We start from the raw sequence: 57,671 nt of genomic DNA, 5'->3' as shown, positions 1-57,671 counted from the left end.
TTTTAGGTTTTCCCAAAAAATATCAATATTTTCAGCTCCAGGAAATCTACACCCCATACCAATAATCGCTATAGGTTCAGATGAAATATCCTCTTTAGTTATACGAGTTGAATCATCGTTGTTTTGATTTCCAGATAATAAATGCTCAATAGCAAGATTTATAGACGGGTAATCCCACACTAGTGTTGGAGAAACATTATAACCAAGAACTTTTTCCAAATCAGCCGAAATTTCTACTGCTTTCAAAGAATCCAAACCAAAATAGGAAAAAGGTTGATCTAAGCTAATCGAGTGACGATCTAAACCAGAGGCCTTAGTTAATTTATCAAATAAAAACTCTTTTAATATTCTTTCTTTTCCACCAAAATCTGTTCCCAATACAATCACCCCTATTAATTGGTAGTTAACAAGTTCAGTTAAAAAATTATGAGGATATATATAAGCACAATGTTTAATAGCACTATACCATTAGTATCATTTTTCTGTATATTATTCAATAGAAAAAACCATTTTTATATATATTTTTATTTATTTATTAAATAAAATAATTTTATTGACATATATTATTAATTTAAACCATAATTAGTTTGTATATTAATTATAATTAAAAAAACAGGAGGTGAACCTGTCTATCTATTGCACAATGAAAGCTAATTTTATTGAAATTCCCTTTTATACTATTAATTGAACAAATTTACGGCGCTAAATTAAAGTATTAAATAAGTGAACATACCCTTAACTTCCTAGTCGATGAACATAATGATAAACATTACTTCTATACATTAAGAAAAATCTATTTTTTTATGAGGTGCTAATATGAGTAACGAACCTATTATTCTAATCGATAATATAAGTAAAAAATATAAAAATTCCTCAACTTATGCGAATGAAAATATTTCTTTATCAATAAAACCTGGAGAAGTTTTTGGTTTACTAGGAGCCAATGGTGCTGGTAAAAGTACACTAGTACGCCAAATTGCCGGTTTTGTTCAACCAACAAAAGGAAACATTAAACTGTATAATTTTGACTTAACTAAAGAACCTCATCTCGCAAACCAATTTGTAGCCCTTCAACCCCAAAATATATGGCTTCCAGCTCAAACTAAACCAAAAGAACTACTAGAGCTCACAGGGAGACTTCGAGGGCTAAGTATTATTAGAGCCAAAGAAGAAGCTGAAAATTTCATTGAAGAATTTAAACTAACAGAACATATTGAAAAAAAATTACAAGAGCTGTCTGGAGGATTAAAAAGGCTAGTCGCTATAGCTGTAACATTGATTGGCGACAGACCTATTGTAGTTCTTGATGAACCAACAAATGATTTAGATCCTAGCATTAGAAGAGTCGTCTGGAAAAGGATTAAGACAACTGCTCAATCAGGAAGAACGGTTATTCTTGTTACTCACAATGTTATTGAAGCAGAGCATACCTTAGATCGCGTAAGCATTATAAATAAAGGCCGCGTACTGGCAACCGGTACACCGATGGAGTTAAAAGAAAAGTTTGAACAACTTCTTCGACTTGAAATTACGGCACGACCTAACACGGAAAATGATCTTGCAAAGATATTAGCAAGATGGAATACTACTGTAAAAATAGGTGAGAGTAGTTTTTTTCTTACAGTTCCAAAAAATGAAATTGAAAAGACTTTTTCCTATTTGCTACCATACATGGAACAATTTCAGGATTTCCGTATTATTACTACCAACTTGGAAGATATTTATTTTGAATTAAGTGGAGGGGAAAGAATTGAAGGATAACATTTTGGTGAAACCTGCACTGACAGAAGAAAAAGAAAAATTATCAGTAATAAACCAATATTTTTTGTTACTTCGACTTCTTATTACTGACTATCGTTCCGCAGCTCCATTTCTACTTATTATTGGTCTTATAATACCAATGGGATTCTTGTGGATACTCAGTAGGTATGTTGGAACTGGTCCTGAAACAACTTGGTTACTTGCTGGGAACATAATTATGGCAGTTAGTTTTGGGAGTGTGAGTTTTTCCATCCAAAGAACTGCACTAATGAAGATTGAAGGAGAACTTGATTATTATGGAAGTTTATCTGTTAAAAAGAGCGCTTTTGTTTTCGCAATTTTCACAGAAAGCATGATTTTTGCATTCCCAGCTTTATTAGGTAGCATGATTATGGGGAATATACTCCTAGAGATACCGTGGTCAACTCTTTTATCTGTAATCCCTATAGCGTTGCTCTCTGCAGGTTGTCTAACTATATTAGGATCAACATTAGGAAGCTATGCTAAAACTATGGTTCATTTTGCTATATTCTCTTACTTACCTTTTCTGGCAGTCTTTCTTAGTCCAGTTATGGTGCCATTAGTAGAACTACCTTTAGTTCTAAAAATAACTTCTTATGTACTTCCAACAGGTCAAGCAGTGATGGCACTTACTGATGTATTAAACAGAGAATTCGATCAAAGGTTTTTCCTTTTATTAACCGCGTTAATAATTTGGTTAGCTATTGGATTTTACATAGCTTTCAAGAAATTAGATTGGCGTAGTGAATAAACATAAACCAAACATAAATAAATATAAAAACCTTCTTATGAGTCGCTGGCACAACCTAAAAAATAAAATGCCAGCACTCTCCATATATTTGTTTTAACAAATTACAACGCTATCAATTAATTTCTAATTATATTTCCATAAGGGTGTGAAAAAGTATTAATAATAAACGTTTAATAAAAAAATATAATAGACTAGCTAAAAATTATACAACCTCTGTTAATACCCCAGCGTTAGCAAACTATAGAAAAAAAATAATAAAAAATGCAAGTGGCGAGGTTCTTGAGGTTGGTGTTGGAAGTGGAGTAAATTTTTCTTTCTACAATAAAGAAAAAGTGCAAGTTACAGGAATAGACTTTAGCCAAAACATGATTAAGTATGCAGAAAAGGCCGCATTCCGCTCTCAAGTAAAAGCAATATTTTCATGTGAAGACGTAGAAAGTTTATCGCTAGAAGCTAATTCATATGACTGCATAATATCTACTCTTACTCTTTGTAGTTATAGAGACCCTGTCGAAACATTAAATAATTTCAACAAATGGTGTCGGAAAGATGGATTCATATTGTTAATGGAGCATGGTCTGAGTACAAACAAAGCAATCTCTACATTTCAATATCTAATAAACCCAGTTTTTCATAAATTGTCTGGTTGTCACTGTAATCGAAACATTATAAGAATCATCAAAAAGTCAGAGATTGAATTAACAAAAGTAGAGCGCCATATGTCAGGTATTATTAATTTAATCTGGGCAAAACCCGTAAAATAATAGATACCTTTTACCGCTTATCGGATTCAAAAAACGAACGTAAAACAAAACTTTAGAATTATATTTTTTACATTATATACTATCTTTTGATAACTTAATGATTTTTAACCCTCTTTATAACCAAAAAAAAACATAAAAACAGTTCATAAAATACATGCATAATGATACAATATATTTATATTAAGAAGGGAGGATTATCCGTGAAAAGTATAATACTTTTTTTTGTATTGTCTCTTAATTTTACCACTCTATTAAACTATCCATCTATAACTACAATATTAACAGAAGAAACACCATATGCAGATTTACCCGGTCATCACTCGGAATTACCAAATCATAACTCATCGCTCTAAGATCGTTATATAACTTAAAAACAAATACACCTAGGTGTATTTGTTTTTAAATTATATAACGTATTCATTTTTAATGAATGGGACCTTCAAGAATTTTGTGTAAATAGAAGCCCTATTTTTAGTGTGTAAGTCGTTTTTTACGCTTCTACCTGATCAAACATTTCCATTAATTCAGCTCGTGCTTGATCAAACCCAAGGTGACATCGTGTTGAAAACTTTTTGATTGTATGGTTCAAATTGACTCACTAGAAAGCGTTCAATCGATGACTTATTCGGGAATTGCTCTTTACGTTTGTTGAGTAAATGCTTCGCCAAATCGCCATAGGAAACGCATAAAATGTCAGAATATGCTCGTTCTGTTCAAGGGCTGGGATCGCACGAGGATACGCTTTTTTCCACTTTGCTATAAAGACATCAAGGCTTCTTGTCCTTCTTTTTGACTTGAAGAACGATACACACGCTTAAAATCCTCACAGACTTCTACACGATCAGACACACGAACTTTATGAGCGAGGTTAAGTGAAAGATGTACGCAGCATACTTGGTAACGTGACGATGGATACATGTATTGGATGGCATCTTTGATGCCTTTTAGCCCATCGGAAATAAACAAAAGAACGTTCTCAAGAACTTCTTGCCAAATAAACGCGGATTGGAATGGCAACAGTAAATCGGACAATTATTTAAAGGTCTACTAACTTGTACTCGGATGGTGCTACGTAACCTAATGATCCATGAAAACGAATCTGGTTATACAATGAACGTAATCAAACAGTTCAAGGTCAAGTTCGTGTTGGCTAGAAAAAAACTTCCCGCGAATGAACTCGGTTTTGATAGTCTTGAAAGTAGCTTCAGCTACGGCATTGTCATAGGGCGTCCCTTTATCACTTAAAGAACGCTGGATGCCAAACGCCTCTAGCGATTTGTATGAAACAATTCCAGTTGATTCAGATTCCCTTTCACGGATGCAAACGCACGTTGAACGAGTTCAGCGTTCTTATTAGGTCCAGCACTATGTCCAATAATTTTACGGTTAAATAAAATCAATTAATAGACAAATATAATGCAATTTTTGATTTACGCGAACGTAGGTTAAATCACTCACGATCACCTTCAATTCCTGGTTTTGATCGAACTGTCGTTTTAATGTATTTCTTACTTTTGATTCATTACACGCGCTTTTAGACGGTTTAAATTGCGAGACCGTATAGGCATCCACAAGTCCTTGTTCCGTCATGATACGTCTAATACGACGACGTGAAACCGTCCAGTTCTTCTTTTCTAGTTCGACTTTTATTCTTCTCTGGCCATAGATCGCGCGACTTTTGTTTTACCCATTTATCAAGCGTAGATGACGTTAAATCGTATTCACGAATGATTTCGCTTCGTGGCTTTCCTGATTGATAAAGTTGAACCATTTGTTTTTTGAAATCTTCACTAAACGTTCGACGTTTTCTTTTGGTCATGATTAACTCTCCTCAATCATATTGATTGTAGTCTACTTGACCTTAAAAATTCTGTCCAACTCAGTGTAGCCTATCCAGATTCCGTTGGGGCAATCGTATACGCCAAGACCTCTTTTGAGCCGTCTTCTTGAATGCCAAAGACTAAACAATCGGCTTCTTTTGAAACCGTGTCCCGCTTCACCGCAATAAAAGTAGCATCTTAATAGATACAGACATATCGCTTTGCTAGCGAGCGTTCTTTAAAGGCTTTGACTTGTGTTTCCATTGTTTTGGTCATATTTAAGACGGTTTGAGGCGTTTAATGATGCCCATACATGCGCTCCAACAGATCAGCGATTTCAATTATCGTGACAACTTTTTGATATATACGTATGACAAACGACTCTAGGGTTTCATTTGAGCGCTTATAAGGCGCCACCGTTTATTGGTGAAAATCGACGTTACGATCCCTTGGAATGAATAGCTGAAGATCACCAAACTCGGTATGAAGCCTACGAGTGTAAGTCCCATTTCTCGAATTGCCAGAACCAAACCCAACACGATCGTATTTCTCGTAGTCAAAAAAGCAGTGAGCTCTGTGGCTAATAGGGTGTTCACAGCTTTTTATGAATGAGAACGAAACACTTCGTTTACATCTTCTTTTCGCACTAGAGCTTGAGCAATATCTGTAGTAAAATCAGTCATAGGGAAGTCCTCTTTTCTGTGAATTGGTTGTGGTGACTTAATTCTACTAGAAAAGGGATTCCTTTTTTCGTGCTTTTACTCATTTACACAAGATTTTTTACGCGCTCTAATGAATATCCGATTTTTGCATTTTGGAATAATTGATTGTTATATTTATATATAATATAATTATAATTAGTTGTATTTATAGAATTATATTTTAGAATGAACTACACTTTACTTTTGAAATAAGAATATACACGCTCAATGGAGGATTTTATGAGACACCTTTTAGGCGAACGAATAAGGCACCTAAGAAAATTAAGAGGGATTACCCAAAAAGATTTAGCAAAAGGCATTTGTACTCAAGCACAAGTGAGTAATTTAGAAAGAGGAACTGGAAATGAAAATCCTTCTTCACAGGTTCTATACCTATTAAGCGAACGACTACAGGTAGATATGTCTTATTTATATGGTCAATATAAAACAAATTATAAGAATTCAACAAATCAATTGGAAGTAAAGTCTGTTATTGATAATTTAAAATCTAGAAGAGATTATTTGTCTCTTAAATATGTAATTGATAATGAATTATCAGCTGAAAAAAATAAATATATTTCACCATTTCAAAAACAGTATCTATATTGGCATCAGGCTATTTGTGCATATCATTATAGTAACGACTTTAATTATGCTGAAAAATTAATAAATTCAGCCCTAATAATGGAAGTAGATCAAGAGAATGAGGAAACTCATATCCAAAAAATCGAAATAAAAGTAAGCTATGGTTTAATTCTATACTATGAAAAAGTCTATGATTTAGCGACAAAATTGTTCCTTGAGTGTATAGATGAACAAAAAAAATTCACTTCATCGCAAAGTAAAAATAAGATTTTACCCAAAATTCTATTCAACCTCTCAAAATGTTATACAGCTCAAGAAAATTATGATAAAGCTTTGTCATATTGTTTAGAAGCTATTGATATTTGTGTAGAGAATGACAGCTTATATTTATTAGGAGATGTAATATATCAAGCTGGTTATAATTACTATATGCTTGGTCAACTAGAGGAAGCATTAAGTCACATGAATGATGCGCTTATAATTTTTAATATACAAAAGAACGACAACCTTGTTAAGTTTGTTAAGATTAAAATAAATGAACTCACTGCTATTTAGCCGCAACTTAACACAGATATAACACAACCTTATCTAACATAAATTTAGAGTTTTTAACCGCGCTTAAAATTGTAGACATGATTTAAAACCTATCCCTCCTTTTAGAATTATGTACGTAATGCTTCGTTCTCATCATCACGTTCTCCTTTGTAGAAACTACAAAAAGCAAGCTTTCTTCCGAAAGCTTGCTTTTTTCTTTACTCCAATATCGTTTTCAGTTGATAACCGTCTCCAAGAAGGTTTGCCGTTCCGCCTTCAGCAAAAGAAAAAGATGCTTTGACTGCTTTCTTTCGGATAGATCCGGCTCGTCAGTACCGTTTCTCCGTCATTTATAAACACTTCAATGGAGGAACGGGCGAGAACGAAACGCACATTTAGCGTATGAACCAAAAGAATTGATGCTATCCTTGCACCACTAACTCCTTCTCCAGATAAGTCGCGGTCTAGTGTAACAGTCTGTTCTAATCGATCGAAAGTAAGGACTGTTTATTCGCTGCCATCTTCAGCACAAGCGACTTTCACTCCGAACACAGATGCATCCGTTTGATCAATATCAAAAGCTAACTCAAGTTCCACTTCTTGCTCTGTCAGATCAACCTGCTCAACGCCAGTCACACTATTTTGACCTAGTTTCTTCTTATTCATACGCAATGCCTTTAGTTCATCGACTGGTGTCATCCTTATTTTGCGTCGTCTGCTAAACGTAATTCGCGTGGCAACGTCAACGCGCCCGCCCAACCTTCTTTTTGACTTGGCATTGGCGATTCCCACATATCCATTCAACCGATTGCGATTCTTCGTCCTTTTCCGTCGAGAAAGATTTGTACCGCATAGAAGTCGTGCCCAAAATCAAGCTCTGTAAAAGCACCGCGCTCAAATACGCCATTTCTGTAGTCGCCTATGAAATAGCCTGTTTGATGTTGGTTCTGATACCGATCTCCTTCTGGCTCGATTCCTTGGGGAGAAAGGAGCAAAACATGTTTATCGCCTAGTATGACCGATTCTAACGACGACTATATCTAATTGTTTCACGTTACACCCTCCTCTCCCGTAATCGACTCTTCTTCTAATTATAAACAACATGCGCAAAATCTTATATCCGGACCTCGCACCGTTTTCTTTCCACCAAAGAACCGTTTTTGACTCCTTTCACCAACTCATCCTCATTCGTACTAATAAGTACTTATAAGTACTCATAAGTACCCACATGATAAGAACCTATTTATTTATAAGTACCTATGAGTTTTGATGACTCGTTTCGCCAATGCTATGAAGAGTCATGTTCTGCCATAAAATGGCGGAAAAAACACTCTACGAAAGGTGGTATTGCCCAAATGAAACCAACGATTCAGCCAACAAAAAAACGATTTATCTCACTCGATTTAGCAAGAGGGTTTATGCTTTCGTTAGTTGCCCTTGCCCACGCTTCCTTATTTTTGGGCAGTTCTTTACTTAGCCGCCCAGAAAGCTTAAACATTTGTTAATAACCGAGCGAGAGCAATGTTTGCGTTTGCACTTTTGTTTGGCTACGGACTCACGTTAATTGTCCGCAGTTACATGAAACGAAACAAAAACTTAAAAGATGCCAAGAGCTCCCTTTTTCGCAGAGCGTGGTATTTAATTCTATTTAGTTTTATTCTATCGGTTCTGATAGGTGGAAAAGACATTCTAGCAATCTATGGTACCGCACTTCTTTTATCCTGTTGGCTCTTATTTAAGAACGACAAAACGGTGCTAAAGAGCATAATCATCTTATCGCTCTCTTATATTGTGATTCTACCATTAGCTTAGGCAGCTATGGCTTACACCCAGTTTAATTGCGCTGAATTTATCCCTGCTGCCAAAGGGAGTTATTTCGAAAAAGTAACCGCTCAATTTATGCAATTTCTCACAGGGGGTCCGTTTCTTGCGCACTTTTTGTTACCTGTTAGTGTATCAATTCTAATGGGCATATGGGCTGAAAAAAAGGGCTTATTAATGAGAAGCCAGAGAAAAAGCCTTTCTTGTAGAAAGCTGCTGTTCTCGGTTTAACGCTCTCCATTGTCGGGGCTATTCCCCACACGTTGTATAACTATCAAATCATTGATTTAGCTCCAGCTTTTATCGGGTTGAATTGGTACCGTAGGCGGCGTTGGATATGTGGCTATTTTTGGATGAATTGGACCAAAACTGACAAAACCAAACCTTGCTGTAACAGCCATTACATCACTCGGTAAACGTTCGCTTTACTTATTTATTTCAACGAGATCATGTTAATTCTCTTCCTCTCCCCACTAACCTTTGATTTAGGTAATCAACTAGGTATGGCAGCAGGATGGGCGCTGACATTCTGCATTTGACTCACAGCCGTAGGATTTGCATACTGGCTCGAAACCCAACAAAAAAATGGACCGATCGACCACATTTTCCGCATGCTTCTATACCGCAAATCATCACCACATACAACGTAAAAAGCAGCCAATGGCTGCTTTTTTCACACTAAATCTTTCTTATAGTAATAAGCAGACTTTCTTCCATCTTTCGAGTTCTCTGGAAGATAAATAGCCGGTCGCTTCTTCTCAATTTCCAGTAAGTAAGCATAGAGCAAACCGTTCAAGCTGTTTTAGCTTCTCTATATGGGAAACAAATTAAATTCCGGCACAACAACCTTATAAACCATGCCGCCAACACCTTGTTGAATCTCCCTCGAATCGATCGCACATTATATGGCATATTGTTCACTGTGCCTCTGGCTGACGCAAGGGCAGGTGTGCCCCCATTGAGGTTGATTTGAAGGTTGTTACCCCCTCGGGCGAGAGTAATTTAAGAAGTCATAGCCCCTTAAGGAACTATGACTCATTTGTTTATTTCGATTTCCTTTTTAAACGATTCAAAAAATGCCAAAATACTCAGTGATCTATACCATGTTAGAGTTTATTCATAATAGTCATCATAGAAACCAATTAAAAGCCTGCTTTTTTATGCGGTTTAACACATTTCATCAGTGAGTCTTTTATCTAAAAAAGAGTAACAAATACACCCGAAGCTCAATATTCATTCACTTCTTATGCCAAGATACTTAGACTCCCAAAAAGATCTTTTATCAACAGGACTCGTTTGGGATACATCCTCATATACCAAATCTATTTTCATTTTACCTGTGTCGTCCAATATGAATGTTAACGCGTTCCACGGTTCTTGCCCTTGATCTTGGAATTCTTTTCTTAACTCGAAGAAAATTTTATATAACTCATATTCCTTCGACTCATATTCATCCTCATCTAATAAAAACCTATCTGATATATCTAAGCTGTATATAGGCTCTTTCCTACCCTTAGGGAAATAATAAAAAAATACACGTTTATACCCTTCCCTCATCTCAGCGTAAACATATACTCTTTCCCATTCCTCTGGAATAATTGTAGTGAGTGTATTAGCTATTTTTTGATAAATGGTTTCCATTACTTTTGTATCCAATCTTATCCCTCCATTTTTAACTCGTATAATTAGTTAATATCTCTGATTCTTTTCTCCCATCAATAATATAATTAATCCTAAATTCATCTGGCCTTTTATTGGATGAACTATAAATTGGCTTAACACTTACACTCACTTCCTTACCAGCTTCCAATGCTTTTTTCCATGTATTTTCTAACATTTTATACTCGCTTCTATTCAAATTAGCATTCATAGGCACCAAATTATCAATATCACCAGATCCTTTAAAAATACTAGCAATTAAATGACCACCATCGTCACCAGACAATCGATCAACACCACCAACTTTTCTTTGGGCATATGTATTTCGCTTACCCTGACCTAACTGAAGATTTGCCTCCACACTTTTAATTCTTCCCTCTGAATCGGTTTTGTAGCGATAGCCATTTTGGGTTGTGTAACTTATGTTTGGTTTTAACGCTTTCTTTCCATCGACCCGCGTATAGTGATTAACCCCACTCCCTACCTCTATCTTCCTCAACTGCTCCTGCTTTACCCCGCCAACATCTTGTTGAATCTTCCGCGAATCCATCGCATTATATGGCACATGATTCACTGGGCCTCCGGCTGGCGCAAGAGAAGGCGTACTGCCATTGAGGTTGGTTTGGAGATTGTCCATTCCACGAACAAAGCGGTCTTTCACTTGCCCAGTGGCTCCTTTTACGGCAAGGCTCGCTTGGCCAGTGGCTATTGTAGCGCTCATTTTCATGTTTTTTGCATAGGTGTTGAGTGCTTGTACTCCTCTGGTTCGCGTGTTACTCATAGAAGTTCGAAAACTCGGTCGGGTTGGAGGAGTTTGCGTCGCCAGTCTTAATTCAATCTCATGCCGGGTTTTGTAACCGTCCTTGCCACCGATTCGACCTAGCTTGGCCATTTGGCTGCTATTCGCGATTTTCGAAACACCTTTATCGCCGACAACCGCTGTACCAATAAGCCCCAGAGCATACCCAGTCCACTCGCCACGGCTTTGCGCGTCGCCATTGATCACATCGTCCTCAAATGCGTTCCACAGTTCATTCGCAATTTCTCCTACCAACGCAGGATCTTCCACAATCGCGCCAATAAATTCAGTCGTATCAGTAATGAACCCTATTGGATCAGTAACGACATCAACAACACCTTCAACCGCATCTCCTACGGCATTTACAGCTCCGCTCCCTAGCCCTTTAAAGAAGTTGAACGTTGAATCCCACCATCGCCCGCCTTCGTCCACGTCTTGCTCGACAGGGGGCATCGCGCATGCTTGAATCGCTTGTTCGTCATTCGCCATCGCGCTGACCGGGAAATGGTTCATGTAATACCAGCTCATTGATTCGAGTCCGCCCGGGATATTGGCATAAGCGCCCGTGTAGAAGAACTCAACTGGCAACGCCGTCTGGTAGATCGCGCTTTCCTGTCCGGTCAGGTCTAATGTGTCCGGTGGCGCCATTTGGATCGCTTCGGTGACGAGGTTCGTGTATAAAGCTTCTAGATTTGCATCGATTTCGGCAAGTGTTTCTGCGGAAAGAATTGCTCCGCCACTCGACCAGTTTGCAACGTGAGAGACAACGGTCGTCACTTCTTGGAGCGTGGTTTCGGCTTGCGCCAACAATGCTTCATTTTCTTCGTCGAGCGCATGTAGTTTCCCAATTGTTTCTCTTGCGTGGTCTTTACCCCGGTCTACCTGTCTTAAGACCTCTTCCATTGAAAAAGGTGTAAGCGCAAGAATATCACTAATCGAGGTGCGAATTGATTCAATTTCGCTCGCATCGTCTGTTGCCGTTGTCGCGATGCGTTCAAGGCCGTTCTTAATCTCACCAGAAAGGAACTCCTCTCTAACGATGGCCGAGCTTGATTCAAAGCCGAGTACGTTCGACTTGACTGTATCTAATTGTTCCATGTATTGACGAATGAGTAAATGAAACGCTTCGAGAACAGGTAAATGAAGCCTCTTAAAATGGTCTTTTAACGCCTCTCCGCCTTGGCCTTGCAAGGACTCTAGTTGTTCAATCTTCTGGATGCTTGCCCGTAAGCTTTCAATGTTGTCGGAATCCTGTTGTTTGGAAAGCTTGATTTTGTCAATCGCATCGATCACTTCTTGTACATCAAGAACCTTCATCCATTTGGCACCCTTCCCTGTCATTATCTGCGGCTTGCGAGTGTTTGATCGACTTCTCCGTACGTTTTAACAAGCTCCTCGCTTTCTTGTTGAACGTTTTTAAACACATCCAAAAACGCCTTGAGTTGAGTAGCGTATCCACTTTCAAACTCGGCCAGTTTTGTGAGAAAGGCCATTGATGAGGTCTCAATTGCTGGTTCACTATCTGAAACGGTGAAATTTGCTTTATCACCTGCATCGCTTAATGCGCTTAGTGCTTCTTCTTCATCTACTTTAATTTCAGGCATCCTGTGGTCTCCTTTCCGTTTACGTTGATAGACGGTTCCGCAAGGACTGCAAAGACGTTTCCATTGTTAGAATGGAAGTAGAACAGCTAGACACCTCTCCTTGCAGATTGGAAATCTCTGTTTCAATTGAGCTAAGCATTTGCTCAGCGCGATCCTGCGCATCTGAGTACGATCCTTGCATTTCGCTGCGAATATCCTCATGCTCAGATGCTTCATTGCCACGCCAAGCGTCGCCGTCGATTTCAGGCTCTTTGATTTTTGCTTTATGGTTATGGAGCATTTCTTGTTCTGTGCTTAGCGAGCGTTTCGCTGTTCTTAACCGTTCAATCTTATCTTCTGCATTTCCGAGCTGTGTACGAATCGTACCAAGCTTCGTTTGCAACTGAAGAATTTTCGTCGAGTCTGCCACGATAAAAACAATCCTCCTTTTCTATAAATGGTTTTAGCAATGTTCATTTAATAACTAAGATTCACTTTTTTCTTTTTCCATTTTATAGAATTCTAAAGAAACTGTCTACTAATGTCCCATTACGTTTAATAGACTAATTGTCCGTTGTTCCTATATAGAGAGGCAGCGCTTAGCCCTGTAACGCAAAAATCCCCGCATTCGCGAGGTGGGGGAATTATAACGATTCGGAGCTGGATCGGACGTTTGTTTTGATTGTGGGCAAGTTCCAAGCATATAAATGAATAAAGTCTTTGCATAATTAAACTGAACAGTACGTCACCATAAGCTTTTTAGACCACCTCGTACACTATCAATCGCCAAAACACCGCATCACAATAGGCAGATTTTAAATCGTTTAATTCTTGCGGGTCAAACAAAATTCTTGTCGTCTAACCAAGCACTAAGTTATCCGGCACTAAACTCATTCAACTATTTAAAGAGGCACTTTTTTTCCGGAAAAATTTCCACTGCTTGACCCCAACTCAGCTGTCTTATTGACTACGTATGATTAATAAATCGAAATGGGTCCATAAGGTCCCTGGATAATTTTAATATCTGTTTCAAATATAGAAGTTAATAATCTTGGTTCCATGATTTCTTTCACCGTACCGAAAGCAGCGATCTGCCCATCCTTCATTGCACAAATACGATCCGAGTATTTGGCGGCAAAATTAATATCATGCATGACCGTTAAAACCGTTCTCCCTAAGTCATCTGCCACATGCCTTAAATACTCCATCATCTGCACCGAGCGAGCAATATCGAGATTATTTAGTGGCTCATCAAGCAAGACATATTCCGTTTCTTGACATAGAACCATAGCGACATAAGCCCTTTGCCTCTGTCCACCGGAAAGCTCATCTAAGTAACGATCTTCTAAATCCGTTAAATCAAGAAAATCAATATACTTTGAAATGATTTCCTCATCTTCATCTGTGAGTCTTCCATTAGAGTACGGAAAGCGACCAAATCCAGCCAATTGTCTTACGGTTAATCGCGTAACAAAGTGGTTTTCTTGCCGAAGAATGGTAATAATTTTTGCTAAATCCTTAGACTTTGTACTCGTAATGTCCATGTTGGCGATCTCGATTTGACCTTCATCCATGTTTAATAGTCTACCAATCATCAATAGGGTAGTCGATTTCCCAGCGCCGTTTGGCCCAATTAGCGAAGTAAAGCCTGCTTTTGGAATCTCAATATCCAAAGGGCCGATTTTCACATTATCCGAATACTGCTTTCTAGCGTTAGTAATTTTTATCATAGTGACCTCTTCCTTAAGATAACAATTAAAAAGATAATCCCACCAAATAATTCAATGATGACTGTAACAACAGCTTGCGAGTTAAAGACATGATACATGATAAAGTAAGCGGTTGTTAGAACACAAAACCCAATTGCCATCGCCATTGGAAAGACATATTTGTGATCATAGGTTGGTGCCGCTTGGTAACTTAAAATCGCAATTAAAAAGCCAAAGAATGTTAAAGGTCCAATTAAAGCTGTAGAAACGGACATTAAGATCGCAATTAAAACAAGCATATAAATAATACTAGGTTGAAATTTAATCCCAAAGGTTGTAGCGACATCTTTTCCGAGTGATAACGCATTTAATCGATTTGATTTGGCAATAATCAAAACGGCAACAAGGATCACTAATGGAATAACGATTGGAAAATAAGCCGCATCCGCATTATTAACAGAACCAAATAATCTCGTCTGCAACAGATCAAATTCAGATGGAGCTAGCAGTCTTCTCATGAAGCTAGAGATTGAACCAAGTCCACCCCCGATAATAATTCCGATGAGTAGCATTAATTGTAAATTACCATACTTACCAGAAAGTAACCATCCATAAAGAATTAAGCTCAAAGAGACCATCAGCACAACTTGAAGGAGAAATGAGCTAAGTCCAGTAAAGCTAATGAAGGCACTTGCGCCAAACAAAAAGATCGTACCCGTTTGAATCGCTGAATACAGTGATTCAAACCCTAATAGAGACGGTGTAACGATCCGGTTATTCGTAATCGATTGAAAAGCGACCGTTGACAAACTATGACACACAGCGGCAATCAGCATTGCAACAATGCCGACGATCCTTCTTTCCACAACAGGAATAAATGAAGGAGAATCTACCGGTACTGGATTGTTATACAGAAGAAGACCCAATGAAGAGATAATACCAAGAACAATTAAGCTTGAGAGAATGATCCAGTAACGTCTTTCTTCTTTCTTTGTGCGAAAGGCACGTGCTGATCTTCTTTTATGATGAGAGCTAGTTTTCACTTGAACATGCTCGGTTTGTTTTTGTTCTAAAGCATTCATCCTAGCCTCCTTGGTCTTCTCTGTCTTAGTAAAATCGTAATAAATACGACCGCTCCAACCGTTCCTAGAATTAAGGAAACAGGTACTTCATACGGCATGATAATCGTCCGAGAGAGAATGTCACACAGCATAATGATTCCCATCCCGATTACACATACCCAAGGCAAATTACTTCTCAAATCATCCCCTCTGAACATGGAGACGAGATTCGGAACAATTAAGCCAAGAAACGGTAAATGTCCAATGACTGCGGCAACGACTCCAACGGCGACGGCAATTAGCCCATTTGCAACAAGAATAAGGGTATTGTAATTAACCCCGAGACTTTTCGACACATCTTCGCCAAGGCCAGCAAGCGTTAAGCGGTTGGCATAGATAAAAATGAAAAATGTGACCAGAACGATAATCCATAGAAATTCATAGCGACCCGCTTGCACGGCTGTAAACGAACCAACAAACCAACTCTCAATCACTTGTGCCATTTCAAAAAAGAGTCCTAAAAACGTTGAAACAGCCGATATTACAGCTCCAAGCATTAAACCAATAATCGGAACAATAAGAGAAGATCGAAGTCTAACACGTCTTAAAAACAAAAAGAAAATCATCGTGCCAATAAAGGAAAAGACGATCGCACCAGTCATTCTCAGTACTAACGACGGTCCCGGAAAAAGCAAATAAACCGTCAGTAGCCCAAGTCCGGCCCATTCGGTTGTCCCAGTTGTCGTTGGTTCCACTAGACGATTTTGAGTAATGAGCTGCATCACAAGACCAGTCATCGCCAGTGCTGCACCCGTTAACATTAAAGCTATCGTTCTCGGAACTCGCGTGATGAAAAACATGTCCCAGCCATCTACTTGCCCGCGAATATCATAGACACCAGTAAACAACGAAATCACTCCGAGTAAAATTACTCCGATAATCGCTAAGATAAAGGATTTCGTCCATATCTTATTCTTCTTATAAAAGCGGGATTGAGAGGTTCTCTCAATCCCTGGGTCAACTTTTTTTTGCACTACATTAAACCCCTTTACGTTACTCGTTTAAAGCATCCGTAATGATATCAAAAATCTCAATAAATGTTTGAATGGACTCATTTGTATAAGTATCGTTAGGAGCATAGACAATTTGTTCTTCAGTAATCGCTGTAGTGTTTTGAAGAGCTGGTGAATTATCAATGACATCTTGTGCTGGAACGCTCTCACTCGCTTCAGATGTCGCTGCATCACGATCTAAAACCATCAACCAATCTGGATTGCTTTGCGCAATCGCTTCAACAGAAATTTCATCACCTTGGTGATCTGCAGTACCACCCTCAACTTCTAGTGCTGGTGTCCAATCAAGGATTTCATAAAGTGGGCCCCATACTCGACCTGATTGTGGTGCAGCGTAATTGACACCCCCACCAGAAACGATGACTGCCATCATTGTGTCAGTTCCATTATAAGCTTCTTGTGCATTTGCAATCGACTCTTCGAATTCAGTTACTAATTGCTCAGCTTCTTCGTTCTTATCAAAAATCTGTCCTAATGTACGCGTTCCCTCACTAAAACCATTAATTAAGTTTTCACCAGGCGTTGCTGCTTCTTCTGAGACATCAAAGTTCAAGTCAACAACAACCGCATTTGGTACTAAGTTTTTGATATCATCATAACGATCACCGAAACGTTGACCAACAATAACAAGATCAGGATCAGCCGCTGCAATTAATTCTAGGTTTGGTTCACGATGATTCCCAATATCTTCAACACTATCGTCTGACACATACCCTGAATCTGCATGCATAATTGTCTTTGGAGCAGCCGCAAGTTCAATACCCCAAGCTTCTAATGTTTCGAAAGCGCGACTGTCAAGAGCAACAACCGTCTCTGGATTAACAGGAACCTCAACTGTCCCATGCATATCTGTGATTTCAACCGTTTCAGGAGCATCTGTTTCTCCTACTTCGCTACCTGTATCTGTTTCAGTTGTATCAGTGTCGGCAGATTCATTATCCCCGCCGCACGCTGCTAGTAATAAAACTAGAGTAGCCATAATCATCGATAATTTATATTTCCCCATCACGTAAACCTCTCCCCATTATGTAAGTTAAGCTGATAATTGATAAGATAGCTTTCAGTTGCCAAGTGCAAACCAAAACAATATTATCACTGATAATAATTATCATTATCAACCCACTGCCAAGTATACCAGTTATCCAGGAAGCGTCAAGAAGTTTTTGTAAAAAGAAAGCGCTATTCTCACACTCTAAAAGACGTATGAAAGTTCTATCTGGGCAATTATATCCTATAAGTACGCTCTTACTTGATCAAACCCAAACTGGCGTTAGGTTGTGAAATTTTGATGGTAGGGTTCATATTAACTCACTAAAAAGCGTTCAATTGATAGTTTAATTGGGAATTGTTCTTTGCGCTTACCGTATAGCAGAAAACAAAAATAAGAGCCCTTAATTGGTCTTGGGCTCGTTTTTCTGAAAAAAGTAGTTTATATTAATTAATAGTTATTCAACACCTCCTCGCCTTGGTCTTTCAAGGACTCTAGTTGTTCAATCTTTTGGAAGTCTTTCAATGTTGCCGGAATGCAGTTGTTTGGTAATCTTGATTTTGCCAATCCATCGATCACTTCTTGTACATCGAGGACCTTACAGTTATTCACTCAGCAATTCACGTGCACTTTTTTAGCGTAAAAAGAACGCAAGAGTTATTCCTGCGTCCTACTAAATTTCCTATAATAAACAAACAATATTAAATATCGTACTAGAATAAATAAGGTTACATACATGCGCTATTCCACTAGTTTACATGGATCACTCCATAAGCAACAAAGACATATATCTTTTCGGATATCTAACTCTTATTAGTAATCAAGTTGCTTGTCGTGCCTCTTTATTATAGTTTCCAATAATTGATATCGTTTTGTCTGCCACGTTACTTCCGAGAGATCCATATAATTCCTTATCACCGATGACGTAAAATTCCTCTTTCGCACGGGTTGCTGCCACATTCATAATATTGGCTTCAGAGACGGCCCAACTAGCTGCACCACTACTTGTAGAATCTGCCCCTAACACAAAGTAAACAATCTTTGCTTCTTTCCCTTGAAACGTATGTACTGTCCCGACATTGACTGGCTTACCATTTTCTCTTTTTGTAAAATCAATGTCATCTAACACACGTGCCATTTTAAAAGCAACGTTTCTAAATGGCGTGATGACATAGATCTCTTCAGCTAAATCCGGGTTATCTTGCAAACGATTCGTAATTAACTTTTTAAGTAAGAGAGCTTGTTCTTTCACATACTTGTCAATGGCATTTCCTGTTGAATCAAACCAATCTGATTTCCCCTGTGCGGCATCCCCTTCTTTACCTTGAACCATTAAGTTGTTATACGAGATCTCATTTGAAATGGTAAACATCGGGTAATTTGACCGTCGATGCACCCAAAGAGGGATACCAATCCATTCTTCATCGTCTTTTTGAAAGCCAAACTGACTCGTTGCATCAACAAGCGTTTGAGTCGATGCATCAGCGGAGACAAAGGTTTCATCTACTTTGTAATGCCTCCCTATCAAACTCAAAACAGGCGAATCTAAAGTTAATACAGGCTTGATTTGTGATGGGTCTCCAACGACCATCACCTTTTTACTTCTTAAGATGGCCCCGACACTCGCTTGTGGCAGTGCTTGGCCCGCCTCATCTATAAATAAATTCCCGATAGAGTTTTCATTCAAATGTTTAAACATCCGACCAAAACTAGCGAATGTTGTGCTAATGACAGGGATCGTGAAGTTGATCCATTGCCACGACTCAGCAAGTATTAAAAGCCCATTTTCTTTTGCAATATAATCAGACTGCTTTTGCCAAATCATCCTCGCCTTCTTTACATTCTTTCTGTTTTCATAAAGAAATTGTTTCCGTACTTTTAGCGCTGAAATAAAGAGCTCTGATTGTAAGGTACGGAAATGATCAGAAAACCATGGGTTGGATTTTTGGAGTTGATCATAGGAGAGTGAAAAATCAAGTACCTTCCTATCACTTTTCACCAAATCTTCTCTCAAGACTGTTATTTGCTGCTCTAAATTTCGCAAAATCGTTTGTTCAGTACTAATCCATTGATTCAATTCAGCCTGTGATTCTTCAATCCTTTTCACTGCGCTCTTTACTCTTTTTTCATAATTATGTAGTTGCTTCTCCAATTTCGACTGCGTCTTTTTTAAGTCTGTTTGCTGTTGAGTCATCTGATTCAGTTTGTCATTTGCGCTTGTAAGCTCTTTCATGTATTCGTTCATTTCCGGCACCTTTAACAGTTTTTTTACCCAGAAAAGGCTCGGCTTTTTTGCGCTAATGACATCATAATTCCTTTCAGCTTGAGCTTGTACATTCTTTAGATCTTCGAGTTCGATAGATGTGCTATCATGTTCCTTTTTAAGATGAGCCATTTCCTGTTCGACTCTTTCCATGTCGTCTCTCTCTCTTTTTTTAACGGAGGCTAAGGCTTCATGCTCCTGCTTTTCTTTTTCATTAAAAGCAGCAAGTTGCTCAGTATAGTCAATGGTTACCTTTTGAAAAAGAGATACCTTTTCACTGAATTGTTGTATCGTTTCTCTTTCTTTTTTTAATCGTTCAGTAAGACGCATAAATTCCTTATAGGCATCTTCATTCGTTTGGTAGTCATCTTCTAAATTTTTCTCAATTGATTCGATATGTAAGAGAACGTTATTCATATTTTTCGAGGCGCCACCCTCCAATGAAAAGGTCCCCCAATTCTCATCTTCTACATGTTCAAGGGTAAGAGCACGATTTTTCCCAATCCCTTCCACCTTTACTTTAGAGTTGGATAAATGCTTAAAATAATCGGCTTCAGCAAGCTGATTTTGAAATTCTTCTGAGATTTGCTCGTTCTTCGGCAATTCTCTAACAATGTTTTGAACCGCACCGTTATTTGAACTGGCAACAACGATATTCTTCTCAGAAATAATGTGTGGCAAAACACCCAATTTGGCATTTTTCCAGTACGTCAAGCTACCGTCTATACGTTTTGTAGATAAAGCGACGATTTCCGATGCTTGCTGTACAACTAAATCCGCAAAAATATCTTTAAGTAAGGTGGTTTTACCTGTACCTGGTGGACCATTTACACTACGAATGGGGTTACGATCATTTGAGGCGAGATTAACCGCAACCTGTTGCATAAAGGACAACGCAAACTTCGGATTACTCGGGAAACGTCCAAGAGGATAAAATTTCGGCTGTAAAATACTCTCAAAAGCACTCGGATTAAAGTGAGGGGACTCTTTATTGCTGTCAAGATTCTGGCGAGATCCTACAAACCCATTAAAATAGCGATCCAAGTTCTGATTCGACTTTTTCTTTGCCTTATTCAAATCCTCTATAAAAAACGAATGGAGATTAGGATCACTATTCGTGACATCGTTCACGAATTGATAACGAAAATGTTCCTTAGACACCACGTATTTTATGAGAAGTTCCTTCATGGTTTGATTAAAGTCTTCTTCAAATCTCTTTTTCAGATCCTCTTTAAAATTATCTTCAAACCCGGTGAAGTTTTTAGGGAATTTCTTGTATTGTTGAACATAGCCACTCATTGTAAAGAATAACTCGTCTTCTTTGAAATTGAGTTCGTTATCAAAGCTTAATAAGAAGGTGAACTTGTCAGATTTACTCACCTCTTCATACGATTTTTCAATCTTAAATTGACTCCTCAACAATTCAATTACTTCTTCAAAATTGAAAATGCCAAAATAAAGTACGAGACCCGATTTCTTGAAGCCCTTGTCAGTAATGTTTCGTTCTACTTTTTGCTTTTCTAAAAAGCGTAAGAAAAAGCTATGCCAGTCTTCTTCTTGAGTACGTAATGGCACTAAAGAAGAATCTTTTTTATTAATAGAACCTTCCGACAGCTGTTCGATCATGATCCATGCATCTAAAATATCGTTTCGTCTATTCATATAACCCCCCTGATGTATTTGTTCAGTAATTTTCCACAACCTGATTTAATTATGTAGCCATACATTCTATCTACACCAATGGGAGTAGATCTCTTGGAAATTTTAACATAGTCTTAGGGTTTTAAGAGAGTATAATTGGTCATTTTACTAGACTTATGCTAATCGTAATCCTTTATTAACTTCTATCATTATAAGCTCTAGCTATTACTCCGTATAAAAAGGACACCCTTAAGGGAATCCCAAATGAATTGTTACCTTCAATTCTAGCTAAGACTTATTTTTCTGCCTGATGTTAGGGGTGACGGAGGGCATCCCGTGTTTAAATGAGTCAGCATATCTCCCTGGTTAAGTCGCTCACGATTACCTTCATAAATTCTCCTCAAATATATTGATTTTAGCCTAATTGACCTAAAGTAATCTGTCCAACTAAATGTAGCCTATCCATCCACGCACTCATATAGAGTGCGATATCGGAAGATGAATATATTCAAAACGTAATCTATATTTCAATTCACCCAATCATAAAGAGTGCGATTAAACACGGTTGATTATTTGTTATCCAGCATTAAATTTCAATCCACGCAATCATGCAAAGTGCGATAATTTTGATTCTGATAAAACAAATGGTAGATGTATTTCAATCCACGCACTCATACAGAGTGCGATCACGTCATTTCTCAAAAGCCAAGAGTGGTTCATATTTCAATCCACGCATCCATACAGAGTCCGATGTCTGCATATGCTTGCTCAATTACTTGATTCATAATTTCAATCCACGCACCCTTACAGAGTGCGATGTTGGCAAGCAGTGGGTCCTATACAACAAGCATATATTTCAATCCACGCACCCATACAGAGTGCGATGAGCCGACTTGACAGGTGTGCGTATGACGCAAGATATTTCAATCCACGCACCCATTCAGAGTGCGATTCCTATACAACCACATTAAACAAGCAGTCATTCCTTATTTCAATCCACACACCCATACAGAGTGCGATGAAGATTGATACTGCCTATATAGGAGGGGAAACGATTTCAATCCACGCACCCATACAGAGTGCGATCAGAGGTTGGCGGAAACTATAGTGGAGGATCAGATTTCAATCCACGCACCCATACAGAGTGCGATACGATACAAATACTGCTGCACAAGGTCGCACAAAATTTCAATCCACGCACCCATACAGAGTGCGATTTTGGTCTTGGATTTATCCCGTATGCGCTAGATATTTCAATCCACGCACCCATACAGAGTGCGATGACATCGCGGTCATCAACGGTCTAATTAACGACTCATTTCAATCCACGCACCCATACAGAGTGCGATCTATCAATATTTACGAAGTAAAGATGTCCCTCTAATTTCAATCCACGCACCCATACAGAGTGCGATGTGTGGGCGTTTGATGTGGTTTATGCGTATTGCGATTTCAATCCACGCACCCATACAGAGTGCGATGCAGGTTTCGGATCGCTCACTTTCCTTGTTTAGCATTTCAATCCACGCACCCATACAGAGTGCGATGAGGTCGCTATGCGCCGAGTGGATGGGTTCTTTAGACATTTCAATCCACGCACCCATACAGAGTGCGATTTAAACAATGGGTTAAAGAGTACATTGAAAACCTCATTTCAATCCACGCACCCATACAGAGTGCGATAATCGCAGGCAGGCGCAATGAACCGACTTGGCGTCATTTCAATCCACGCACCCATACAGAGTGCGATAGCACGTTCAAGGTATTTGATTGATTCATTTAAAATTTCAATCCACGCACCCATACAGAGTGCGATTTACAGAGGGCGACGAGTTTATCGACTTAATGGATATTTCAATCCACGCACCCATACAGAGTGCGATTCGAGCTTATGAAAGGCGACATATGGTTCAGCGTATTTCAATCCACGCACCCATACAGAGTGCGATTACTTCTCGATCCTTTGACTCGATTGACTTGGATACATTTCAATCCACGCACCCATACAGAGTGCGATGTCTTCTCGGCGCGTCCAGCCGGTTATAGCCGGATTTCAATCCACGCACCCATACAGAGTGCGATGCTAATTGATACCCCTAACAATTCGGAGATCTTATTTCAATCCACGCACCCATACAGAGTGCGATTTATCAACGTTTGAATGATATTAGAGACTTGAAAATTTCAATCCACGCACCCATACAGAGTGCGATGATGCGGACATTGTGGAATTCCTTTGGTGGGATCAATTTCAATCCACGCACCCATACAGAGTGCGATTATATCCTTTTTCGATGCTTGAAATCCTAGTGCTATTTCAATCCACGCACCCATACAGAGTGCGATTTGTCTTTAGGAATGTTCATGATCTGAAGGTAATATTTCAATCCACGCACCCATACAGAGTGCGATAGCGAATTTCACTAAGTTTCAGTACATAAATGAATAAAAAGGCTAACAAATAGCTACTCATCCCCAGTTTGCGAGACATATCCAATTAACTTATTACATATTATTTCATATTCGACATAATTATTGGTGCGGGTCTTCTAGGGTTTTTATGTTCACTTGGGATCCGCACTAGTTAAGAACGTTTAAAACCTACTTTAATTTTCTAGTCATTTCTTTTCCATTGACCTCGTCTTCAATAGAAGGTAATGTTTGCTGTTTTCCCTTTTTTGCATTATTTCTATTTATAGTAAACCACTGATGCGATGCTTTGTCATTAACTGAATTTCCACCTGGTTTTGTTTCTGCTTTTGGGTATGAAATCTCTTTAGTAAATGGTTGTTCTAATTTCGTTATTTCAAGCAACTCTTTTCTTGGTGTACTCAAGTCGTCAGGTAGTTTAAGTTCTAAGTCTTCGCCTTTGTCAAGCTCAACCCAATTTCCTTTCCCCCCTTCCTCAGAAGATGTGTATTCATTTAAGTGCCAGTGACCGTCTTCATAATTAATCTCCCGCAAAACAAGTTTTTCAAGCTTTATTTGCACACTTCCATAACCAAGGGGTTTTCCCTGTCCTAATTTATGACCATTCTCCTCATTATTAAAATCCAACGACCATTGTAGTTGCTGAAGTTCCTCCTTAGTAAGCTGTTCAAAATAAACTTCGAATGTAAAGTCGCTATTAGTTTTTAGTGGCCTAATTTTTCGAGTCATATCAGTACTTTCCTCTATACTTGCAGGAATGTTTGCTCCATGCCAATAAAATTTGCGACCTCTTATTCTTATATCTTTTATATTTAAGGGTTCTCGGTTTTTATTTTTTAGTTGTGCATAATCATACGTCCAGAGTCGATTATTAGAATATTTTTCGTTTATTTCTGTGTAAAACTCAGTTGTATTGAACCTAGGTTCACCTAGCAATATTCTAACGGTCTCTTCATAGTATTCATTATGGCTTGGATTAATTGAGGCATCACCAAATCTCACTTTTGATGCTTTGCCTGCCTCTTCAGAAACAAAACCGAACAAGGCGCAACTTCTACATAGATTGTTCTTGCATTTGCAAGATTGATACCCACCATGGTGTTCAATTAAATCTCCAATTGTTTTCAAAGATGCTTCTTGAGAAAGCATTGCAGGGGAAAGATGTGTAAATTCATCATTAATTGTAGAATAATAAACTGGAATTTCATTCACTGATTCACAAATCATAAACTTAGTATATCCCGAGTGCCTACTTTTCTCTTTGTTGAGGTTTATCTTTTCATTTCTATAATTCTCTAACACTTTGATTAATCGTTCGATCTCTTCCGTTGACACACTTTTCTTATTTAAATGTTTCTTCACAACAAATACTGATTCGTGGTGCTTTTTCTTACCGAATGGCTCACCAATATGTACATACCCACGCTCATACATAGAACCTTTTATCTCGCTTACATCATCTACATAATAAGGCATTCTTCTATCGTTTTTATATGGATCCTGGGATCTTTCTATAAATATAGTACTACCTTCAGTAAAACTCGTCTTTTTAAAGACCTTTCCAAATTTATTTTCCTTAGTAACATTCAACATCACTCTCTCACAAGGCTGAATGAAGAATTGATTGCTCGTTTTATCAAAAGACAGCAATCCTGCTTTCTTCGGCTCCATAGACCTCTTGTGAATTGGCTTATTCGTATTAATTTGGGATAGGCATCCATTAAATGCTGCTTCGTGAACACTTCGAACCATTCCCTTTATTTCAGAACCTGGTATGGTCGGTTCATAGTGTGAGCTTTTTGTCTTTGCATGTTCTTTCGAATACTCATATGAAAAAAACTCCTGAGTTTTCTCGTTATCTCCAACGGTTTCTGAATTAGGTATGAATATAGGTGACTTTGTCGTTAACGTACATGTAAAATAACCAGTGAAATTACCGTTTTCAGGTTCAGTCCGTTCACACTTCGCATCTAAAGAAACGAAGTTATATGGATTTACAAACCGTCCCTCTTCTTGGTTTCCTTTATTCTTTGACATTCCCTTACTCCTCCTCCCATTTTTCTAAGTCAATGAAGCGTTCATCCTCATACTGATAGCTTTTCTCGTCAAATTGAAGATATTGTCGTACACGCAAGCCCAGTTTTTCGCCTTTTTTTAATGTGATGGGCACCCAGAGACTTGCTCCTCTTGCTTCTCTTAAATGAGACCATTCGTGGTTATCAGTAATCGAACTTCCCCAAATTTTTTGTGTTTCTTCTATATAGTAACTCTCATCGCCAATCTCACTATCTATGCGATGACGACATCGAAATTCTTGGCCCACTCGCATCGCTCGAAATTCACTTTCCTTTGTGAACACACGGAGTTCTTGCAGATAATGAAGTGTATCTTCTATGTTTCTATCGTTGAAATGAAAAAATGAATTTTTGTACCTTCCTAAACAGATTTCATCTACAAAAACAGCATAGACATAGCCTTCGAAGAGATCAGGCGGGATCGCACCTAGAAGATGTTCCTCGCTAATCGTTTCGACATTGATCGTTTGAGAGCTCCTTTTTCTTACCTTAAGTGAGTCCATTGTTCCACTCCTTTACTGCACGTGCTGCTTCTTTGAAATATGCACTCTCGTTTGTAAGCTCTTGACCATTTAAATTAATCTTTTTGGTTGGATGCTTCTTGAAAATCCCTCTTCCAACCGAAGTTTCCCCTCCTATAGCAAGAAACCCCTCTTGCAAATCTTTTATTACCCATAGAAGCATTCCACAGATCGCTTCATTTGATAGCCCGTTGTTTTTGCCTGTCCATCGCAGCACTAACTCCGTCTCACCCCTTACTGCTACTTTGCCTGTATACAACGCTCCTTCAACCGTTCCACCTGTAAACCGATCGATTGCATTTCTTGTAATGGAGAGCGACCGATCTTTATTTAAGACGGATTGGTCTACTTGAATGAAAGATGCCTGTAACTTTTCATCCTTCAGTACCGTAGTCGACGAGCCAAACAAGGCTTCAATCAGTTTCGTTTTACCTGACATCTCTTTGAAAGAAGTATCTAAAATAAAGCTTAAACGTGAACGGATAGCCCCGGCCCATGTTGTACCAGGGATGACTGACTTCCCATTAGCTTGAAGATGTACGTAATCATCTTCATTTTTTTGTTCATCCTCCTTACTGTTCAGATTTCCATCTTCATTTTTCTCATCAATACGGTATGAACGAATCATCAGCGTATCTTTTAAAGCAAGAGGAACCCATAAGCTGAAATGCGTAGTCTTATCGAGCTTTATTTGATCGTTTCCTAACAATCGTTTATCTTCAATAACATTTTTGTCAGACTTGATTAAACAGTCCCAGCACCACGTTAACCACCGCTTTGCGTCTTCTTTCTTCTCATAGTTAAACTCTTCAATTTGAACGGATTTCAATGTTAGTTTGCCAAAACCTCGGTTGGTTTTCGCACCTATTCTAAAGTGTCCGCTATCGATTCCTTCTAAAATCCCATTTATAAGTGCTTTTTCTTTGTTTGTATTTTTTTCATCGTTCTCATCACGAATGACCCATTCCAAACGAATCTCCCAACTTGCGCCGGTTTCAATCACTTGATAGTGATACAGTGCTTTCTCTTTAGCAAGCTTATCTTCACTAAGTTCGACGCCATCGCGAATCGTAATCTTTTCATTGTTAATCTTCATTGAATGAACGATAAGTCGGCTTTGACGTTCTTTATTGCCAAATAAAGAATCAATCTCGTTTTTATCCAATACAAATATTTGTTCAAGTTGATGACGGAATGCCCCAGCAAGTGAACTTCCTGGTACAAATGGATGATTAAACGCGTCGACAACGACATCGTTTTTTGTCTCATTTGTTTCACCCGATCCTGAAAGTAGTGGAGATGCCAATTTACCTTTTAAAAAGAGATACGTTCGCTGCTTGATCTTATTAGTCATTCTTCTCCCCCCTTATCTTTAAAAGAAGAGCTTGAAAGTAACCTTTCCTGAATTGTTCTGATTGATTTTTACAATCGTCATAAATCTGCTTTCTTATATCGCCTTCTGGAATCTTATTTAGCTCTTGTATTTTATTGCCTTTAAATAATCGGTCCATTCGATGTACAACCGTTTGACCAGTCAATCTTTTGTTCTCCACGTTAGCTGCTTTATTTCTACCTGCCTGTAATTCAGCTTGATTTTTTTTAGCATCATTCATTTTCCTCATTAAAAATTCAACAAATGTATGATCCCTTTTCAATTCATTTGTTTGCCCTATCTCCATTACTCTTTTCTCATATTCGGATTGGGTAGAATTGATTGGCGTAACCATGATTCGGCCATAACCAGCACCTGTATCCATCCCCCAAGAGGCGTGCTCAATCGACTGCCAATCTTGCCTGTTGTTTTTAACAATAAAAACAGTTCCTGCATCAAGCGCTGCCAGTTGTTGCTTCGGCATACCCCACTTCGCATGAAAACCTGACACCATTGTTTGTTTCAGAAACTTTCTCTTTATCTCTAAAGCGTCTTTTAAATGAATCTCCAGTTCCTTTTGAAAATATGTAGGGTCTGAAGTAGCAACACCGTAGTCATTTGTCCCTATATATGGGGTGAGCAAAACAAGCGCTACCCAGTCCGTATCAACCGTTCTCCTAGTTGGCTGTAAAGGTTTATCATTTAACGTCATTCTTACCGTCCCGTACTCCGCTGTTCGGGAACGACCTAATCGTAGTTGCCAATTTCGCTTTTTCATACACGCAACAAGACGTGCGATGTCTTCCTTGGGGCCTTTCCAAGATCCGGAGAATGTTTGTCCTTGCGATAAGGCTGTATATTGGAAGAACTGTCCTTGATCCTTCCTGCTTCTCCCTCCTGTGTCTCCCATAGCTCTACCGATCCCTCGATCTTTAGGTCGTGCATGATGCATCCGTATTTCTTTATTCGGTTCGTGCGTTAGAACCATTTGATCTTCAATATGTATTAGCGCTTTTAATGATCGTGGAACACCTTTTCCCTGAGAAATTTCCTGAGAAATATCGTACACGATGGTTTTAGCCAACTTATCCTGTTGTAAATGGGCCGGGCAAGGAGTGAACACTTTTCCGTCTATTTTTGGATAGGCATAATGGAATGTCACACCACCATTTAAGAAGATTCGTGAAAACGTCTCATCTTTATGAGCATCCACACCTAATTGATGATCTTGAATGTACATGCCCGCAAGCGCACCTAGCAACGTGCGACCAGGAATCCAATCTTCACTGCTGTGATAAAGGCCTTTCGAACCAGCAATCAGGAGTGGTTGTTCCAGTGTTAAATCAAAAGCAAGCTCCTCTGTTTCCACTGTCCGCTCGTTTACATTATCTGCTTCACCTTTATTAATCTCGCAAACAACTTCACCTAAACCACGTGTACGTCCGAGGCCTAATGCTCGTAACCCTTGCACACATTTCCTTAATGTTTCTAAGTTAGCTGTATCTTCTAATATAACTCGACTAGAAAACACCGTCCCTTTATTCACCGTTCGAATAGTTCGCAGCGATGTGTGCTTAGCCACATTTTCTTCAATCGCTGTTTGCGATCGAATCATTGTAAATTGTTCTAACACTTCCTCGGGCTCTGTTGTCCGAAATGCTGCGACCACCTGTTTTAAGTCACCGACATGTTGTAAATCCTTTTCCCCACACTCTCCATTTATTGAAACAGCCTGTAGTTCAGCGTCAAATAATTGGAGTCCACTTGATTTATAGTCACCCGTTGTTCCAAATAACTGCTCTAGTTCTCTCTCGTCGATTAATCCCCAGTCAACAAGTTCACGACCGACACCGTGTAAAGCTCCTTTGATACGTTTTGCTGGGATAATAGGAAACCCATGATGATGAGCCACTTCTGTGTCCACTAAACCAGGAATACTATGACCTGTGGCGACGCACAGTTCGCTTACGGTCGTAATTTCGATCTGATAAACGTTCATACAATTTCCTCCTTACCTTTAAAAATAACGCCGTCATAGTAGTCAACCAGTTCAAACGCATCTAACAATAGTTCACGATTTATGCTTTTTAAAGGGACCTTTCTAGATTCAAATTCTTCTTCCATTATCTCCACATGCCCCGCGCCTTTTAAATAAGCTTGGTACAACTGCGCTTGTTTAGAGCGAGGAAATAAACTGTTTGGCTCCGCACGATAACCTTGTAGCTCCTTAATAATATCTATAAGCTTCTTTAAGCTGTCTTTCTCACTACTAAGTGCATAAGGACGTTTGCGCCCTAATGATTCCTCTTCTCTCCCCGTAACATCACGCTCTGTTGGATCACTACCTCTCACAAGCTGAAAATCAATGTAAGACTCTTGACTGTCATTTTTTTCGTTTTTCAGACGCTTGCTTTTTGCTTCTTTACAGCATGCCTCGGCTATTTCATAGGCGAGATGAAAAGGAAAATGTCCATGTACATAGGCAATCCCGGCACAGGCAGACAACGAAAGACTTGTTTCGCTTGTATGCGTCTTCATTTTTGTTAAAAGGGCTTCAGTGAGCGGTAGTCCCCACTCCGCACGGCAAATCATTGTTAAATCGTCACCATCCATAATAAGTGGTCGAATCGGGATTGGCCTATCGTTTTCTTCCCACTTTATCTCTTGAACAACTTCTTCAACGAGCTTCCTATAGCCAGCTGAAATATCTTTTGATAACCTTCGGTGGTTTTGAATTTCTTCAGAGAATGAATTTCCCTCATGAGCTTCTAACGTTTGGTCAAGCTTTTGTCCAATACCATTGCCGTCAATATGAATAACAGCAATATAACTATCTTCGTCCTGCTTCTTCTTAAGATCATCTATTTGGAGAGCCCATTTTTTCTCCTTTGGAGGCTTAACTAACTCATGCAAATTTGATGTTTCTGCAGCTCTTGCTTTAAGAGCTTGTATCGTTGATTGACCTGCCTTTTGCGTAATCGGAAAGCCGCTAAACGATTCTTGTGCCGAAATCGGGTAGGCACCAAAAGGTTTAGGTCGCAGACGTTCTTCTTTTGCTTGAGCAAGTTTGTTTTGAAGCTCTTTGTAAGTCGCGTAATAGGATTTGGCTGGTTCGAACTCTTTTTCTTCAATCATTAGGGTTAGTGTATAACTCTTCTCAATCAATCGAATGGACAGTCTTTTATTTACTTGTTGAAATAATTGGCGATCTCGATAGGCGACAAGTGCATTACCTCCTCCAATAAAGACAACCTCTGCCCTTACCGCTGTTTTATCGAGTAACTGAAACGGTTCATTTGCCTCCCAATCCCACTTTATTGATGCGGGTTCGTCAAATGATTTTAAGACATCAACTAGTTCTGTTTTCATCAGATTACCAACAATCTTGGACGCGCCGATATTCTGTTTTAATTCATTTGTTGCAAATATGTATTCTTGGATGCCACTTATATCATAGATGGCTAGAAATGGCTTGTTATTGCACATCGTTTGACTCTCCTTTTGATCGGAATTCATCGAATAAATTTGCATATGACTGATGTGGGAAAAATAGAGGATTATTTAGCAACATTAATAGCTGATTCAATTGAAATGTTAGAGAAAGAATGACGTTTTCATTCCCATCCTTATCGCTGACATTGAGATCGGCCAAACTAACTCCTAATGGTTCTAACTCTGAAGTTTCATCAAAATGAGCTAATTGGTCTAGTTTTAAAGGCATATCACCTTCGTAGCGATTGTGAGAAAAATGATTTAACTTTTTATTCCAATAGATTAAATCTTCTTTTTCACCATTTATTTTCTTACTCATTTTGAAAGGCTCTCCACTTAAATTTGCTTTTTTTTGATTTGTACTAAGAACAATGTCAAAGTTCTCTCCTACAGATTGTTGACTATCATTTAATTTACAGAGGATACGAATTGGGCGAGTTGATGTTTGTGTACTTGGAATCTTAAGTCTTGTTGAGCTTGGTTGTGTTTTTAATAAAGAGGCTTGCATTCGCACAACAGCATTCACTTTTGTCTTTAAATTTTCGATTTTCTTTACCCATTTATCGACATTCTCTTTATTAACATTTTCACTTTTACACTGGATGACAACAGCTACTGCTTCAATTGGTATAAATTTCAATTGATTACCAGCTTGAAAGATGTAAGGTGTATATTGTTCATCGTAAATCGCTATATCTACTTCTGGGGATATTGCTCCATATGAGTCGATAATGAAAACGCCTTTAGCAATGTGAAATTTTTTTGGTATGACCTGTTTAAATAAATTTAACCATATTTCTTCACGGTAATTACCTGTAGAAAGGTCATGGATCGGAGTCTCTATTCCTAATTGTTTTGAATATGCCATTTCTAATTCTATATAATTTTGCTTTATTCTTTGAACCATCTCAGCTGAACTTCTATACTTTAGTTTCGCCCTTTTCCTAATAGCCATATGAAATGTATCTCTCCTATTTATAATTAATAGTGTAAGCCCCAAAACCATGTGTTGCATTCTTGCCAATATGCAATCTTTCACCAGCTTTTAATAATGGCGTAAATGGGGTCAAATCCCCTTCAAATTGAGCCCAGCCTTCAATACCTGGGATCTCTAATTTTTCAGTTCGGTTCATTGAAAATCGTTTAAAATCATTGAGTTTCCAACTTTGTGATAAGGTTTTAATTTGGTCTGAATTATGAAATAAGCGATCTTCATTCCAGTCCAATTCATTCTCGCTAAAAGCTTGCGATAACAACGTTAACCTCCGACTGATTGACCGAATAATATCTGTAAAGCTAAGGGAATATAGCATTTTTTTCCCCACTTGAACACGTACTGGATTTTTAAAACGCAGCTCTAGTTTGTTTGACTGTATTTCATCACAAATAAGTGGTTCCGGCTTCAAGTACCTAAGTGCCATTTCCCCATCTTTTAAAATAACTTTTCCGGAATACGGATTAGCGATCTCAATCAGTCGAAAAGGCATACGTCTATGCCCCAACCCGCGAACACCAACCTCTTGAAGTGCATCAAGAAATAATCCAGCTCGCTGACTGGTCTCACCAATTAATGTAATATCAAGGGTCAACGTATCCCCTTTTTTCCATTCTATTTTTCCAGAAGGCGTAATTACGCGAATGGTGTAAGGATTGACTGCACCACCTTCATTACCTACCGTATTAAAATGGTTGGCATAATCACAAGAATGCGAGATTGGACAAACATGGCACCTTACTTGAGGAGTGGGGCAAGCTAATCCTCGCATCGTATGACCAAGTGAACCACGAATACTTGATCCTAAAAATGGTGGTAGTCTTCCGGCGGCTTCTGACTTATATGTCACTCGAAGTGTTAATACCTTAATATGCTCAAACATCGTTACCTCACTTTCTCTACCTATAAATAGCGCCCATATACCTCCATCTTTCGACACAATACTTCCTAATTCCTTCTAAAACACAAAAAAACAGCTACATGAGCCGTTTCTTTAGTCTGAGATTTCATTACAAATATTCAATTATTAATATCATGAACTAAACAGTCGTTTTACTAGTAGATATGATGAGTTTTATATCAAACCATTCCGCACCATATGCTCGAGCTTTTACTCCAACTCAGTTCTTCTCCTTCTAACGTCATTACCTCTACCCCAGCTTCTTTTGCAATTAAACTTGCTGCAGCAAATTCATAAGGCGTTTGATTTATTGATAAGAATATATCAGTATTTCCTTCAGCAACTCCACAAATCTCAAGCGATGTTGGCAGTTCTGTTTGTCTTACTCGTTGATAGGCAGGATTTTGAGGTTGCGACTTCCGTAGAAAAGAGGAGTGAATGCGCATTTCGGCTTCTCTTAAACTCATTAATTCATCCCGAAAGATTCTTTTGCCATTAACATATGCACCACCTCCCTTTTCAGCATGGAGCAGGTTGCTTGAAAGATTATCAAAGACCCATCCATGTACTGGCAATCTATCTTTCACTATTAAGATGGATAAAACATAAGACGCTTTTGAGTCATAGTGATAAGGGTTAAGGGAAATCAACCACGGTGGGTGGATAGCATTTGAAGTAACTTCTTGATGAGGAAAACAGAGGATGTCAGATGGGTAAGTGTCTGTCACGCTTCGTTGGATGAAGGTATACACTTTGGATTGGATTGTCGTGAATTTTGCTTTATTTGTTTTTGAAATGGTGCTATTCACTTCAGTAATTAATTTAGAAACAAACTGTTGTCGGGGGAACATCGGATCACCTCAAAAAAGACCTTTACATTATTATAAAAGCAATCAGTCATGAAAGTTGTACGCATAAGGGTACACAATAAAAAATCCGTCGCGCTACCCTGAGTGAAATGGCTAATGGTAGGCGCGAACGGATTCAGTTAGAACATATAGAAAAGATTGCTGATGCTTTAGGTATAGATGATATGTATGGGATCTTAAGGTTTGAGTAATCCTAATCCTCAATCTTAAGAATTTCTTTTAATTCTTCCACCGTTAATACATGATCTTTTCGTCTGTGAACCATGCGATGACAGTTTGCACATAACGGGACAAGGTCTTTATGAGGATTTATTTCTGTACTCCCACCAAGAGAACTTAACGGCTTTATATGATGAATTTCAATAAAATCTCTGCCTCTTTCACCATATTTTTGCTCAAAGTTAAAATTACAAGCAGCACAGGTTACACCATGGATTTGTATGGCTAACTCACGATTGATTGGATCACGTTCAAACTTCTTCCCATAGTAACTAGTGATTCTCCCCTCTGTCCTAGCGCCATATTGTTCTAATTCTTCTGCTATCACATCAGTATGTACTGTATCCATTATGTCTGTATGAGATAAGCTTACCTTGTAGGTTTTTTCATCGTCATATATGAAATAGATTTTAACCTCACCTTGGACTCTATTTGCGTATTCGTTTATTAGCAGAGTAAACCGTTTCTCCCATCTCAATCGATGACGTGGAGAGCCACTCGCTTGAACCTTAATCTTTGCAAAAAACATATGCTCTTGATTGATTAATGTAATTTCTTTTTCTTCACCTTCTTTGAGATTTGTCGACTTAAAGAAAGAACGTATACGCTTAGGTATGACGGTTTCACCATATTCAAAGGTCGATTGATCGGCTGTTTTTACTGCCACATTATGATGATGATGCCATGAGTCATGATGGCCTAATTTCTGCGGTTGGCTGTATGTATAACTACTTTTATCGGTATCTTTCAAACATTTTCTTAAAGGGAACACCCAAACAAGCCGATTGTTTTTCTCTTCGTCTAATTGTCGTTCTTGAAATGGTTCGTTTATTAGTTCATATTGACCTCTATACGTGTAAATTCGTTTTTTGTATGCAACAAATAGATGAATAGATACATTGTTTTCGTTGGAATTTGCCAATGTTAGGTTTTGTTGAAACGTTAAGCTTTGATCGCCCAGTTTTCCCATGCCCGTATAATAAAAAACACCGTCTTCCTCTCGATCTTGATACAGTTTAGTTTTATCAGAGATAAGCACTAGCGTATTTGTTTTTAACGAGCGTCTCATCCCTCCTTGATTGGCACAACCAAACAAATTACTAATTTCACTATTTGTAACTTCTAGGCCTGGAACAAGCTCTAAGTATGTACGGTCCAATTGATTAACTCCTTTTGTATAAATTTTTAGCTAATAGCTAATTTGAAATGTAAAATAAAACACAAATATTAATCTATTAATAATTAATAGAAAACACTCGTGACTTAGGTCTTTATTATTAGTATAATTATATCACATACTACTAAGGAGGCCCTTTGATGTCTATTACGTTTCTACCTTTTCTACTCGTTTTATTTTATCTGTCTTTAATTATGTTAAAAAGTTTTGCAAAAAGCAAAAAAATGTCCTTCGTTTTACTCATGATGATTGCAGCTATAACTTTATCTGGATGCTCTGAAGATGATCAAGCTTCGGCAGCTGATAATGAGCTAATAGAATCAACTTCTTTAATTGAAGAACTTGAAGCAACAATCGGTGAAAAGGATGAGGAGATTGGTGATTTAACCTTACATATTGAAGAGATTGAAGATCAGCTCGATACCGTTGAGGAAGACTATCGTGAAGAATTAGAGGAAAAATACGAGAATGAGATCTCTTCTCTGGAAGAGCAAATTACAGAAAAAGATGATCAGTTATCAAATAATAAAGACACGATCTCTAAGCTTGAAGATGAAATCGCAACACTTTCGGACGAATTAGAAACGGCCAAAGCAGAAACAGAATCAGCTTCTGCCTCTACTTCAGAAGCTAGCGAAGAAGAAAGCAGTAATAGTTGCCCAGCCGGCTCCATCAATATCAACACTGCTTCAGAATCAGAGCTTCAAGGCATCTATGAAATTGGTCCTGATCGTGCAAGTCAGATTATGCAGCTTAGACCATTCTCATCTTACAATGATATGAAACGAATCTCGGGTATTGGTGATGCACGTGCTCAAGCAATTGAGGCTCAGGGGATGGTTTGTTTCGATTAATAGGAACAAGCCAACGTAGACTTAGTGCTGAAGCACTCTCACCATTTAGTGACAAAAATGATATATATGGATAAAAAAAGGAAACTCCCTATGAATCTATAGGGAGTTTCCTTTTTTCTTTAGAACTTTCGCCTTGCAGGGGTCTTCTCCATTAACTCAATATCGCACCTTGTCCAACCAGCGTGTCTTGCAACTGCTTCACGTTAATTTCTCGTGGCGTGCATGATTCTTTTACGGCAAGAGCGGCTGCGGCTCCAGCGGCTTCACCGATAGCGAGACAAATCGCTTGGACGCGGAAGGAGCCGAGGGCTTCGTGTGTCGCTGAGATGCACCGGCCGGCAACTAGCAGGTTGTTCAGTCCTGTTGGCAGGAGCGAGCGATACGGGATGTCGTAATGCGTTCCTTTTGGTAGTTTATAGATTTCGGTTGTGGCTGAGTCTGGTGAGTGAATGTCAATCATATAGCAAGATTGCGCGATGCAGTCGTCGAACTGCTTTAAGTCGACAATGTCCTCTTGTGTCATAACGTAGTCTCCGATAACGCGTCTCGTTTCGCGTATGCCGACTTGCGGCGCGGTCTGTAGCAGTTCTGCTCGCTGGAAGCCCGGGACGTATTCTTTCAGAAACGCAATACCGTCTAGCACTTGTTCCCGTCCGAGCACTTCCGCATCTGTCAAATCGGTTGGATCGAGGGCATTTTTCCCTTGAATTCGGCCAAAGTTAATTCCGACAACGTTATCCATCCATGGAACGGTGAAGATAGCCGCAACATGATCTCGGTTTACTTTTGTTAGAAAGCCATCTCGCTTGGCTTGTTCAATTTCTCCTGCAAACCCTGTTGCATTTAAATAGTGATAGCCGTCATCGGTTTTCCAATAACCACGGCGTCCTTCTTCGTCAAGCTTATGGCCGAGAGCGGCTGTATCGACGTTGCCGAGCACGTACATGAGTGAGGAGGGCTGGGTACCTCCGTCTTTATCTCTGCCAATCTTGCAGGTTGCTCCGGCTCGTTCTGCCACGTCTCCATCACCTGTTGCATCAATAACATGAGTCGCCAGCAGCGCCTCTCTGCCTGCTTTGCTCTCAATGAGAATCGCTTCGATCGTGCCGTCTTTTGTAATCGTATCGACAATCGTCGTGTGGCAGAGAAGCTCGACACCTGCTTCGGCGAGGAGCTCAAAGGCAAGTATTTTGTATTGTTCTGCATTAAAGGGCTCCCAGCCTTTACGATCGGTCATGATGAGACCACCTCTGTCATAGAGCTTTTGTCGTATTTCTTGGAAGATCCCTCCGGTAATAAAACGCTCTTTATCGTGGTAACCGTACGCAAAGGATGTCACCATCCCCGCTGTTCCCATACCGCCAAGAAAACCATGCGATTCGAGTAAAATCGTTTTGGCGCCGTTACGGGCAGCACTTAGAGCAGCACCAATTCCTGCTGGGCCGCCACCACATACAACGACATCTGCTTCTCCTCGTACACGCACTTGTTTTTCTACTTCTGTGATTTGTCTCATTTAAAGGACCTCCATTATTCTTATTCTTTTGACCCAGACATCGCCAAGCTCTCGATAAATTGTTTCTGTGCAAAGAAAAAGATCGCAAGCACAGGCAACGTCGCTAAAACAGATGCACTCATGAGCGAGCTCCAATCGGTTCCTGCTTCATCTGTAAATAAGGAGAGCGCGAGCGGTAATGTCATTAACTCCCTTGAGTTAATAAAAATTAAAGGCTCCAGAAACTCGTTCCAATTCGTTAAAAAGGTAAAGATGGTGACTGTTGCTAATGCCGGTTTCGATAGCGGCAGCATAATTTGTAAGAATATCCGAAAGCGAGAACAGCCATCAATTCGTGCTGCATCTTCTAATTCGGCCGGTACTTGTTTAAAAAACTGTCGCATCACAAAGATGCCAAATGCTCCACCAGCTCCAAAGATTGGAATGATAATTAGCGGCCAGTGGGTATCAATCCATCCTAGCTCTCTCATAAACAGAAAAAGCGGAATAATCGTCACTTCACCAGGGATCATCATCACGCTTAAAAAAGCGAGGAAAACGACATTTCTTCCTTTAAAAGGAATTCGGGCAAACGCATAGCCAGCTAAAGAGGCAAGCAGCACGGTCCCAATTGTGACGGAAGCTCCAATGTATATGCTGTTAAACATCTGTCTCAAAAAATGCGTGCTGCTCAATACATTGATATAACTGTCCCACTGAATCGGATTCGGAATAAACGTTGGTGGCAGTGAAAAGATTTGATTTGGGTCTTTTAATGACGTTGTCACCATCCAAATGAAAGGAAGCAGCATGATTGCTGAGATAATCGTTAAGAGCATGTAACGAATAAGCGTGGACATGGAATTAATCTTCATTGTAAACCCACCTTTTCCGCAGCCACCATTGGATTAATGTAAATGCAAAGATAAGAAAGAATAAGATAAACGCAGCCGCTGAGGCATAGCCCATGTCAAACAAACGAAAGGCTTTTTCCCAAATATAGTAGACGATTACTTTCGTGCTGCTCTCTGGACCTCCGCGCGTCATGACAAAGATTTGTGCAAAGATTTTCATCGCCCCAATGATTGTGATGATCGTTGCTAGAAACACTGTTGGTGATATGATCGGTAGCGTAATGTTTCGAAATTGACGCCAGCTCCCGGCTCCGTCAATTCGTGCGGCTTCATATAAATTCTTTGGTACCATCTGCAATGCTGCTAAAAATAGCACCATATTCAATCCGACATTTTTTAATACACTTGTTAATATGACAGCTGGCATCGCCAAATTTTTATTGTAGAGCCACGCTTGTGGCTCGATCCCAACCCAAGCGAGGATGGAGTTTATAAATCCAAAGTCTGTCGCAAACATGTAGCGCCAGACGATTGCCCAGACAACAAGCGTTGTCACAACCGGTACAAATACAATCGTGCGGAACATTCCCATCAGCGGCAGTGGATAACGTAATAACAGTGCTAACCCGAGTGCGAGAAGAATGTTAAAAGGTACAAGCCCTGCGGTAAACACAATCGTATTGCCCATCACCTGTTGAAATTCTGGATCTTGCACAATGGCCTGATAATTCGCCGCTCCAATGAACTCCGACTGGCCGAGAAGTGGCCAGTCCGTAAAACTCATATAAAAGGCAAAGCCAATTGGCACGAACATAAATACGGTGAAACCGATTAGCATCGGGCTAAGAAACAACCAGCCCGCGATCGTATCTTGTTTGAAGAAAGGTTTTCGTTGCTTGTTTTGTTTTTGTTCAGGTTGCGTGTTTACATTCATATCTCAATCCCTCCACAACTCACTCTTGTACCAGTGGATTAATGCTTGCTTCCATCTGTTCAAGAATGTCGCCTGGTTCTGCGGTCTGTCCAAATAACCGGTCAAAGCCCTGGAGAATATGATTGTCGATGTTTTGCCATTCAGGGTGAATCGGTAAGACACGTGCTTCTTCGCTTAGATTCAAGATCGTTGACTCCATACTTTCACGCGGAGGATTTCCGGGTTGTTCAATAAATGCGTCTGATTCAAGTACCGATGCGCGTGGCGGCGCAAAATAAGTAGAGGTTGCTTCCATTCCTGTTTCACTAGCAAAATAGCGAATAAGATCAAGCGCTTCTTCTGGATGTTCGGTTCCTTCAAACATTACATAGCCTGCTTGACCAAGAATTGGCGCTCTCCCTGCTGAGCCTAGTGGGACCGGCGCAATATCCCATTCGAATGCGTCAATGCCTCTAGCAGTAGATACATAGCTATAGACATCGAAGAACATCCCTACATTGCCGGCTTCAAAAGCAACCTGATCGCCTGCACGTGGATGAGAGCGGTCTTCGAACATCATTCGATCAAGCATCGCTAATGTCGAGATTCCAGCATCACTATTCCATGTAAACTCGGTTGTCTCTTCGTTGAAGAGATCCCCTCCTTGAGCTCGCGTATGAGCAAGAAGGTTTTCCCATGTTTCCCAAGCTCGAAAGAAATTGGCCCCGTAAATACCTTCATCTTCAGCAATGATAGCTGCGGCTTCTTCAAATGCGTCCCAAGTCCATTCACCACGGCTTTCAAGTTCTTGAGGTGTTTCCAGTCCTTTTTCTTCAAATAGTGTTTTATTGTAATAAATAATATGAGGTGGACTTGAGAACGGCACACCATAGAGGGCGTTATCGACTTCGTACTGAGTAATCGTTCCTGGTAAGATATCATCGAAGTTAAATGATTCATCATCTCGAAGAGCCCCAAGGTCTGCAAGGATGTTATTTTCAATAAACTGCGGGACCATCCGTTCGGCTGCCCACCCGATATCGGGAAGCTCTTGACCAGCCGCTAGAACGGTCATATTCTGCTGATAATCTGGAAATGGTGTTGTTTGAATCGTAACGTTTACATTCGGATGGTCAACGTAATAGTCTTCTAACAATTCTTCATACACGGCAATGTGGTTTTCATTGCCCCATGTTGAAAAAGTCAATTCAATTTTTTCTTCTCCATCATTTGTAGCCGATCCTCCAGAGGACGAACAGCCTGCCACAACAAACAATAATCCCGCGCTAATACCCCATCTTTTCATATAAATCCCCCTTCTTTGTTCGTATTCTCAGTTTAAATAAAGCGCTTACAAATAGTGAGGGTGTTGGTTTTTGATTTGGTATCTTTTATTCAGGTCTTTGGTAGAGTAATTGTGACAGACGTCCCTATTCCTTCCTCGCTATTAATGGTAAGCATCGCTTGTTCTCCTAAAAGCAAAACAAGTCGGTCTGCGATGTTGGTAAGTGCTACTTGGTTTCCAGCCGCACGACTTAATCGTTTGCCCTCTATGGTTTGCTTCATACCCTGCCCCTGATCACTTACTTTCAAATAAGAAAACGAGTGATCTTGCCAACCTGTTAAAGAAATTCCCCCTGTTATTTCACCATGTTTGTGACCATGCTCAATCGCATTCTCAAGTAATGGTTGGAGTATCAATTTTGGTATGGACAACGTCAACATCTCTTCTGGTATCGTGATGTCAAATATTACCTTTCCTTCTAATCGTTTTTCTTGAATGGCAATATACGCTTTGACGAAAGCGAGTTCATCACGCAATGGGACGAAACGGGTTTTTTGATCAATACTGTAGCGAATTAAGCGTCCAAGAGCCGCGACCATATCAGAAAGTTCATATTCGTGTTTCGTAATGGCGATCATATTAATATGTTCTAATGTATTGTATATAAAGTGGGGATTCATCTGCGTTTGCAGCGCTTTTATTTCGGCATCTTTTTCACGTATTTCAGTTTGATACACTCTTTCAATTAGCTCATTAATTTGCTCCATCATATGGTTATAACTAAGGGCAAGCTGACCAAGCTCATCTTTTGAAGATGGCTTCATACGATGATGAAATTCTCCTTTCTCGGACCTTGCCATCATTTGGCGTAATTCAAAGATTGGTCTTGTTAAAGAACGCTCAGCGAATCTGGCTAAAAGAAGGATGACTCCTGATACGACTACCATTAAACCGATGGTCACGATTCGGAGTGACTGTGAGGCACCAACAATTTCTTGCTCTGGTAACAAAACAATTGTCTGCACTTCCCCGCTGGATTGACGGAGAACAGGCAAATAGTCTACGTCATCAACCGTGACTCGTTCTCGCTCAACAAGCGCCTCGCCTTCTTCATTTTCTTCTTGTAAAAGAGGCGTTATTGCTTTTCCAGTTTCATAAATCAGCTGACCCTGACTATCAACCATTGTTATTGATGCTTTGTCTGATAAATCCAGATTAGCTAATAGTGATTCAATATAGCTCATTTCAATATCGACTTTAATCATACCAAGTGGACGAAATCCTTCTGGATCGCGAAGCAAGCGCCCGATTGAGAAAACGGTCTTCTCGTTTCCTAAAATATAGGCTGGACCGTGAGTAGGTACGAGTAAAGAGGCACCTTCACCTTTTCGAATACTTTGATACCAGAAGCTAGACTCATCACTAAAACGATGAACCGTTCGAGGTGAGCCGAGGTCGCTAAACAAACTCCCATCCCGTGCAATAATATGAACTCCGGAAAGTTCTTGCCGATTATAGGAGAGGGTAGATAAAAATGAGCTCATTCGTTCAAGCTCTTCTGTTTGTGGATAATAAGAATAGGCGTTCTCCGTTCGGTTCTTTAAAATCGTTAAAATCTCCCGATCGTACAGAGGAAGGAGCGATAATCGGTGCATTTCATCAATAAATGAATTGACGTTCTCATTTAATTGATCAATTACTTGTACCGTATAATGGTATGTTTGATCCTCCAGCGTTTTCGAGAAATACGCATACGTAATCATTCCTAACAGATTTAAAGGGATTAACACAATTGCAAGAAACAAGACGATAATCTTCGGTCTCAGTGACATGCTTTTCCCACCTCACTCTTGTTGCATAAACATCTTTTTTCTGTATTGCGTTGGTGTACACTGCTTCTCTTTCTTAAACAGCTTCATAAAATGTTTCTGGCTTTGATAACCTGACATTCTCGCGATCTCGTAGATGCGCAGATTGGTTTGATCCAGCAACGTCTCAGCTCGCTTCAACCTTCTTTCGGTGACATAGGTAGAGAAGTTCTTCCCGCTCTTGTCCTTAAACCATTGGCTGAAATAAGTTGGATGTAAATGCACGAGCTTAGCCACATCTGTTAATGTTATGTCTTGGTCTATATGCGTTTTAATATAGGCGTCTACTTGCTGGATTAACTGATCTTCATGAAGATTCTCTTCCACCTCACTTAAGCTAGCTTTAATCTCTTCAAAAGCAGCTACCACTTCTGTTCGATCAATTGGCTTTAATATATAGCGACTCACCCCATGCAGTATGGCTTGCTGAGCATAGGAAAATTCTTCGTGACCACTTACGATGACAATGCGCACCTTTGGAAAATAATCTCGAACTTCTTTCATTAATGAAAGCCCGTCTCTTTTAGGCATTCGAATATCTGTCAGCAAGACATCAGGGCAGTCATGAGCAAGCAGTTCAAGCGCCTTCTCTCCATTGTCGGCCTCACCAATAACGGTAAAATCGCTAACGAGTTGATCAACAATTGTGACGAGTCCTTTTCGTATCATTTTCTCGTCTTCGGCAATAACAACTTTATACACGTTTATCCCTCCTTTTTTATAGAAAAAGAACCTTCTTGATTAGAAGGTTCATCCTCGGTCACTCACTAGCATTGGTTTGAATTCGAAGCGCTTCAACACGCATTTCTGCGTCACCTTGTGAATCCACTCCTATTTTTATCAGGTCTTGCCCCGATTGTGCGGTCGATGATGACTGGAATAAGTACTCATCATCACGATACACATCGTGCGTCGTTCTTCCTGTTGAAACAATCGTATAGCGGGCTTGCACGGTTGGATCAACTTCGACTGAGACCGTCGGCTGATTCAGTCTGTCTTGAATCCAGCCTCTTTCACCATCATACTTGATAAAGATTGATTTCTGCTGGTTACCTTGTCTAATACTAATTTCGTTTCCATGGCTCGGTCCCAGTACAGCAAGCTCGGCTTCAAGGGTAAAGTGATAATCAGGCAAGTGAAATCCGGTGTGAGTGAGGTAATGAAAGGAACCACTCCCTCTTCGGCTTTCCTTAATGTCAACGAACCCAGCCCCTTGCTCAATCGTCCCTTGAGCCGTGCTGCCCTTAGCAATTTGCCAACGCCTTGTATAATCAACAAAGAATTCGTCAATGACGTTCCATACCTCCCCTTCCCGAACCTCAAATAAGATAGAGTTTGTTGTAAGACGTTTTCCGTTGTAATACACTTCGGCTTCAACCGTTGCAAATCCTTCTGAAGCTGAATAGAGCTTTCCCTGATCAATGCGAACGATTGACTGATCACTTGACGTTAGTTCAATTACCAACTCCTGCTGATCAATCAGCGATCCATCGTAACGTTCGGCTATTAATTCAAATTCAATTTCGCTATTCGTTGAGGAAACGACATCCGTGGATCGAAGTGTGACTTTAGCCATTTCCTTTAATTCTTCGTCATAAATGGCTCGAGCAAGCGCAATTTTTGTTGAACCACGCTGTCCTGCTTCATAGACCATGTAAAGCTCATTCTCCGAGTAGATATAGGAACGAGAGGCAGCTCGTCCGTTCTCTGGAGAATCTTGTCCTGGCTGATAATAAGCGCCTAAATGAATTTCCTGATCAAAATTTTCACCAACATCGATTACATATTGATTACCAGATCCTCCGTGAACCGTTACATAATGATTTCCGTTATAAGGGAAGTAATACGCACCGGATAGATTGCCGCCTTGGCCAGGTTGAGGTGAAATCAGCGGTTCCTGCTGCGTCTCCCATTCACGTCCATCTTTTGACCATGCTAAATAGATTTTCCTCGTGCCATTGTTATTTCCCATCAACGTCATCACGTAACGATTGTCTTTCCCTTCAAGTTCATGCTCAAATACCCGCGCATAAGAGGCTTCATTAATTCCAGTAAAATCACTCGTACTGATGACAACTTGCTCATAATCAAAATAAATGCCATCTTCAGATGTAGCAAGGCGCGTTACTGAATTTTCTCCGTGGAAATAGAGAAACAATTTCTCTTCCTCTTCATTCCAAATTGGGTGTGCTGAAGCAACGTGGGATACACTGTAATGAGGTTGCCAATCTCTTGCGATAATTGGATTTCCACTATAATCAATCCATGGACCCTCAATGGAATCCGCATAAGCAAGAGCAATCCCGCCAGGTCTATCATGCGGGCCGTAATACATGTAGTAAATTCCAAGAGGTTCGTCAAAATAATCTTCAGCGCGAATGACTGTCGGGAAATCATACTCTCCCGTCGGATCATACATCATCTGTTCTGGATCAATGATTGTCTGTTCATAGTAGAATAATGGCAAATCATGTGTCTCTCCATGAGCATCCGTCACAGTCAAACTTCCAAATAAAATAACCACCAAAAAAGCAAACGCTTTCATTAAAGGTTTCATGAAGCTCCTCCTCTCATTCTTCCATTTAGTATAGCGCGGATACCCATTTCCTCTATTCCTGCTAAGTTAAGATCTAGTAGTCTCGATTTAAGACATTCCCAACATCTCCCCCTCCAAAAACACTAGCCAATCCCCCTTCCTTCCCTTATGCTAGATTGAACCACTTGTAAGGCGGTGCATTCATGAAAACGGAAAAACAACTAAACAGCTTAATGGCGTCAATTCGTGTATTAAGTACGACGAGGGAACTGCCAGATGTCTTGCGCCAGCTCTTGCAAGAAGCGTTGCAAGTTATTGACGGCTCAACGGCTGGCGTCTTGTTCTTATACGATGAGCAGCAGAACGTCCTTTACGCGGAAAGCGCGATTGGGTTTACGATGGATGCGTTGGGAAAGGTTCGCTTAAAGCCGGGTGAAGGCATGAGTGGGAAGACGTTTCAACAGAAAAAAGGCAGCATCTATTCCCAGCTTGGAGATACGAAGGCTGGTATGGCGAACTTAAGTCAATTGAATGCCCACTATTATGAGCAATCTCTTGTGGAGCTTGCTTATCCAGTTAGCGCCATTTCCGTTCCGCTCCACCTTTCCGATGGCACATGTATCGGGGTGCTTACGGTTGATATTTTTGAACGCAACCGCACGTTTGAGGCGCATGATTTGGATTTGCTAGAAACCTTCGCGCGTCAAGCTTCCATTGCGGTGGAAAATGCGCGGTTGTATTCGCAGAACAAGCGGACTCAGGAGATTCACCAAGCGCTATCGCGCGTATCGCTGAGCTATGGTGGTTTGGGGGACATTACTGCCGCACTTGCTCGTTTGCTTTCTAAAGATGTTGTTGTGTTTAATGAATTCGGAGAAGAATTATCTCGTTTTCCTGAGCAGCGGGCGCAGACTCTTCCTGACGAACTTTTAGCTGAAATGATTGAATCGCTATTTGTGACGAGAAACTTTAGTATGCAAACGTGGTCAACTGGTAGAGGAGAGATCGAGCTCTATTCGTTTCCGATACAGCTTGATGGGGAGCCGATCGGACTGCTTATTCTTATTGGCAGTAAACAGGCCTTGCTTAACCCACTAGATAAGGTTGCGATTGAACAGGCACTCCCGCTATTTGTGATGGAGCTCCACCAACGAGAGAAACAGGATGTAAATGATTTAATGTATACAGGACGATTGTTAGAGATGATGATTCATTCAAAACAACCTGAAGGGCCGAGCCAAGACTTGTTAATGCATTTACCAACAGGGCTTCATCAACACTATGTTGTAGCGAAGGTCCAGGTAGAACACGGTCGTGTTCCGATGCCTTTGTACAATCGAATGAAGCAACAGTTGATGCGCAAAGTCTATTATGAATTGTCTAAGCTTCATGAAACAGCAATCGTCTATGAACGACACTTTGATTTAACCTTCTTATTTGTCGTTTCACCGAAGCAATCGTTTCTGGGAATTGAAACCTTTCTACAAGAATTGCTTGGCTACGCTGAACAGAAATGGACGCTTTCCAGCTATGCTGGGATTGGGCGCCCCGTCAACCTTCTTTCTGCGGCAAAGGACGCTCACGCTGAAGCGGTCCGTGCCATTCACTATTTGCAGCGAAAACAGCGAACGAATCAGGTGATAACGTATGATTCTCTTGGACCGTATCGCTTGTTTTTAGATATGAATGAAGCTGACTTAACCCAGTACGTTTCTGATAAAATTGGGCCCATCATTGATCATGATGCGAGCGGTGATTTAGTGAAGACGCTCTTTGTTTATTTAGAACAAGGGCAACGGTTAAAAGAAGCAGCGCTAGAGCTGTACGTACATGTTAATACAGTCAAATACCGCTTAAAAAAAATCTATGAACTGCTTGGGATTACGAACTTATCCGTTAATCAAAGCTTCGACATCCATCTGGCTTTGAAAATCGCGCACTATTTAGAAATCAACCCATTTAGCGACGATGGACAAAAATAAGCAGTGAACTTTGTCGAATAAAGCTATAGAATTGTCTTTCTATTTCTACTATAGTGGGTAACAAGCATTTGTTCAGACTCTTTCGTCAACGAGCAATGCACCACATTGACAGAGGGGGATTCGGCATGGAGCCTATTTATCTAGCACTATTGTTTATCGCTATTATCGCTATCGGAGAAGTCATTTCGATTAAATCTCGTGCGCGTATCCCAATGCTTCTTGTTGTTGTTGCTACGGTATTTGTTTTATTACAGACAGGCATTTTACCCGAATCCTATATTGCAGCGTCCACCTTTGTTGCGGTAGGAGGCGTCCTTGTTCCTGTCTTAATCGTTCATCTAGGAACAATGATTCCATTAAAAACGATGTACAAGCAGTATCAAGCGGTCTTAATTACGCTAATCGGCTTAACGTTTTCCGTTGTTGGTGTTTTGACGCTCGTCACGCTTTTCTTTAACTATGAAACGGCGGTTGCCGGCGCTGGTCCGATAACGGGCGGTATTATTGCCTATATCGTCACCTCCGAAGGGTTGAGAGAGGCAGGCTTTACAGCCATAATCGCTGTTCCAATTGCCGTCTTTACGATTCAGAACTTTATCGGCATGCCGCTGACGTCGATCTTTCTTTCACGTTATGCAAAGAAAATTCGGACAGATGAAGCAGCCGCTGCAGTTGAAGTAGAGGAGGTTGATGCAGCGGAACAGGAGCAGGAGAAGAGCTACCTTCTGCCGAAAGCCTGGATGCAGAGCCATTTCGTCATTATCTTCCTTCTCTTTGCAGGTGGTGCCCTTGCTGTTTTTCTTGGTCAGCTAACCGGCATTAACGCTAGCCTCTGGGCACTCGTCATCGGTGTTGCAGGTGCTGCCCTACGCTTTTTCCCTGAAAAATCGATGGATAAAGCGAACAGCTCAGGCATTACGATGATTGCATTAATCTTCGTTGTCATTAACTCATTGATCGGCGTCACGTGGGGTGAGATTGTTGCATCGCTTCTTCCCGTCATGGTGATCATGGTCATTGGAATTGCTGGCCTGATGCTCGGAGCAGTGATTGGTGCCAAGCTATTTAAGTGGGACATTAATAAATCCATTCCAGTTGTGTTAACGGCGTTGTACGGCTTTCCTGGTGATTATCTGATTGTTGAAGAAATTAGCCGAAGTGAGGGACGGAACGAGGCGGAACAAAAACGAATTATGGACGATTTAATGCCACCGATGCTTATCGGAGGATTTACCTCTGTAACAGTTGGCTCAGTAGCCATTGCCAGCATTTTAATTTCAACATTATAAAGGGAGCGGATACCTATGACAATTACAGCCATTACAAATGTTTCACTAATTGACGGAACTGGACAAGACTGCGTTAACGACGCTGTTGTGCTCGTGGAGAACAACCACATACTTGGAGCTGGTACGAAACAATCGATTGCTGTGCCTAATGATGCGACCATTATCGACGGCGGCGGCCAGTACCTTCTGCCCGGATTAATTGATACCCATGTTCATATGGCACTGGAAATTAAAAATGTCCAAGAATCGCTGCTTACGCCGTTCTCCTATCGTTTTTTTGAAGCGGCTAAACGACTGGAAACAACAATTCAAACGGGCATTACGTCGGTACGTGATGCTGGCTTTGCCGACGCAGGCATTAAGAAAGCTGTGGAAGACGGGCTTGTCTCTGGACCACGGATGCAGGTCAGCATTAACCCGCTAACGATTACAGGTGGACATGGCGATAGCTGGAATATTTCCGGAATTGATACAACAGCGCCAGTCTATCCAGGCATGCCTGACGGTAAGTGCGATGGGCGCGAAGAAGTTCGCAAAACCGTGCGGGAAATGCTCCGCGCTGGTGCTGATGTCGTCAAAGTCCACGCTACCGGCGGTGTATCGAGTCCAACTGATCACCCTGAATTTACGCAGTTTTCACAAGAAGAGCTTGAAGTCATGGTTGAAGAAGCGACGTTCCGCAAAGGCGTCAAGGTCATGGCTCATGCGCAAGGTGCGGAAGGGATTAAAAACGCCGTGCGAGCAGGTATCCATTCAATTGAACATGGGATTTACATTGATGATGAAGCGCTGGAGTTAATGCTTGAGCACGGCACATACCTTGTCCCAACCTTGCTCGCTCCGCTCGCCGTGCTAGAAGCAGCGGAAACATCCAACACAATGGCACCTTATGCAATTGAGAAGTCGAAAGAAGTGATCGACATCCATAAAGAAAGCATTCGAAAAGCGTATGAAGCAGGCGTAAAAATTGCGATGGGTACCGATGCAGGCGTCTTCCCTCATGGCATTAACCTACGTGAACTGGGGCTCATGTGCGAGATCGGAATGTCACCAATGGAGGCGATTGTTGCCTCTACCAAGACCGCTGCTGAATGTATGGGCTGGGGCGAGAAAGTCGGCACAATTGAGGCTGGTAAATGGGCTGACCTCATTCTCGTTAACAGCAACCCACTTGAAGACATACAGGTTGTCGAAAACCATGAAAACATTACGTTTGTGATGAAGGATGGACAGGTATTTAAAGATACACTTGCAAAAGCAGCCAGCGTGACGAATTAGAGTAAAGATAAGAGGCTGGGACAACAGTAGATAGACAGACCAAAATGACGAACATTCCTGAAAAGAGGAGCGTTCGTCATTTGTTTTAAAATGAAATGAGCGGGAGGAGAATCCGAAGACTCTGGAGTGGTGGGTTTCCACGGAAGAGGCTGAGGCCGTGCCCCCGGAAAGCGAGGAATTCTCCCGTAGCGGTGCTACTCAGCATATTTTAGATGATTCGTCTTTTCAACTACTATTTTTAGTTATGTGATTGCTCGACAGACTTAGCAAGAGTGACTTTTTCACGATCTTACACTTCAACACAATCAAACAATTCAGTAAACTATAGCTAACAAGAGATTAAGGAGGCGTTTCCCATGCCTATATACAATAAACTCGTACGTGACAAAGTTCCGGAAGTCATACAGAAGAATGGAAAATCCTACTCAAGTCGAACTCTCTCCCAACATGAATATGAAGAGCAGATCCGTCTCAAACTTCAAGAGGAAATTGCCGAATACCTAGCTGCAGATACCGCCGGTCAGGCGCTCGAAGAATTAGCCGATGTGTTGGAAGTCATTCATAGTCTCGTAGGCATCCACAATAGCTCTTTTCATGAAGTGGAAACGATCCGCAAGCAAAAAAGCGCCGAACGTGGTGGATTTAAAAAGCGAGTTTTCTTAGAAAAAGTCGATGATTAAACAGAGGAGTGAAAGGCGACCTTCTAAACTAACTTTGACCTTTTTACCAGCGAAGAATCTTTTAATCAACTAGCGTATCCCATGATGACCACCCTTCCCTTCGTCAGATAATCTTTCAAAGAAACCATTACGAATCGGTCTCTTTTCATGTATAATCGGTTTAACTCATTTTTGTACTGGAGGAGTAAACATATGTCCACACTAGTTGGAGCACTTCGGGATGCTTTAAGCGTGCCACAAGTAACGATAAACGAGACTGTTCTTGAATTACATAGCAAAGACGAATCCTATCACCAAGCGGTTAAGCCTGAAGTTGTTGTTTATCCGTATAACGCTCAAGACATAAGCAAAATGATGAAAGTCGCTCAAACATTTAACCGACCGATTTACCCATTTGGGCTTGGAACAAGTCTAGAAGGTCTTGTTATCCCGCGGGAGGACGGCATTTCGGTTGATTTTTCTGAAATGAACAATATTATCGAAATAAAAGAAAAAGACTTTCTTGTCACCGTTCAACCAGGCGTCACGCGCACACAATTAAATCATGAATTGAAGAAATATGGGCTGTTCTTTCCTGTCGACCCTGGTGCCGATGCGACAATGGGGGGCATGGCAGCGACAAACGCAAGCGGAACAACTTCCGTCCGATACGGAACAATGCGTGACCAAGTGCGAAATCTCGAAGTCGTACTTGCCGACGGCTCAATCATTCAAACAGGCAGCAATGCCGCCAAGTCTTCTTCTGGCTACCATTTAAATGGCCTGTTTGTAGGTTCGGAAGGCACACTTGGCTGTTTTACTTCCATCACTTTAAAAGTATACGGTATTCCTGAACATATCGTTGCCGGCCGGGCTGTTTTTCCGACCGTACATGATGCCGTTGCCGCTGTTGTTTCAATCTTACAAGCAGGCATCCCAATCGCTCGGGTTGAACTTGTGGATGAAGCCTCCATTCAAAAAGTAAACGAATTTAGCGAGACGACATACCCGGTTAAACCCACGCTTTTTCTTGAATTCCATGGCAATGAAGCCGGACTGAAGCACGATGTGGCGTTTACGAAAGAGATAGTAAGCGACCACGGCTGCCAAGCGATCGATTTTGAACACAATAATGCTGCGCGAAATAAGCTCTGGGATGCGCGCCATAATTTAGCGTACGCGTTTATCCATAGCAATCCAGGCAAAAAAATGATGGTGACTGACGTTTGTGTCCCGATCTCTCAATTAGCCGACGCGATCAACTATGCCCGTCAAGCCGTCGATCAATCGATTCTAGAAGGCGGAATTGCCGGGCATGTCGGCGACGGGAACTACCATATCATTCTGATGTTCGATCCTAACCACGACGCTGACGTTAAAGCGGCGACCGCCATTAATGAGGCGATCGTGAGCCAAGCCCTCGCTGTTGGCGGCACATGCACCGGCGAACACGGCGTTGGCATTGGCAAGCAGAAATACCAACAAGAAGAGCATGGCGAAGCACTGGCCGTTATGCAAAAAATTAAACAAGCAATCGATCCACAAAATCGTTTAAATCCCGATAAGCTTGTACAGGTAAAGGAGTAACCGAGCATGAGACAACTCGCAGCTATCAGCGCCTTTGCAGGAAAGTATTTCGCCGTATTTGTTATTGTGGCTGCACTGATTGCCTTTTTTGTTCCAGATCCCTTCATTCCCATTAGTAGCTATATCCCCATCCTGCTCGGGATTGTGATGTTTGGGATGGGGATGACGATGAAGCCAGCTGATTTCACGCTCGTTGCTAAGCACCCACTTCCCGTTGTACTCGGGCTCGTTGCCCAATTTACCATTATGCCTTTGACCGCTCTGGCCATTGCCTATTTGTTAAACTTGCCTCCAGAGCTTGCCGCTGGACTCGTTTTACTTGGGTCGGTTCCTGGTGGGACAGCTTCCAACGTGATGGTTTATCTCGCTAAAGGCGACTTACCCTTATCGATTACGATGACCTCTCTGTCAACGCTCGTTGCGCCATTCGCCACGCCAGCTATTTTGTATGCCCTTGCTGGCCAATGGATGCCGGTCAATTTTTTCGACATGTTTATGATGATCATTCAAGTGATTCTCGTTCCAGTCATACTCGGCTTGCTCATTCGCCGCGTCCTGCCGAGATTCGCAGATAAAACGATCACGGTGATGCCGCTCGTGTCCGTTCTCGCCATTCTCACAATCATTACGGCTGTTGTCGGCGCAAATACGGAAAGCCTCTCTGCATCTGGACTGATCGCTTTTGTTGCGGTTATGCTCCATAACGGCGCCGGACTCTTGCTTGGCTACGCCGTGGCTGCCGCTTTCCGTCTCACCCCAAGCCAGCGACGTGCTGTCTCGATTGAGATCGGCATGCAGAACACAGGACTTGGCGTCACACTCGCCACCGCCCATCTAACTCCACTCGCAGCTATTCCAAGCGTGATCGGGGCTGCTTGGCATAATATTACCGGGCCCATTATGGCAACATACTGGTCAAAACGACCTTTACATGACGAGACGAAACCAGAAAAGAAAAAGAGCGCTTAATATAAAAGGCAGCTGAACCTATTGTTCAGCTGCCTTTCATTGTATTTTTATTGGCTGGAGCTTATGTGGGGTTTAACAAGTGAATTCGGGCAACTTTCTAGGAGAGTCTAGGCAAGAAGAGCTTTCTAAACTCTCTCAATAAGCAAATTACTCCGGTCCATAGCAACGCCGTAAAACGCAGCAACTTCTTCTAATTCACGAACTACCGCCTCAGTTAAAGGAATACCTTTTTTTTCACGCTTCGCTTGTTCTCTGTATTCCAGTTCGCCTGGTAAAAAAATTTCCTTTACACCGTCCGCATGAGGGTTCGCTTTTACCTCGGTTGCCATTTGCGCCATTCGTTGTTTAAAGTCATCAAGCTCCACAAACAAATCCGCTCTAAAAACGAGAAAGAACTGCCCTACATCTTGCTCTTCCTGATTGTATAAGCTACCGAGGTGAGGTCCGAAGCTCGCTCCCGTCATGAGCGCAGAAAGAACTTCAACAAAGAAAGCAAGTCCATATCCTTTTGGTCCGCCAACTGGCAACACCGTCCCACCATCAAGCGCAATCGTTGGGTCATCCGTTGGCTTTCCCTCTTTTGATACGGCCCAACCGAAGGGAATAGACGTGTTGTTTTTTAACGCTAAGCGAATCTTCCCTCTAGCAACTACACTCGTCGCCATATCAAAAACAAGCGGTTCTGCATCTGCGACCGGAATCCCATATGCGAGCGGATTTGTTCCAAAAAAAGCGGCTTTCCCACCCCATGGGGCCATGCTTGGAGGCGCATTTGTTGTTGCAAGTGCGACACAGTCATTATCTGCTGCATATTTAACGTAATCGGCCAGCATCCCGCAATGGTTCGAGCGACGGATGCCAACGATGCCGATCCCTGTTGCTTTTGCTTTTTTTACTGCAAGCTGAATCGCATCCGTTGCAAGTAAAATTCCCATCTGGTTGTTTCCATCAATTACACAGCTAGATGGTAGATCTCGCTCTACACGATAGTCATCATCGACGGCTATCATGCCAGAACGAATTCGGTCTGTATATGTTTTCACACGACTGACACCATGTGAATCAATACCGCGTAAATTGGCTAAAACAAGATGATCGGCTAAACGGACTGCTTGGTTTTCTTTAAAGCCAGCTTTTTCGAAAATCCCGGTAATTAGTGCCTGAAGTGCCTGTTTCTTAGCGTGCATTGACCCCACCCTTTTGCATTGATTGCTTGGCTTTTGCGATTACTTGCACTACCTCCTGCCAATCATCCGGGCGTGTGCCTTGAAATGCATTGCGTAGTTCAAACTGGCTAATATAGTCTAGCTTCGCCTTGCTAGCTTCTGTCATTAAGTGATTCATGCCGAGCTCGGTTAACAACTCAAGTGAACCTTCTAGCTCAATTGCCCGCCGTTTAGAATGGATTGCCGTGCCCGTCACGAGCTGATTCACTACTTGTTCGAAGGGGTTTGCCTCCATCGTCCCTTTGATTGATGTCAAGACCTGGTCCGCTACGTTTAGTTTTTGCGACGCTTCGACTAACTCGACTAACAACGCTGCCGTTCCCTTCATATAAATGCTACGCAGTAATTTAATTGAAGAAGCATCTCCAGCTTCATTACTGACAATTGTTATGTTCATGCCGTATCGCTCCATCTTATCCTTAAAGGACTGTGCCCCTGTACCGCTGCTATACATAGGCACTTTATGTTGGTTCACCGTAAGCGGTCCTAACATCGCTGCATCAACGCTTTCTGCCCCTGCTTCTGCTACAACCTGAGCAATTTTCTTCTTCACTGTTGGGCTAGATGCTGATACATCAATATATAAATGCGCAGCAGTTAACTGCTCTTTAATGCTCTCACAAGCATTTAATGCATATTGCGCTGGAACGGCAACGATTAAGTCCTTCCGTTGACGTGCGACGTCTTTTGCTTCAAAGCAGGGGCTGACGTCAAGCTCCTTCATTTTTTTCTCTATCCCGCTTTCTGGCTGTTGCAGCAAAGGATCAAACGCAACCATATCGGTTAAACCCTCTTGCGCAAGACCTTTAGCCATTTCGTATGCAGCCTCACCAAATCCAATAAATCCAATCATCTGTCCACTCCTATCTTTCTTCTATTTAAGAAAAGGCTTTATCTTGTCTTTCAGCCAGCTTGGTTCAATCGTCAGACTCTTGCCACCCGCTTCTCGCTCTTTCTTAAATGCTGCAATCTCTTGTAGCCGCTGTTTTTCATACGCTTGTTTTTTCTCTGCACGACGAAATACTTGTTCCAGCTCGTCTTTTGGCACAACGGTTACACCGTCATCATCGCCAACTATTAAATCACCTGGCTCGACCGTCACCCCTCCGCAAGCAACCGGGATGTTGATCGCTCCTGGCCCATCTTTGTACGGTCCATTTGGAACAAAACCTTTTGCGTAAATGGGTAACGTAAGCGCTTGTAAATCTGAGCGATCACGAACCAACCCATCTATCACTATTCCCTCTAATCCCAATGCTTCAGCGGCAGCAGCCATCAGTTCACCCATGTAGGCGTTTTTGGTGTGCCCCTTGCCATCAGCAATTAAGACATATCCAGGACCACCGCTATAAATTGCTTCATGTAAAAATAAATTGTCACCTGGTTTCATCGAAACCGTAACCGCAGCTCCAATCATTTGGTACCCTTGGGCGACGGGACTTATTTTATACGACATCGAATTTGCTCCGTCCATTGCATCAGCAAGCAAAGAGCTGTTTAGCTTTCTTGCTCGCTTTACGATGTCTTCTTTAAAAATCTCTGGATATTGTTTAAATCGACTCATCCAATCCCTTTCCTTTCATATTCTTTTTAAACTTCTTTAAGTTTGGCAATACAACGGATAAAGCAGCTACGATGAATAATCCCAGCACAACCGGATTGCCGAAAAACACCATCCAATCTCCGTTTGAAATCGTTAGCGCCATGCGGAAATTTTCTTCAAGTAAATCACCGAGAACAAACGCCAGTATAAAGGGAGCCGCTGGAATTTTGAGCGATTTCATGACATAACCAATCACACCAAAGAGTAGCAGCAAGTACAAATCAAAGGTGCTAAAGCTAATCGCGTAAACGCCCATCATGCATAGCATCAGCACAAGTGAAATGAGTAACGGACGTGGAATCTTTAATACTTTCGCGATGTAAGGAATCAAAGGTAGATTAAGAATGATTAAAATAATATTTCCTAAGTACATACTGGCAATAATGCCCCAAAATAACGCGGGTTCTTCTTGCACGAGCAGCGGTCCTGGCTGAACGCCTAAGACGAGAAACGCCCCTAAAAGAACGGCCGTTGTTCCAGATCCAGGGATTCCCAGGCTCAAAAGCGGCACAAACGATCCAGTTGACGCTGCATTTGTCGAGGTCTCCGGTGCCGCCAACCCTTTGGCTGATCCTTTCCCAAACTCTTCTGGATTCTTGGAAATTCTCTTTTCCGTAATGTAGCTCATAAACGAGGCAATTGTTGCTCCTGCCCCTGGTAAAATCCCGATTAAGAATCCTAAAACCGAATGCCTACCCATCGGTCCACTTATTTCTTTAAAATCCTTTTTCGTTAAGCGAATGGATCCGATATTTGATAGCTTTTCAAAAGAACGATCACGTCGGTTAATGATTAAATACGTGACTTCTGCCAAAGCGAATAGCCCTAACGCGATGACAAGAAAATCAATTCCCTCCAACAAATTGACGTTTCCAAATGTAAAGCGATTCGTGCCCGTTTGAGAATCGATTCCAATCGTAACGGCCATAAATCCAAGAATTGCTGAAATAAACGCCCTGATCGAGGAACCATCGGAAAGACTGGCAATTGCTGTCATCCCCAGCAGCATTAGCGCAAAATACTCTGCTGGACCAAATGAGACCGCTAATCCAGCTAAAACTGGAGCAAACAGCATTAGGAAGATCGCAGCAACGGTTCCTCCAACAAAGGAAGCAATCGCCGCGATAGCCAGTGCCTTTCCAGCCTCTCCCCTTTGCGCCATCGGATACCCATCAAATGTTGTCGCTACGGTACTTGCTGCACCAGGTGTATTGATTAAAATTGAAGATGTCGAACTTCCGAAAATCGAGCCATAATACACACCTGCCATCATCACTAACGCATACGTTGGGTTCATTCCATATGTAATTGGAATCATGACTGCAATTGCCGTGATTGGCCCTAACCCAGGCATAATTCCAATTGCGGTTCCAATTAATACACCAAGAGCAACAAACAAAATTCCTTCCCAACTATACGCAACCTGAAAACCTTCAATAATTCCGCTAAATCCGCTCATAAGACACCTCCTTTTCCATTATTAAATGGGTAAAATTCCACTTGGTAGCGCAATCATTAGATAACGAGTAAACAAAAGATAAAAAGCTAAGGGAAAGAGAATGGCTACAATGCCATTTGTAAGATGTTTTCTATATCCTAAGATCAATGAACAAATGAAGATAAAGCACATCGTTGTCAGAACAAAACCAACTGGTTCTAGCAACAAGATATAAATGAAGAGGAGCAAAA

General features: G+C 40.9%; 46 protein-coding genes, 4 pseudogenes and 1 CRISPR repeat array (2 of these 51 running past the window's edge). Of the genes and pseudogenes, 13 read left to right on the top strand and 37 right to left on the bottom strand.

Annotated elements, in window-relative coordinates; translation table 11 throughout:
- Window positions 1-378, bottom strand: the start of a protein-coding gene (locus JOC54_RS11635) for a beta-ketoacyl synthase N-terminal-like domain-containing protein (protein WP_204466445.1). The gene continues 3,552 nt to the left of window position 1, outside the view; the window shows 378 of its 3,930 coding nt (coding positions 1-378); it begins with the start codon at window positions 376-378; its stop codon lies off the left edge, out of view.
- Between the two features lie 438 nt (window positions 379-816).
- Between JOC54_RS11635 and JOC54_RS11630 the strand changes: the two genes are divergently transcribed.
- The 3 genes from JOC54_RS11630 (at window position 817) to JOC54_RS11620 (ending at window position 3,297) form a co-directional block, all read left to right on the top strand.
- A complete protein-coding gene (locus JOC54_RS11630) occupies window positions 817-1,761 on the top strand; it encodes an ABC transporter ATP-binding protein (RefSeq protein ID WP_204466444.1) in 945 nt (314 codons plus the stop codon).
- A complete protein-coding gene (locus tag JOC54_RS11625; RefSeq protein ID WP_204466443.1) occupies window positions 1,751-2,533 on the top strand; it encodes an ABC transporter permease in 783 nt (260 codons plus the stop codon). Before JOC54_RS11630 ends, JOC54_RS11625 begins: the two co-directional genes overlap by 11 nt.
- Before the next feature lie 155 nt (window positions 2,534-2,688).
- Window positions 2,689-3,297, top strand: a complete 609-nt coding sequence (locus tag JOC54_RS11620; protein ID WP_204466454.1) for a class I SAM-dependent methyltransferase — start codon at window positions 2,689-2,691, stop codon at window positions 3,295-3,297.
- A 490-nt stretch (window positions 3,298-3,787) separates the two neighbouring features.
- On the opposite strand, the pseudogene JOC54_RS11615 reads toward JOC54_RS11620, so the two are convergent.
- The 3 pseudogenes from JOC54_RS11615 to JOC54_RS11605 form a co-directional block, all read right to left on the bottom strand.
- Window positions 3,788-4,329: pseudogene (locus tag JOC54_RS11615) on the bottom strand (transposase); the annotation flags it as partial.
- A gap of 4 nt (window positions 4,330-4,333) precedes the next feature.
- Window positions 4,334-5,116 (bottom strand): annotated as a pseudogene (locus JOC54_RS11610) (IS3 family transposase).
- Window positions 5,117-5,192: 76 nt separating this feature from the next.
- Window positions 5,193-5,800 (bottom strand): annotated as a pseudogene (locus JOC54_RS11605) (transposase); the annotation flags it as partial.
- Window positions 5,801-6,058: 258 nt separating this feature from the next.
- Here JOC54_RS11605 and JOC54_RS11600 point away from each other — a divergent pair.
- Window positions 6,059-6,958 (top strand): helix-turn-helix domain-containing protein, encoded by a 900-nt coding sequence (locus JOC54_RS11600; protein ID WP_204466442.1) that lies wholly within the window; start codon window positions 6,059-6,061, stop codon window positions 6,956-6,958.
- A 255-nt stretch (window positions 6,959-7,213) separates the two neighbouring features.
- On the opposite strand, the pseudogene JOC54_RS23395 reads toward JOC54_RS11600, so the two are convergent.
- The 3 genes and pseudogenes from JOC54_RS23395 to JOC54_RS11585 all read right to left on the bottom strand — a co-directional run.
- Window positions 7,214-7,384: pseudogene (locus JOC54_RS23395) on the bottom strand (GH32 C-terminal domain-containing protein); the annotation flags it as partial.
- 60 nt (window positions 7,385-7,444) lie between these two features.
- Window positions 7,445-7,741 (bottom strand): GH32 C-terminal domain-containing protein, encoded by a 297-nt coding sequence (locus JOC54_RS11590; protein ID WP_204466441.1) that lies wholly within the window; start codon window positions 7,739-7,741, stop codon window positions 7,445-7,447.
- Window positions 7,738-7,932: a glycoside hydrolase family protein gene (locus JOC54_RS11585; RefSeq protein WP_204466440.1), complete on the bottom strand. Its 195-nt coding sequence runs from the start codon at window positions 7,930-7,932 to the stop codon at window positions 7,738-7,740. The genes JOC54_RS11590 and JOC54_RS11585 overlap by 4 nt, the downstream gene beginning before the upstream one ends.
- Window positions 7,933-8,292: 360 nt before the next feature.
- Here JOC54_RS11585 and JOC54_RS11580 point away from each other — a divergent pair, with 360 nt between their 5' ends.
- Window positions 8,293-8,442: a hypothetical protein gene (locus tag JOC54_RS11580; RefSeq protein ID WP_204466439.1), complete on the top strand. Its 150-nt coding sequence runs from the start codon at window positions 8,293-8,295 to the stop codon at window positions 8,440-8,442.
- Window positions 8,443-9,991: 1,549 nt separating this feature from the next.
- Here JOC54_RS11580 and JOC54_RS11575 read toward each other — a convergent pair.
- From JOC54_RS11575 to JOC54_RS11495, 17 genes are all read right to left on the bottom strand, one after another.
- A complete protein-coding gene (locus tag JOC54_RS11575) occupies window positions 9,992-10,414 on the bottom strand; it encodes an immunity protein YezG family protein (RefSeq protein WP_204466438.1) in 423 nt (140 codons plus the stop codon).
- Between the two features lie 16 nt (window positions 10,415-10,430).
- Complete coding sequence (locus JOC54_RS11570; protein WP_204466437.1) at window positions 10,431-12,533, bottom strand: T7SS effector LXG polymorphic toxin; 2,103 nt, start codon at window positions 12,531-12,533, stop codon at window positions 10,431-10,433.
- Between the two features lie 23 nt (window positions 12,534-12,556).
- The gene (locus tag JOC54_RS11565; RefSeq protein WP_035420778.1) at window positions 12,557-12,820 is read right to left on the bottom strand and encodes a YwqI/YxiC family protein; all 264 of its coding nucleotides are present in this window, start codon (window positions 12,818-12,820) and stop codon (window positions 12,557-12,559) included.
- A gap of 19 nt (window positions 12,821-12,839) precedes the next feature.
- Entirely contained in the window at window positions 12,840-13,229 is a 390-nt protein-coding gene (locus JOC54_RS11560) for a DUF5082 domain-containing protein (protein ID WP_204466436.1), read from the bottom strand.
- Window positions 13,230-13,776: 547 nt separating this feature from the next.
- On the bottom strand, window positions 13,777-14,529 hold the full coding sequence (locus JOC54_RS11555) for an iron ABC transporter ATP-binding protein (protein WP_054794662.1): 753 nt from the start codon (window positions 14,527-14,529) through the stop codon (window positions 13,777-13,779).
- Complete coding sequence (locus tag JOC54_RS11550) at window positions 14,526-15,590, bottom strand: iron chelate uptake ABC transporter family permease subunit (protein WP_054794661.1); 1,065 nt, start codon at window positions 15,588-15,590, stop codon at window positions 14,526-14,528. The genes JOC54_RS11555 and JOC54_RS11550 overlap by 4 nt, the downstream gene beginning before the upstream one ends.
- Window positions 15,587-16,603, bottom strand: coding sequence for an ABC transporter permease (locus JOC54_RS11545; RefSeq protein WP_204466435.1), 1,017 nt, complete (start codon window positions 16,601-16,603; stop codon window positions 15,587-15,589). Before JOC54_RS11545 ends, JOC54_RS11550 begins: the two co-directional genes overlap by 4 nt.
- A gap of 19 nt (window positions 16,604-16,622) precedes the next feature.
- Window positions 16,623-17,648 carry a siderophore ABC transporter substrate-binding protein gene (locus JOC54_RS11540; protein WP_204466434.1) on the bottom strand — a complete coding sequence of 342 codons (1,026 nt, stop codon included), beginning with the start codon at window positions 17,646-17,648 and terminating at the stop codon, window positions 16,623-16,625.
- 802 nt (window positions 17,649-18,450) lie between these two features.
- Window positions 18,451-21,555 carry a DEAD/DEAH box helicase gene (locus JOC54_RS11535; RefSeq protein WP_204466433.1) on the bottom strand — a complete coding sequence of 1,035 codons (3,105 nt, stop codon included), beginning with the start codon at window positions 21,553-21,555 and terminating at the stop codon, window positions 18,451-18,453.
- A gap of 634 nt (window positions 21,556-22,189) precedes the next feature.
- Window positions 22,190-23,946: direct repeats of the CRISPR family, unit length 32 nt; unit sequence ATTTCAATCCACGCACCCATACAGAGTGCGAT.
- 189 nt (window positions 23,947-24,135) lie between these two features.
- Window positions 24,136-26,001, bottom strand: coding sequence for a TIGR03986 family type III CRISPR-associated RAMP protein (locus JOC54_RS11530; RefSeq protein WP_204466432.1), 1,866 nt, complete (start codon window positions 25,999-26,001; stop codon window positions 24,136-24,138).
- Window positions 26,002-26,005: 4 nt separating this feature from the next.
- On the bottom strand, window positions 26,006-26,542 hold the full coding sequence (gene csx19 / locus JOC54_RS11525; protein WP_204466431.1) for a type III-D CRISPR-associated protein Csx19: 537 nt from the start codon (window positions 26,540-26,542) through the stop codon (window positions 26,006-26,008).
- The gene (locus tag JOC54_RS11520; protein ID WP_204466430.1) at window positions 26,529-27,914 is read right to left on the bottom strand and encodes an RAMP superfamily CRISPR-associated protein; all 1,386 of its coding nucleotides are present in this window, start codon (window positions 27,912-27,914) and stop codon (window positions 26,529-26,531) included. Before JOC54_RS11520 ends, csx19 begins: the two co-directional genes overlap by 14 nt.
- The gene (locus tag JOC54_RS11515; protein WP_204466429.1) at window positions 27,907-29,931 is read right to left on the bottom strand and encodes an RAMP superfamily CRISPR-associated protein; all 2,025 of its coding nucleotides are present in this window, start codon (window positions 29,929-29,931) and stop codon (window positions 27,907-27,909) included. The genes JOC54_RS11520 and JOC54_RS11515 overlap by 8 nt, the downstream gene beginning before the upstream one ends.
- A complete protein-coding gene (locus JOC54_RS11510; protein ID WP_204466428.1) occupies window positions 29,928-31,418 on the bottom strand; it encodes a Cas10/Cmr2 second palm domain-containing protein in 1,491 nt (496 codons plus the stop codon). Before JOC54_RS11510 ends, JOC54_RS11515 begins: the two co-directional genes overlap by 4 nt.
- Window positions 31,408-32,379 carry a DUF6602 domain-containing protein gene (locus JOC54_RS11505; RefSeq protein ID WP_204466427.1) on the bottom strand — a complete coding sequence of 324 codons (972 nt, stop codon included), beginning with the start codon at window positions 32,377-32,379 and terminating at the stop codon, window positions 31,408-31,410. The genes JOC54_RS11510 and JOC54_RS11505 overlap by 11 nt, the downstream gene beginning before the upstream one ends.
- Before the next feature lie 16 nt (window positions 32,380-32,395).
- Window positions 32,396-33,358, bottom strand: coding sequence for a CRISPR system precrRNA processing endoribonuclease RAMP protein Cas6 (cas6, locus tag JOC54_RS23390; protein ID WP_204466426.1), 963 nt, complete (start codon window positions 33,356-33,358; stop codon window positions 32,396-32,398).
- 140 nt (window positions 33,359-33,498) lie between these two features.
- Entirely contained in the window at window positions 33,499-34,170 is a 672-nt protein-coding gene (locus JOC54_RS11495) for an inositol monophosphatase family protein (RefSeq protein WP_204466425.1), read from the bottom strand.
- Between the two features lie 83 nt (window positions 34,171-34,253).
- Here JOC54_RS11495 and JOC54_RS11490 point away from each other — a divergent pair, with 83 nt between their 5' ends.
- Window positions 34,254-34,379, top strand: a complete 126-nt coding sequence (locus JOC54_RS11490) for a helix-turn-helix domain-containing protein (RefSeq protein WP_367617796.1) — start codon at window positions 34,254-34,256, stop codon at window positions 34,377-34,379.
- Between the two features lie 2 nt (window positions 34,380-34,381).
- Here the strand turns inward: JOC54_RS11490 and JOC54_RS22930 are convergent, their stop codons facing one another.
- Window positions 34,382-35,566, bottom strand: coding sequence for an HNH endonuclease (locus JOC54_RS22930; RefSeq protein WP_239586688.1), 1,185 nt, complete (start codon window positions 35,564-35,566; stop codon window positions 34,382-34,384).
- A 158-nt stretch (window positions 35,567-35,724) separates the two neighbouring features.
- On the opposite strand from JOC54_RS22930, the gene JOC54_RS11480 reads away from it, so the two are divergent.
- Window positions 35,725-36,438 carry a helix-hairpin-helix domain-containing protein gene (locus JOC54_RS11480; RefSeq protein ID WP_204466423.1) on the top strand — a complete coding sequence of 238 codons (714 nt, stop codon included), beginning with the start codon at window positions 35,725-35,727 and terminating at the stop codon, window positions 36,436-36,438.
- Window positions 36,439-36,589: 151 nt separating this feature from the next.
- Here the strand turns inward: JOC54_RS11480 and JOC54_RS11475 are convergent, their stop codons facing one another.
- The 7 genes from JOC54_RS11475 to JOC54_RS11445 form a co-directional block, all read right to left on the bottom strand.
- Window positions 36,590-37,954: an FAD-dependent oxidoreductase gene (locus tag JOC54_RS11475; protein WP_204466422.1), complete on the bottom strand. Its 1,365-nt coding sequence runs from the start codon at window positions 37,952-37,954 to the stop codon at window positions 36,590-36,592.
- Window positions 37,955-37,974: 20 nt separating this feature from the next.
- Window positions 37,975-38,808: a carbohydrate ABC transporter permease gene (locus JOC54_RS11470; RefSeq protein WP_204466421.1), complete on the bottom strand. Its 834-nt coding sequence runs from the start codon at window positions 38,806-38,808 to the stop codon at window positions 37,975-37,977.
- Complete coding sequence (locus JOC54_RS11465) at window positions 38,798-39,721, bottom strand: carbohydrate ABC transporter permease (RefSeq protein ID WP_054794642.1); 924 nt, start codon at window positions 39,719-39,721, stop codon at window positions 38,798-38,800. Before JOC54_RS11465 ends, JOC54_RS11470 begins: the two co-directional genes overlap by 11 nt.
- Window positions 39,722-39,740: 19 nt before the next feature.
- Window positions 39,741-41,006, bottom strand: a complete 1,266-nt coding sequence (locus JOC54_RS11460; RefSeq protein WP_204466420.1) for an ABC transporter substrate-binding protein — start codon at window positions 41,004-41,006, stop codon at window positions 39,741-39,743.
- A gap of 89 nt (window positions 41,007-41,095) precedes the next feature.
- Entirely contained in the window at window positions 41,096-42,817 is a 1,722-nt protein-coding gene (locus JOC54_RS11455) for a cache domain-containing sensor histidine kinase (protein WP_204466419.1), read from the bottom strand.
- Between the two features lie 12 nt (window positions 42,818-42,829).
- The gene (locus tag JOC54_RS11450) at window positions 42,830-43,555 is read right to left on the bottom strand and encodes a response regulator transcription factor (protein ID WP_204466418.1); all 726 of its coding nucleotides are present in this window, start codon (window positions 43,553-43,555) and stop codon (window positions 42,830-42,832) included.
- A 58-nt stretch (window positions 43,556-43,613) separates the two neighbouring features.
- Window positions 43,614-45,410 (bottom strand): glycoside hydrolase family protein, encoded by a 1,797-nt coding sequence (locus tag JOC54_RS11445; protein WP_204466417.1) that lies wholly within the window; start codon window positions 45,408-45,410, stop codon window positions 43,614-43,616.
- A gap of 182 nt (window positions 45,411-45,592) precedes the next feature.
- Between JOC54_RS11445 and JOC54_RS11440 the strand changes: the two genes are divergently transcribed.
- The 6 genes from JOC54_RS11440 (at window position 45,593) to JOC54_RS11415 (ending at window position 53,153) form a co-directional block, all read left to right on the top strand.
- Window positions 45,593-47,371, top strand: a complete 1,779-nt coding sequence (locus tag JOC54_RS11440) for a helix-turn-helix domain-containing protein (RefSeq protein WP_204466416.1) — start codon at window positions 45,593-45,595, stop codon at window positions 47,369-47,371.
- 125 nt (window positions 47,372-47,496) lie between these two features.
- On the top strand, window positions 47,497-48,660 hold the full coding sequence (locus tag JOC54_RS11435; RefSeq protein ID WP_204466415.1) for a hypothetical protein: 1,164 nt from the start codon (window positions 47,497-47,499) through the stop codon (window positions 48,658-48,660).
- A gap of 15 nt (window positions 48,661-48,675) precedes the next feature.
- Window positions 48,676-49,938: a metal-dependent hydrolase family protein gene (locus JOC54_RS11430; RefSeq protein WP_204466414.1), complete on the top strand. Its 1,263-nt coding sequence runs from the start codon at window positions 48,676-48,678 to the stop codon at window positions 49,936-49,938.
- Between the two features lie 356 nt (window positions 49,939-50,294).
- Window positions 50,295-50,618, top strand: coding sequence for a nucleoside triphosphate pyrophosphohydrolase (locus tag JOC54_RS11425; RefSeq protein WP_204466413.1), 324 nt, complete (start codon window positions 50,295-50,297; stop codon window positions 50,616-50,618).
- 192 nt (window positions 50,619-50,810) lie between these two features.
- Entirely contained in the window at window positions 50,811-52,184 is a 1,374-nt protein-coding gene (locus JOC54_RS11420) for an FAD-binding oxidoreductase (RefSeq protein WP_204466412.1), read from the top strand.
- Between the two features lie 6 nt (window positions 52,185-52,190).
- The gene (locus tag JOC54_RS11415; protein ID WP_204466411.1) at window positions 52,191-53,153 is read left to right on the top strand and encodes a bile acid:sodium symporter family protein; all 963 of its coding nucleotides are present in this window, start codon (window positions 52,191-52,193) and stop codon (window positions 53,151-53,153) included.
- Window positions 53,154-53,278: 125 nt separating this feature from the next.
- Here JOC54_RS11415 and JOC54_RS11410 read toward each other — a convergent pair whose 3' ends face one another.
- The 5 genes in view from JOC54_RS11410 to JOC54_RS11390 are tightly spaced (at most 21 nt apart) and all read right to left on the bottom strand, a layout consistent with a single transcriptional unit that may run on beyond the window.
- Window positions 53,279-54,340 carry an Ldh family oxidoreductase gene (locus JOC54_RS11410; RefSeq protein ID WP_204466410.1) on the bottom strand — a complete coding sequence of 354 codons (1,062 nt, stop codon included), beginning with the start codon at window positions 54,338-54,340 and terminating at the stop codon, window positions 53,279-53,281.
- A complete protein-coding gene (locus JOC54_RS11405; protein ID WP_204466409.1) occupies window positions 54,330-55,232 on the bottom strand; it encodes a DUF1932 domain-containing protein in 903 nt (300 codons plus the stop codon). The genes JOC54_RS11410 and JOC54_RS11405 overlap by 11 nt, the downstream gene beginning before the upstream one ends.
- A gap of 21 nt (window positions 55,233-55,253) precedes the next feature.
- Window positions 55,254-55,943, bottom strand: a complete 690-nt coding sequence (locus JOC54_RS11400; RefSeq protein WP_204466408.1) for an RraA family protein — start codon at window positions 55,941-55,943, stop codon at window positions 55,254-55,256.
- The gene (locus JOC54_RS11395; protein WP_204466407.1) at window positions 55,930-57,441 is read right to left on the bottom strand and encodes a tripartite tricarboxylate transporter permease; all 1,512 of its coding nucleotides are present in this window, start codon (window positions 57,439-57,441) and stop codon (window positions 55,930-55,932) included. The genes JOC54_RS11400 and JOC54_RS11395 overlap by 14 nt, the downstream gene beginning before the upstream one ends.
- A 21-nt stretch (window positions 57,442-57,462) precedes the next feature.
- Window positions 57,463-57,671 carry the end of a tripartite tricarboxylate transporter TctB family protein gene (locus JOC54_RS11390; protein ID WP_054794630.1) on the bottom strand. 232 nt of this gene lie beyond the right edge of the window, so only the last 209 of its 441 coding nucleotides appear in the window; its start codon lies beyond the right edge, outside the window — the gene reads right to left on this strand; the stop codon is at window positions 57,463-57,465.

The organism is Shouchella xiaoxiensis, assembly GCF_016907895.1.
Lineage (GTDB): Bacteria > Bacillota > Bacilli > Bacillales > Bacillaceae_D > Shouchella > Shouchella xiaoxiensis.
The sequence above is the reverse complement of the archived record's forward strand: the minus strand, read 5'-3'. Positions and strand labels throughout refer to the sequence as shown.

What these genes read in the sequence shown, in the direction of transcription:
- JOC54_RS11550 (WP_054794661.1), bottom strand. Translation starts at nt 15,590, where the DNA reads ATGAATGCTTTAGAACAAAAACAAACCGAGCATGTTCAAGTGAAAACT.
- JOC54_RS11630 (WP_204466444.1), top strand. Translation starts at nt 817, where the DNA reads ATGAGTAACGAACCTATTATTCTAATCGATAATATAAGTAAAAAATAT.
- JOC54_RS11425 (WP_204466413.1), top strand. Translation starts at nt 50,295, where the DNA reads ATGCCTATATACAATAAACTCGTACGTGACAAAGTTCCGGAAGTCATA.
- JOC54_RS11440 (WP_204466416.1), top strand. Translation starts at nt 45,593, where the DNA reads ATGAAAACGGAAAAACAACTAAACAGCTTAATGGCGTCAATTCGTGTA.
- JOC54_RS11570 (WP_204466437.1), bottom strand. Translation starts at nt 12,533, where the DNA reads ATGAAGGTTCTTGATGTACAAGAAGTGATCGATGCGATTGACAAAATC.
- JOC54_RS11465 (WP_054794642.1), bottom strand. Translation starts at nt 39,721, where the DNA reads ATGAATGTAAACACGCAACCTGAACAAAAACAAAACAAGCAACGAAAA.
- JOC54_RS11435 (WP_204466415.1), top strand. Translation starts at nt 47,497, where the DNA reads ATGGAGCCTATTTATCTAGCACTATTGTTTATCGCTATTATCGCTATC.
- csx19 (WP_204466431.1), bottom strand. Translation starts at nt 26,542, where the DNA reads ATGGACTCACTTAAGGTAAGAAAAAGGAGCTCTCAAACGATCAATGTC.
- JOC54_RS11430 (WP_204466414.1), top strand. Translation starts at nt 48,676, where the DNA reads ATGACAATTACAGCCATTACAAATGTTTCACTAATTGACGGAACTGGA.
- JOC54_RS11400 (WP_204466408.1), bottom strand. Translation starts at nt 55,943, where the DNA reads ATGAGTCGATTTAAACAATATCCAGAGATTTTTAAAGAAGACATCGTA.
- JOC54_RS11515 (WP_204466429.1), bottom strand. Translation starts at nt 29,931, where the DNA reads ATGAACGTTTATCAGATCGAAATTACGACCGTAAGCGAACTGTGCGTC.
- JOC54_RS11455 (WP_204466419.1), bottom strand. Translation starts at nt 42,817, where the DNA reads ATGTCACTGAGACCGAAGATTATCGTCTTGTTTCTTGCAATTGTGTTA.
- JOC54_RS11445 (WP_204466417.1), bottom strand. Translation starts at nt 45,410, where the DNA reads ATGAAACCTTTAATGAAAGCGTTTGCTTTTTTGGTGGTTATTTTATTT.
- JOC54_RS11540 (WP_204466434.1), bottom strand. Translation starts at nt 17,648, where the DNA reads ATGGGGAAATATAAATTATCGATGATTATGGCTACTCTAGTTTTATTA.
- JOC54_RS11460 (WP_204466420.1), bottom strand. Translation starts at nt 41,006, where the DNA reads ATGAAAAGATGGGGTATTAGCGCGGGATTATTGTTTGTTGTGGCAGGC.
- JOC54_RS11415 (WP_204466411.1), top strand. Translation starts at nt 52,191, where the DNA reads ATGAGACAACTCGCAGCTATCAGCGCCTTTGCAGGAAAGTATTTCGCC.
- JOC54_RS11555 (WP_054794662.1), bottom strand. Translation starts at nt 14,529, where the DNA reads ATGATAAAAATTACTAACGCTAGAAAGCAGTATTCGGATAATGTGAAA.
- JOC54_RS11475 (WP_204466422.1), bottom strand. Translation starts at nt 37,954, where the DNA reads ATGAGACAAATCACAGAAGTAGAAAAACAAGTGCGTGTACGAGGAGAA.
- JOC54_RS11510 (WP_204466428.1), bottom strand. Translation starts at nt 31,418, where the DNA reads ATGTGCAATAACAAGCCATTTCTAGCCATCTATGATATAAGTGGCATC.
- JOC54_RS11480 (WP_204466423.1), top strand. Translation starts at nt 35,725, where the DNA reads ATGTCTATTACGTTTCTACCTTTTCTACTCGTTTTATTTTATCTGTCT.
- JOC54_RS11405 (WP_204466409.1), bottom strand. Translation starts at nt 55,232, where the DNA reads ATGATTGGATTTATTGGATTTGGTGAGGCTGCATACGAAATGGCTAAA.
- JOC54_RS11420 (WP_204466412.1), top strand. Translation starts at nt 50,811, where the DNA reads ATGTCCACACTAGTTGGAGCACTTCGGGATGCTTTAAGCGTGCCACAA.
- JOC54_RS11470 (WP_204466421.1), bottom strand. Translation starts at nt 38,808, where the DNA reads ATGAAGATTAATTCCATGTCCACGCTTATTCGTTACATGCTCTTAACG.
- JOC54_RS11495 (WP_204466425.1), bottom strand. Translation starts at nt 34,170, where the DNA reads ATGTTCCCCCGACAACAGTTTGTTTCTAAATTAATTACTGAAGTGAAT.
- JOC54_RS11505 (WP_204466427.1), bottom strand. Translation starts at nt 32,379, where the DNA reads ATGGCTATTAGGAAAAGGGCGAAACTAAAGTATAGAAGTTCAGCTGAG.
- JOC54_RS11535 (WP_204466433.1), bottom strand. Translation starts at nt 21,555, where the DNA reads ATGAATAGACGAAACGATATTTTAGATGCATGGATCATGATCGAACAG.
- JOC54_RS11530 (WP_204466432.1), bottom strand. Translation starts at nt 26,001, where the DNA reads ATGTCAAAGAATAAAGGAAACCAAGAAGAGGGACGGTTTGTAAATCCA.
- JOC54_RS11395 (WP_204466407.1), bottom strand. Translation starts at nt 57,441, where the DNA reads ATGAGCGGATTTAGCGGAATTATTGAAGGTTTTCAGGTTGCGTATAGT.
- JOC54_RS11600 (WP_204466442.1), top strand. Translation starts at nt 6,059, where the DNA reads ATGAGACACCTTTTAGGCGAACGAATAAGGCACCTAAGAAAATTAAGA.
- JOC54_RS11565 (WP_035420778.1), bottom strand. Translation starts at nt 12,820, where the DNA reads ATGCCTGAAATTAAAGTAGATGAAGAAGAAGCACTAAGCGCATTAAGC.
- JOC54_RS11410 (WP_204466410.1), bottom strand. Translation starts at nt 54,340, where the DNA reads ATGCACGCTAAGAAACAGGCACTTCAGGCACTAATTACCGGGATTTTC.
- JOC54_RS11580 (WP_204466439.1), top strand. Translation starts at nt 8,293, where the DNA reads ATGAAACCAACGATTCAGCCAACAAAAAAACGATTTATCTCACTCGAT.
- JOC54_RS11520 (WP_204466430.1), bottom strand. Translation starts at nt 27,914, where the DNA reads ATGACTAATAAGATCAAGCAGCGAACGTATCTCTTTTTAAAAGGTAAA.